This window comes from Dehalococcoides mccartyi, from assembly GCF_001889305.1.
In the GTDB taxonomy this organism is placed as follows: Bacteria; Chloroflexota; Dehalococcoidia; order Dehalococcoidales; family Dehalococcoidaceae; genus Dehalococcoides; species Dehalococcoides mccartyi_A.
Window position 1 is genome coordinate 962,639 of record NZ_CP013074.1, and the last position, 54,729, is coordinate 1,017,367.

General features: G+C 44.9%; 69 protein-coding genes, 4 tRNA genes, 1 rRNA gene and 1 other annotated feature (1 of these 75 running past the window's edge). Of the genes, 44 read left to right on the forward strand and 30 right to left on the reverse strand.

Going from position 1 to position 54,729, the window contains the following annotated elements; all coding sequences use genetic code 11:
* From ASJ33_RS05240 to ASJ33_RS05270, 8 genes are all read left to right on the forward strand, one after another.
* Positions 1-611: the 3' portion of a recombinase family protein gene (locus ASJ33_RS05240; RefSeq protein ID WP_072555700.1), read on the forward strand. It extends 73 nt beyond the left edge of the window; 611 of the gene's 684 nt are visible here — the last part of the coding sequence; its start codon lies off the left edge, out of view; its stop codon occupies positions 609-611.
* Positions 608-1,129, forward strand: coding sequence for a DUF1643 domain-containing protein (locus ASJ33_RS05245; RefSeq protein WP_058292731.1), 522 nt, complete (start codon positions 608-610; stop codon positions 1,127-1,129). The genes ASJ33_RS05240 and ASJ33_RS05245 overlap by 4 nt, the downstream gene beginning before the upstream one ends.
* Positions 1,126-1,713, forward strand: a complete 588-nt coding sequence (locus tag ASJ33_RS05250; RefSeq protein WP_058292730.1) for a hypothetical protein — start codon at positions 1,126-1,128, stop codon at positions 1,711-1,713. Before ASJ33_RS05245 ends, ASJ33_RS05250 begins: the two co-directional genes overlap by 4 nt.
* A complete protein-coding gene (locus ASJ33_RS05255) occupies positions 1,713-2,135 on the forward strand; it encodes a YopX family protein (protein ID WP_058292729.1) in 423 nt (140 codons plus the stop codon). The genes ASJ33_RS05250 and ASJ33_RS05255 overlap by 1 nt, the downstream gene beginning before the upstream one ends.
* A 1-nt stretch (position 2,136) precedes the next feature.
* Entirely contained in the window at positions 2,137-2,352 is a 216-nt protein-coding gene (locus tag ASJ33_RS05260) for a hypothetical protein (protein ID WP_058292728.1), read from the forward strand.
* Positions 2,352-2,795, forward strand: coding sequence for a hypothetical protein (locus ASJ33_RS05265; protein ID WP_058292727.1), 444 nt, complete (start codon positions 2,352-2,354; stop codon positions 2,793-2,795). The genes ASJ33_RS05260 and ASJ33_RS05265 overlap by 1 nt, the downstream gene beginning before the upstream one ends.
* Positions 2,792-2,956 carry a hypothetical protein gene (locus ASJ33_RS08405; RefSeq protein WP_155760395.1) on the forward strand — a complete coding sequence of 55 codons (165 nt, stop codon included), beginning with the start codon at positions 2,792-2,794 and terminating at the stop codon, positions 2,954-2,956. Before ASJ33_RS05265 ends, ASJ33_RS08405 begins: the two co-directional genes overlap by 4 nt.
* Before the next feature lie 184 nt (positions 2,957-3,140).
* On the forward strand, positions 3,141-3,416 hold the full coding sequence (locus ASJ33_RS05270) for a hypothetical protein (RefSeq protein WP_072555702.1): 276 nt from the start codon (positions 3,141-3,143) through the stop codon (positions 3,414-3,416).
* A gap of 333 nt (positions 3,417-3,749) precedes the next feature.
* On the opposite strand, the gene ASJ33_RS05280 is transcribed toward ASJ33_RS05270, so the two are convergent.
* Together ASJ33_RS05280 and ASJ33_RS05285 are read right to left on the reverse strand one after the other, a co-directional pair.
* Positions 3,750-5,486, reverse strand: coding sequence for a hypothetical protein (locus tag ASJ33_RS05280; protein ID WP_072555706.1), 1,737 nt, complete (start codon positions 5,484-5,486; stop codon positions 3,750-3,752).
* Positions 5,486-6,328 carry a hypothetical protein gene (locus tag ASJ33_RS05285; RefSeq protein WP_236886580.1) on the reverse strand — a complete coding sequence of 281 codons (843 nt, stop codon included), beginning with the start codon at positions 6,326-6,328 and terminating at the stop codon, positions 5,486-5,488. Before ASJ33_RS05285 ends, ASJ33_RS05280 begins: the two co-directional genes overlap by 1 nt.
* Positions 6,329-6,894: 566 nt before the next feature.
* Here ASJ33_RS05285 and ASJ33_RS05290 point away from each other — a divergent pair.
* From ASJ33_RS05290 to ASJ33_RS08520, 8 genes are all read left to right on the forward strand, one after another.
* The gene (locus ASJ33_RS05290) at positions 6,895-7,353 is read left to right on the forward strand and encodes a hypothetical protein (protein ID WP_034375966.1); all 459 of its coding nucleotides are present in this window, start codon (positions 6,895-6,897) and stop codon (positions 7,351-7,353) included.
* A 66-nt stretch (positions 7,354-7,419) separates the two neighbouring features.
* On the forward strand, positions 7,420-7,677 hold the full coding sequence (locus ASJ33_RS05295) for a hypothetical protein (RefSeq protein ID WP_034375968.1): 258 nt from the start codon (positions 7,420-7,422) through the stop codon (positions 7,675-7,677).
* A gap of 82 nt (positions 7,678-7,759) precedes the next feature.
* Positions 7,760-8,131, forward strand: a complete 372-nt coding sequence (locus tag ASJ33_RS05300) for a hypothetical protein (RefSeq protein ID WP_146048207.1) — start codon at positions 7,760-7,762, stop codon at positions 8,129-8,131.
* Complete coding sequence (locus ASJ33_RS05305; RefSeq protein ID WP_034375974.1) at positions 8,119-8,517, forward strand: hypothetical protein; 399 nt, start codon at positions 8,119-8,121, stop codon at positions 8,515-8,517. The genes ASJ33_RS05300 and ASJ33_RS05305 overlap by 13 nt, the downstream gene beginning before the upstream one ends.
* Position 8,518: 1 nt before the next feature.
* Entirely contained in the window at positions 8,519-8,995 is a 477-nt protein-coding gene (locus tag ASJ33_RS05310; protein ID WP_034375977.1) for a hypothetical protein, read from the forward strand.
* Positions 8,996-9,012: 17 nt separating this feature from the next.
* Entirely contained in the window at positions 9,013-9,813 is an 801-nt protein-coding gene (locus tag ASJ33_RS05315; RefSeq protein ID WP_072555710.1) for a hypothetical protein, read from the forward strand.
* Positions 9,814-9,815: 2 nt separating this feature from the next.
* On the forward strand, positions 9,816-10,190 hold the full coding sequence (locus tag ASJ33_RS05320; protein WP_034375983.1) for a hypothetical protein: 375 nt from the start codon (positions 9,816-9,818) through the stop codon (positions 10,188-10,190).
* Between the two features lie 129 nt (positions 10,191-10,319).
* Positions 10,320-15,038, forward strand: coding sequence for a hypothetical protein (locus ASJ33_RS08520; RefSeq protein ID WP_072555712.1), 4,719 nt, complete (start codon positions 10,320-10,322; stop codon positions 15,036-15,038).
* Positions 15,039-15,115: 77 nt separating this feature from the next.
* Here the strand turns inward: ASJ33_RS08520 and ASJ33_RS05330 are convergent, their stop codons facing one another.
* Positions 15,116-15,463, reverse strand: coding sequence for a hypothetical protein (locus tag ASJ33_RS05330; protein WP_072555714.1), 348 nt, complete (start codon positions 15,461-15,463; stop codon positions 15,116-15,118).
* 116 nt (positions 15,464-15,579) lie between these two features.
* On the opposite strand from ASJ33_RS05330, the gene ASJ33_RS05335 reads away from it, so the two are divergent.
* Together ASJ33_RS05335 and ASJ33_RS05340 are read left to right on the forward strand one after the other, a co-directional pair.
* A complete protein-coding gene (locus tag ASJ33_RS05335; protein ID WP_058292709.1) occupies positions 15,580-15,762 on the forward strand; it encodes a helix-turn-helix domain-containing protein in 183 nt (60 codons plus the stop codon).
* Entirely contained in the window at positions 15,762-16,175 is a 414-nt protein-coding gene (locus ASJ33_RS05340; protein ID WP_072555716.1) for a hypothetical protein, read from the forward strand. The genes ASJ33_RS05335 and ASJ33_RS05340 overlap by 1 nt, the downstream gene beginning before the upstream one ends.
* 56 nt (positions 16,176-16,231) lie before the next feature.
* Here the strand turns inward: ASJ33_RS05340 and ASJ33_RS08485 are convergent, their stop codons facing one another.
* A complete protein-coding gene (locus ASJ33_RS08485) occupies positions 16,232-16,378 on the reverse strand; it encodes a hypothetical protein (protein ID WP_172812215.1) in 147 nt (48 codons plus the stop codon).
* Positions 16,379-16,562: 184 nt separating this feature from the next.
* Here ASJ33_RS08485 and ASJ33_RS05345 point away from each other — a divergent pair, with 184 nt between their 5' ends.
* Positions 16,563-17,456: a hypothetical protein gene (locus ASJ33_RS05345; RefSeq protein WP_061976856.1), complete on the forward strand. Its 894-nt coding sequence runs from the start codon at positions 16,563-16,565 to the stop codon at positions 17,454-17,456.
* Positions 17,457-17,493: 37 nt separating this feature from the next.
* Here ASJ33_RS05345 and ASJ33_RS05350 read toward each other — a convergent pair whose 3' ends face one another.
* The 5 genes from ASJ33_RS05350 to ASJ33_RS05370 form a co-directional block, all read right to left on the reverse strand.
* Positions 17,494-18,456 (reverse strand): tyrosine-type recombinase/integrase, encoded by a 963-nt coding sequence (locus ASJ33_RS05350; protein WP_072555718.1) that lies wholly within the window; start codon positions 18,454-18,456, stop codon positions 17,494-17,496.
* A gap of 37 nt (positions 18,457-18,493) precedes the next feature.
* Positions 18,494-18,570: transfer RNA gene (locus ASJ33_RS05355), tRNA-Ile, on the reverse strand.
* A 248-nt stretch (positions 18,571-18,818) separates the two neighbouring features.
* Positions 18,819-20,315: ribosomal RNA gene (locus ASJ33_RS05360) — 16S ribosomal RNA — on the reverse strand.
* Between the two features lie 559 nt (positions 20,316-20,874).
* Positions 20,875-20,951, reverse strand: a tRNA-Glu gene (locus ASJ33_RS05365).
* A gap of 13 nt (positions 20,952-20,964) precedes the next feature.
* Positions 20,965-21,038, reverse strand: a tRNA-Gln gene (locus ASJ33_RS05370).
* Between the two features lie 350 nt (positions 21,039-21,388).
* On the opposite strand from ASJ33_RS05370, the gene rnc reads away from it, so the two are divergent.
* Genes rnc through ASJ33_RS05380 form a run of 3 tightly spaced genes read left to right on the forward strand, consistent with a single transcriptional unit; the run spans position 21,389 to position 22,569 of the window.
* Positions 21,389-22,102, forward strand: coding sequence for a ribonuclease III (gene rnc, locus ASJ33_RS05375; protein ID WP_172812216.1), 714 nt, complete (start codon positions 21,389-21,391; stop codon positions 22,100-22,102).
* 29 nt (positions 22,103-22,131) lie between these two features.
* Positions 22,132-22,272: a hypothetical protein gene (locus tag ASJ33_RS08490; RefSeq protein WP_012882170.1), complete on the forward strand. Its 141-nt coding sequence runs from the start codon at positions 22,132-22,134 to the stop codon at positions 22,270-22,272.
* A gap of 21 nt (positions 22,273-22,293) precedes the next feature.
* Complete coding sequence (locus ASJ33_RS05380) at positions 22,294-22,569, forward strand: acylphosphatase (protein WP_041330990.1); 276 nt, start codon at positions 22,294-22,296, stop codon at positions 22,567-22,569.
* 24 nt (positions 22,570-22,593) lie between these two features.
* On the opposite strand, the gene ASJ33_RS05385 is transcribed toward ASJ33_RS05380, so the two are convergent.
* From ASJ33_RS05385 to ASJ33_RS05410, 5 genes are all read right to left on the reverse strand, one after another.
* Positions 22,594-23,328, reverse strand: a complete 735-nt coding sequence (locus ASJ33_RS05385) for a DUF362 domain-containing protein (RefSeq protein WP_012882172.1) — start codon at positions 23,326-23,328, stop codon at positions 22,594-22,596.
* Between the two features lie 539 nt (positions 23,329-23,867).
* On the reverse strand, positions 23,868-25,355 hold the full coding sequence (locus ASJ33_RS05395) for a leucyl aminopeptidase (RefSeq protein WP_041330992.1): 1,488 nt from the start codon (positions 25,353-25,355) through the stop codon (positions 23,868-23,870).
* Positions 25,355-25,957 carry an AAA family ATPase gene (locus ASJ33_RS05400; protein ID WP_041330994.1) on the reverse strand — a complete coding sequence of 201 codons (603 nt, stop codon included), beginning with the start codon at positions 25,955-25,957 and terminating at the stop codon, positions 25,355-25,357. The genes ASJ33_RS05395 and ASJ33_RS05400 overlap by 1 nt, the downstream gene beginning before the upstream one ends.
* Before the next feature lie 48 nt (positions 25,958-26,005).
* A complete protein-coding gene (locus ASJ33_RS05405) occupies positions 26,006-26,863 on the reverse strand; it encodes a DegV family protein (RefSeq protein ID WP_023652432.1) in 858 nt (285 codons plus the stop codon).
* Between the two features lie 82 nt (positions 26,864-26,945).
* Positions 26,946-28,463, reverse strand: coding sequence for a class I adenylate-forming enzyme family protein (locus ASJ33_RS05410; protein WP_041330996.1), 1,518 nt, complete (start codon positions 28,461-28,463; stop codon positions 26,946-26,948).
* A gap of 162 nt (positions 28,464-28,625) precedes the next feature.
* Positions 28,626-28,886, forward strand: a binding site (T-box leader).
* A gap of 142 nt (positions 28,887-29,028) precedes the next feature.
* Here ASJ33_RS05410 and ASJ33_RS05415 point away from each other — a divergent pair.
* The 3 genes from ASJ33_RS05415 to ASJ33_RS05425 all read left to right on the forward strand — a co-directional run bounded on the left by ASJ33_RS05415 (position 29,029) and on the right by ASJ33_RS05425 (position 32,473).
* A complete protein-coding gene (locus tag ASJ33_RS05415) occupies positions 29,029-30,396 on the forward strand; it encodes a TrpB-like pyridoxal phosphate-dependent enzyme (RefSeq protein WP_012882177.1) in 1,368 nt (455 codons plus the stop codon).
* Between the two features lie 119 nt (positions 30,397-30,515).
* A complete protein-coding gene (locus tag ASJ33_RS05420) occupies positions 30,516-31,331 on the forward strand; it encodes a S1C family serine protease (RefSeq protein WP_023652434.1) in 816 nt (271 codons plus the stop codon).
* An 8-nt stretch (positions 31,332-31,339) separates the two neighbouring features.
* Positions 31,340-32,473, forward strand: a complete 1,134-nt coding sequence (locus ASJ33_RS05425) for a S1C family serine protease (protein ID WP_041331744.1) — start codon at positions 31,340-31,342, stop codon at positions 32,471-32,473.
* A gap of 12 nt (positions 32,474-32,485) precedes the next feature.
* Here ASJ33_RS05425 and ileS read toward each other — a convergent pair whose 3' ends face one another.
* From ileS to rpsF, 10 genes are all read right to left on the reverse strand, one after another.
* Complete coding sequence (gene ileS, locus ASJ33_RS05430) at positions 32,486-35,530, reverse strand: isoleucine--tRNA ligase (protein ID WP_041330998.1); 3,045 nt, start codon at positions 35,528-35,530, stop codon at positions 32,486-32,488.
* 300 nt (positions 35,531-35,830) lie between these two features.
* On the reverse strand, positions 35,831-36,511 hold the full coding sequence (jag, locus tag ASJ33_RS05435; RefSeq protein ID WP_041330999.1) for an RNA-binding cell elongation regulator Jag/EloR: 681 nt from the start codon (positions 36,509-36,511) through the stop codon (positions 35,831-35,833).
* Positions 36,423-37,370 carry a YidC/Oxa1 family membrane protein insertase gene (locus tag ASJ33_RS05440; RefSeq protein ID WP_023652440.1) on the reverse strand — a complete coding sequence of 316 codons (948 nt, stop codon included), beginning with the start codon at positions 37,368-37,370 and terminating at the stop codon, positions 36,423-36,425. Before ASJ33_RS05440 ends, jag begins: the two co-directional genes overlap by 89 nt.
* Before the next feature lie 11 nt (positions 37,371-37,381).
* A complete protein-coding gene (locus tag ASJ33_RS05445) occupies positions 37,382-38,497 on the reverse strand; it encodes a PQQ-binding-like beta-propeller repeat protein (protein WP_041331001.1) in 1,116 nt (371 codons plus the stop codon).
* A gap of 9 nt (positions 38,498-38,506) precedes the next feature.
* The gene (gene yidD, locus ASJ33_RS05450) at positions 38,507-38,719 is read right to left on the reverse strand and encodes a membrane protein insertion efficiency factor YidD (RefSeq protein WP_012984367.1); all 213 of its coding nucleotides are present in this window, start codon (positions 38,717-38,719) and stop codon (positions 38,507-38,509) included.
* Positions 38,691-39,053, reverse strand: coding sequence for a ribonuclease P protein component (gene rnpA, locus ASJ33_RS05455; protein ID WP_023652442.1), 363 nt, complete (start codon positions 39,051-39,053; stop codon positions 38,691-38,693). The genes yidD and rnpA overlap by 29 nt, the downstream gene beginning before the upstream one ends.
* 59 nt (positions 39,054-39,112) lie before the next feature.
* The gene (rpmH, locus tag ASJ33_RS05460) at positions 39,113-39,214 is read right to left on the reverse strand and encodes a 50S ribosomal protein L34 (protein WP_049765550.1); all 102 of its coding nucleotides are present in this window, start codon (positions 39,212-39,214) and stop codon (positions 39,113-39,115) included.
* Between the two features lie 73 nt (positions 39,215-39,287).
* Positions 39,288-39,731 (reverse strand): 30S ribosomal protein S18, encoded by a 444-nt coding sequence (gene rpsR, locus ASJ33_RS08630; protein WP_012882186.1) that lies wholly within the window; start codon positions 39,729-39,731, stop codon positions 39,288-39,290.
* Between the two features lie 34 nt (positions 39,732-39,765).
* Positions 39,766-40,173 carry a single-stranded DNA-binding protein gene (locus ASJ33_RS05470; RefSeq protein WP_012882187.1) on the reverse strand — a complete coding sequence of 136 codons (408 nt, stop codon included), beginning with the start codon at positions 40,171-40,173 and terminating at the stop codon, positions 39,766-39,768.
* Between the two features lie 47 nt (positions 40,174-40,220).
* Positions 40,221-40,550, reverse strand: coding sequence for a 30S ribosomal protein S6 (rpsF, locus tag ASJ33_RS05475; protein ID WP_012882188.1), 330 nt, complete (start codon positions 40,548-40,550; stop codon positions 40,221-40,223).
* A 163-nt stretch (positions 40,551-40,713) separates the two neighbouring features.
* Here rpsF and ASJ33_RS05480 point away from each other — a divergent pair.
* A tRNA-Asp gene (locus tag ASJ33_RS05480) sits at positions 40,714-40,790 on the forward strand.
* Here ASJ33_RS05480 and ASJ33_RS08670 read toward each other — a convergent pair.
* From ASJ33_RS08670 to ASJ33_RS05520, 6 genes are all read right to left on the reverse strand, one after another.
* The gene (locus tag ASJ33_RS08670) at positions 40,749-42,320 is read right to left on the reverse strand and encodes a recombinase family protein (protein ID WP_420480769.1); all 1,572 of its coding nucleotides are present in this window, start codon (positions 42,318-42,320) and stop codon (positions 40,749-40,751) included. The genes ASJ33_RS05480 and ASJ33_RS08670 overlap by 42 nt on opposite strands.
* Before the next feature lie 22 nt (positions 42,321-42,342).
* Positions 42,343-42,948: an NYN domain-containing protein gene (locus ASJ33_RS05500; RefSeq protein ID WP_052465195.1), complete on the reverse strand. Its 606-nt coding sequence runs from the start codon at positions 42,946-42,948 to the stop codon at positions 42,343-42,345.
* A 234-nt stretch (positions 42,949-43,182) separates the two neighbouring features.
* A complete protein-coding gene (locus ASJ33_RS05505) occupies positions 43,183-43,524 on the reverse strand; it encodes a hypothetical protein (RefSeq protein WP_041331002.1) in 342 nt (113 codons plus the stop codon).
* A gap of 19 nt (positions 43,525-43,543) precedes the next feature.
* Entirely contained in the window at positions 43,544-44,035 is a 492-nt protein-coding gene (locus ASJ33_RS05510; RefSeq protein ID WP_041331003.1) for a DUF4429 domain-containing protein, read from the reverse strand.
* 39 nt (positions 44,036-44,074) lie between these two features.
* A complete protein-coding gene (locus tag ASJ33_RS05515; protein ID WP_072555720.1) occupies positions 44,075-44,665 on the reverse strand; it encodes a hypothetical protein in 591 nt (196 codons plus the stop codon).
* Complete coding sequence (locus tag ASJ33_RS05520) at positions 44,666-45,556, reverse strand: helix-turn-helix domain-containing protein (protein ID WP_052465196.1); 891 nt, start codon at positions 45,554-45,556, stop codon at positions 44,666-44,668.
* A 384-nt stretch (positions 45,557-45,940) separates the two neighbouring features.
* Here ASJ33_RS05520 and ASJ33_RS05530 point away from each other — a divergent pair, with 384 nt between their 5' ends.
* The 18 genes from ASJ33_RS05530 to ASJ33_RS05620 all read left to right on the forward strand — a co-directional run bounded on the left by ASJ33_RS05530 (position 45,941) and on the right by ASJ33_RS05620 (position 54,375).
* Positions 45,941-46,120 (forward strand): hypothetical protein, encoded by a 180-nt coding sequence (locus ASJ33_RS05530; RefSeq protein WP_041331006.1) that lies wholly within the window; start codon positions 45,941-45,943, stop codon positions 46,118-46,120.
* A complete protein-coding gene (locus ASJ33_RS08420; RefSeq protein WP_155760396.1) occupies positions 46,117-46,290 on the forward strand; it encodes a hypothetical protein in 174 nt (57 codons plus the stop codon). Before ASJ33_RS05530 ends, ASJ33_RS08420 begins: the two co-directional genes overlap by 4 nt.
* Before the next feature lie 200 nt (positions 46,291-46,490).
* The gene (locus ASJ33_RS05535) at positions 46,491-46,703 is read left to right on the forward strand and encodes a hypothetical protein (RefSeq protein ID WP_041331007.1); all 213 of its coding nucleotides are present in this window, start codon (positions 46,491-46,493) and stop codon (positions 46,701-46,703) included.
* The gene (locus ASJ33_RS05540; RefSeq protein WP_052465197.1) at positions 46,704-47,654 is read left to right on the forward strand and encodes a hypothetical protein; all 951 of its coding nucleotides are present in this window, start codon (positions 46,704-46,706) and stop codon (positions 47,652-47,654) included.
* Between the two features lie 67 nt (positions 47,655-47,721).
* Complete coding sequence (locus tag ASJ33_RS08425; protein WP_148311291.1) at positions 47,722-47,934, forward strand: hypothetical protein; 213 nt, start codon at positions 47,722-47,724, stop codon at positions 47,932-47,934.
* 28 nt (positions 47,935-47,962) lie between these two features.
* The gene (locus ASJ33_RS05545) at positions 47,963-49,018 is read left to right on the forward strand and encodes a Lin1244/Lin1753 domain-containing protein (RefSeq protein ID WP_052465198.1); all 1,056 of its coding nucleotides are present in this window, start codon (positions 47,963-47,965) and stop codon (positions 49,016-49,018) included.
* Positions 49,019-49,130: 112 nt separating this feature from the next.
* A complete protein-coding gene (locus tag ASJ33_RS05550; protein WP_072555724.1) occupies positions 49,131-49,559 on the forward strand; it encodes a helix-turn-helix domain-containing protein in 429 nt (142 codons plus the stop codon).
* The gene (locus ASJ33_RS05555; protein WP_072555726.1) at positions 49,552-49,926 is read left to right on the forward strand and encodes a hypothetical protein; all 375 of its coding nucleotides are present in this window, start codon (positions 49,552-49,554) and stop codon (positions 49,924-49,926) included. The genes ASJ33_RS05550 and ASJ33_RS05555 overlap by 8 nt, the downstream gene beginning before the upstream one ends.
* Positions 49,927-50,310: a hypothetical protein gene (locus tag ASJ33_RS05560; protein ID WP_072555728.1), complete on the forward strand. Its 384-nt coding sequence runs from the start codon at positions 49,927-49,929 to the stop codon at positions 50,308-50,310. It begins immediately after the preceding gene.
* 459 nt (positions 50,311-50,769) lie between these two features.
* Positions 50,770-51,519, forward strand: a complete 750-nt coding sequence (locus ASJ33_RS05570) for a hypothetical protein (RefSeq protein ID WP_072555732.1) — start codon at positions 50,770-50,772, stop codon at positions 51,517-51,519.
* 205 nt (positions 51,520-51,724) lie between these two features.
* Positions 51,725-51,946, forward strand: a complete 222-nt coding sequence (locus tag ASJ33_RS05580) for a hypothetical protein (protein WP_072555736.1) — start codon at positions 51,725-51,727, stop codon at positions 51,944-51,946.
* Positions 51,947-52,221: 275 nt separating this feature from the next.
* Entirely contained in the window at positions 52,222-52,662 is a 441-nt protein-coding gene (locus ASJ33_RS05590) for a YopX family protein (RefSeq protein ID WP_072555740.1), read from the forward strand.
* 1 nt (position 52,663) lies between these two features.
* Positions 52,664-52,900: a hypothetical protein gene (locus ASJ33_RS05595; RefSeq protein ID WP_072555742.1), complete on the forward strand. Its 237-nt coding sequence runs from the start codon at positions 52,664-52,666 to the stop codon at positions 52,898-52,900.
* Between the two features lie 2 nt (positions 52,901-52,902).
* Complete coding sequence (locus ASJ33_RS05600; protein WP_072555744.1) at positions 52,903-53,259, forward strand: hypothetical protein; 357 nt, start codon at positions 52,903-52,905, stop codon at positions 53,257-53,259.
* A 43-nt stretch (positions 53,260-53,302) separates the two neighbouring features.
* Entirely contained in the window at positions 53,303-53,497 is a 195-nt protein-coding gene (locus ASJ33_RS05605) for a hypothetical protein (protein ID WP_072555746.1), read from the forward strand.
* A 94-nt stretch (positions 53,498-53,591) separates the two neighbouring features.
* Positions 53,592-53,780, forward strand: a complete 189-nt coding sequence (locus ASJ33_RS05610; RefSeq protein WP_072555748.1) for a hypothetical protein — start codon at positions 53,592-53,594, stop codon at positions 53,778-53,780.
* A complete protein-coding gene (locus ASJ33_RS05615) occupies positions 53,777-53,974 on the forward strand; it encodes a hypothetical protein (protein ID WP_072555750.1) in 198 nt (65 codons plus the stop codon). The genes ASJ33_RS05610 and ASJ33_RS05615 overlap by 4 nt, the downstream gene beginning before the upstream one ends.
* Positions 53,968-54,375 (forward strand): hypothetical protein, encoded by a 408-nt coding sequence (locus ASJ33_RS05620; protein WP_072555752.1) that lies wholly within the window; start codon positions 53,968-53,970, stop codon positions 54,373-54,375. Before ASJ33_RS05615 ends, ASJ33_RS05620 begins: the two co-directional genes overlap by 7 nt.
* Positions 54,376-54,729: the final 354 nt, after the last annotated feature.

Consider the following 54,729-nt stretch of genomic DNA (forward strand, 5'->3'; position numbering starts at 1 on the left):
TCCGTGAATATTGCCGGCGGCAGGACTGGGAAATATCTGAAGAGTATATAGATCTGGCTTCTGCCAGTGACTTCGTCCACCGAAAGGCCTGGGCACGGTCCATGGAAGACGCTGCCAAGCGAAAGTATAAAGCCCTGGTGGTCTGGAAAATGGATCGGGCTTTCAGGGATATAGAGATGGCCTGGCGGACCGTAAAGATTTTACGGGGTTATGGTATCGATATGGTTTTTATGACCCAGCCGGAGCTCAATGTCGCCGGTCCGGCCGGAGACCTTATCTTTACCATCTATGCAGGGTTTGCCCAGTTTGAAAGAGACATCATCCGAGAGCGGTCAATGGCGGGGATGTTACATGCAAAAAAGTGCGGCACTAAGTCGGGTAATCCAATCGGCAAGCCCCGCATAGATATTGGCATCACAAAAGTTTGTAAAGCCTATCAGCTAGGCGGTAGGAAGTTTTCCGCAGCGGCCGAGATTATCAGCAAGTGGGTTGGTAAAAAAGTGACCCCGGGGTTTGTCCAGATCCGGCTGCAAAGAGAGTGCCAGGCTCAAGGTCTGACCATCCCCCAGCTGGTGGATATGGAGCTGGAAAAAGAAGAGGTAACGGCATGACAGAATTAATGCACACCATTAACTTGCAGATACCCGCAGGGGCTATTTTTACTGATGACCGGCGATATCGTTATGTTTTATGGAGAGTACATAACCCGAATTTACCAATGTTAGGGGTTGTCTGTCTAAACCCGAGTACAGCAAACGAAACGATGAATGATCCTACTGTGACCAGATTATCCGCCAGGGTTAATAAGTTTTACTCAGTATTTGGCGGTTTTATCATAGTCAATCTATTTGGTTTAGTTTCAGCTAATCCTCAGATTCTTTTAAATAATCCGGACGCTATAGGCGAGATGAATGACTACTTCATTATGAGGATGGTCAGCCTAACTAAGTGTCAACTATGCGGATGGGGTTCATTTAAGCCAGTTAAATACAGGGATGAAGCTGTCTATTCTATGCTTTCTAATCCGGTATGTCTCGGTATTAATAAAGATGGGCAACCTAAACATCCGCTATATATCAGTTATACCACTCCCATAGTGGAGTATCACCGGGGAGAGGTGACGGCATGACAGCCAAAGGATTTAAAATAGAGGCCTGTGGAATGGGTTTTAATAACTCCGGTTATCCGGGGGCTTTTACTCCTGTGGTTATAAGCATAATCAAGTCCCTCGTTAGCGGTAACACCCTACACCTGTTCTCCGGTACTAGCATGATTGGAAGTGTAAGAGTAGATATTGAGCATCCAAACGCTACGATACACTGTACTGTTGAGGAATTCATCGCACAGGATACACGAAACTGGGATTGGGTTGTACTTGACCCCCCTTATCAAATTACACGCACTGACGCAAAGCTAAATGGATATGGGATAAAGGGAGCGGTTTCATCTTGTGTACAAAAACGCAGGCCCTTGATTGGCTGGCTACGTCAGCACGCAGAAAATGTTATCTGGTTAGACCAATGTGCACCTATGATTAAAGGTTTCAAAAGAGAAAAAATATGGCTGTTGCTACCTGGTGGGTTTCATACAGTAAGGATACTAACGTGGCTAAGCCGTAACCAAAAGGAAATGCCATTGGATACTCAATACGTTATACCATCACAGTTATCTCAAGACCAGCAGACCATAAATAAGATACTAGGAGTGGAGTAATGACCAGAGAGATTAAATTCAGAGGTAAACGGGTTGATACAGGTGAATGGGTCTATGGTTTTTATAGGCAATGTACGATATACAAAAATTGCAATAAGTGCATAGACCATATAAATCATTTTATTGACAATAAATATGGAGTAAGTGAATTTGTTGATGAATCAACAGTAGGTCAGTATACAGGTCTCAAGGATAAGAATGGAACAGAGATATACGAAGGGGATATTGCAACCATTGCCAGAAAACCAGAGGAACAAATCAAAAAGATAAAAAACCTGTGGGTAATACAATACAGCGGATGGAAATTCAATGCTCAACCTAACAGAGAAACACTTAAACCACTTGGTTGTACATATGCTCAGGTATTAGAAGTTATCGGCAACATGCATGACAATCCAGAACTACTAAAGGAGATTAAATAAGATGTCTACACAAACACTTGAAAGCTGGAAACTGGAACTTATCAAAACAATCGTCAACGATAAAGATGTTGGCAAGGGGGAAAATGATGCCATTGTCGTAAGTGAAGTGGAGTGCGTCATCTATGGTGCGTATGATGATAATTATAAAGATGGTGACACTCCAGAAGAAGCATGGGAAGGTGAAAAAGACACCCTTCGTGCGGAAGGAGAAAATTAATGCAGTACGAACCAAGTAAAGAGCTGATAGAGCAGATAGCCGAAGAAGTTTATGAACTCAACAAATGCAATTTAGGATGGGAAGACGAAATTGATTTTGTTAAACATCACAAACTAAGTTTTCAAAACGCTAAGAATTACTGTAAACTACCAACTTTTAACAAGGCTCTTGAACTCTACGAGAACCAACCAAAGTGGCAGGATAAGCCAGATAAAGAGGGCTGGTGGTGGGTATTTTCCCTGTATGTTCGGGGAAACCCATTGATATTCCCTCTCTACCCGATACACATACTTTTTTGTGATGGAGAACTACATGCAGATACCTCATACCCTGAGAAGTTCCCAAGTATACCTGATTATATTAAAACTCTATCAAATCCTATGTGGCTCTACATACCAGAACCTCATATTACAAACCCCACCCCTGACGGAGGTAATTTGTGAAAGCTGAAAATGGGCAGATCCGGAGGAGTTTACAAAAGAGCTCCTTTGTAAACCCCTCAGAGGTTGATAGTGTGAGGCTGGGTATTAATTACATACCCTTGGTAAAACTATTTGAAAAATTCTCCCAGAGAATAGAAAGCCCATTACAAGCAAGGGCATAGAGACTAATAATGAAATTTCTGAGACATGAAGTAGAGCCAAAATTGATAAAAGATATGCTATACAAGAACCTAGATCATCTTTATTCTTCATTTTTAAACCTCCTTATTTCATTTGTATATATTTTACCATGAGAATACCGAAAATCTTGCGCTAGAATTGAAAAAACTCAGTTGAGAGGGCGAAATGGTTACTGAGACGAAAGGAATATACGAGTACAGCCTTGCCACAGATGCAATGACCTTGGGCCAGCTGGGTAAAGAACTGGATTTGTGCAGCCAGGAACTGGGCGGATGTGAACACTGCTCACAGCAGTCCATCTGTCTGGCATTATGGCTACATCTGGCAGAAACAGTAAAAGATGATTGCGCATTAACAGCTCGCCAGTACACGAAATATTCTTTGAGGTTTAGATCTATAAAAGCTCGGCGTCAAATACTAATGGCTTTTTTCAGCGCCTGAGAGAAGTATATAGCCCCCAGACTGTACCTGCGCTTACAGGGTATAGAACCAGCCACTTGAGCAATCCAGCTGTGCCTTCAAGGAAGGAATAATTCCAGAATAACAGCCTCGGTATAGCATAGGTCAGAAGCCCGATTGTTCCCCCTACAATATTCACTATAGTCACAAACAAATTCCCTATAACGTTATCTGAATATTGCATGACCGAAAATCCCAGCAAGGCATTCATAAATAACTGTTCAGGATCTCCGAACCACACTCCTTCATACGTTAAGCACATAAATTGGCCAACGATGTAGATAAACACCATCCAGACTAACCATTGTTGTCTCATTAGTAACTCGCCATCTTCCTGTTCACTTGTTCGCCAGCGATTATGACACCGACTGGGAATAATATCCACCAGGATACTCCGATAGTTGCACAGAAAAATACCGTCCAACACAAGCCACCGGCTGCGATCGGCAATAATTTATGTGTAAACCCGGATACTATCATAGTAATGGCAGCAGCCCCCAAGTAGACAAAAGCGAACCAGAAAAATTCAGACGGAAAGCCTAAGTCTTCAAGAAAATCGCTAATCTTTTGCCCGCCGGGTAAGTTTTCAGGATGGAAGTTACCATACCATCCGGAGGGCATTTCCCCTACATCATCATCTGTAACGATTTCCACGGCTTCATCGTCATCGCTGGTAACAAATGCTGATTGGTTACAGGCCGTATAGCCAATAACCGCTACAGATACATCTGCGTCTGTGGTTGTTGTTCTGAAGGAAGGTGTAGCATCATTGCCGTTACCAGATAAATCCGTGAAAGTAGTGGCGTATTCCCACGCCCATGAGCCTTTTAATACCCCGCCCACCGTTAATTTGGCATAGTAGAGATATGGCATCGAGCCATTCGCGCCGATAATCCAGGCGTTAGCATTGTCAGTAATGCTCCCCGCAAAAGCAGCTGAATCAGCTAACACGCCATCTACGTATAAATAAGAATTCCCAGCAGTTAAAGTAACTTTAATAGTATGTTCGCCAGTCAATTGGCTATAGCTACATATAATAGGATTTGTATATATCTTGAACCCAAAGTCCTCACCGCTGACATTAGTCCAAGACGAGCCACCATTGGTACTATATACACGATTACCATCTGCAAATGTAGGTGACGTGTCATCTTTATACCATCGTATATTATTGCTAGAATCCCCATTATCAACATACAGTACTAATGCATACTTTTCTCCATTGGTTAATACTGCAGGAGCATTAAAATCATAATGGCGAAATTCCAACGAACTGGTCCATGTAGAAGTAACAAACGTAGTAACTGCGAGTGGGGAACCAATCGGGAAACCCGCTGAGGTAGCATACAATGCGATGTAAGAATTTCCTGTGGGATTACCATACTTAGCTCCATATAAATCAACGCCACTCACATAGTTTGTGCTGGTTGCAGTAAACGTTTGTCCTTCCCAATTATTTGTTAGCACTGTCTCGATTACACCGGTACCAGATGTATATTGATAAGTAATTGAGGACGAACCGAATACTGATAATCCCGAAGCATCATTAAGGACACCAAATACCTGGCTCTTATTCCATATATTTCCACTCTCAAAATAGCCAGATAACTCAATCTCAAAATTATTCCCCAGTTCCAGACTGGCAGCATCAGCCACGGTCATGCCGGCCATGCCCGGGAAATATGCCAATTTACCGCCCATAGCAGTTTCACCGCCGGTGTAAAGGCTGTAATTTAAAACCGAGTTCTGGGCTATCTGCTCAATCCACATAATCCACGGGTCAGATCCTTGCCCTGGCATAAAGGGGATGTCCTGCCCGGATGAATTTTGTAAGGCAAGGTTGGTAAATCCAGAATCTATATAGTACCCATCAATCAGGCTATCAGTTGACCAGGTAAAAGGCGCGGATACATGGGTAGCCGTATAACTGGCATTGGTGGCCCTGATATCAGCCTGATATATAGCATCTGCTATAGTAGATGCCAATATCGTACCCGGGCCAATGATAGTAGCTAGGATAAACATGCCCACGACTATAATTAACTTCTTCATTATGCATTCCTGCCCATCAGAATATGCCCGGTATAAGCAGCATACCCAACAACGATAATGGCCAGCAGAACCCCGTTAAAGAGGCCCATGTCAGTACCGCCGGCTAATATGTATGAACCGGCAATCATAGCGCCTTGGTTGTCACCATGCTTGGCCAGACCCCAGATAAAGCACACTATTACCAGAATAATGCAAAATAAGCTGGTAAGAGCCTGCCAGCTGATAGAGTTGTTAAATACATTTTCTAAGCCCAGCAAAACATCCCCTACCATGGTGCCATCCCACTGGTGGATCCATTCATCCAGCTTATTCATCGTCCATATTCTTCTTGTAAGGTCTAACCCTTGGCTTTGAGTTGAAAATATCTTAGGACACATCGTCTGCAGTCCAGGAATAGTACCTTTGCCGTAAGCGGACCCATATTCATTAAAGATTGTGCCCTGATCAGTCTCGGTCAGTAGTTTGATTCCCCAATTTATTTCTAGAGTACGGCATACTTCTATAATCCAGTTTCCCATCAGTGTTTGATTTTCTGATTTGGTATCCAGCTGGCTGTAATCAGATGCAGTAAGAGTGTAATTGACTTCGGGCGGAGTTTCCCAGTACTGAGGATTACCTACCATTTTGAGTACCAGAGCAGTTTCCCATTCCGGGGCATCAGCAGCCGTAAAGTAAAATGCAGAATAGCCCATGTCGTAACCGGCATTGTTGTAAGCGTAAGGCTCAATTGCTCCCAGCTGAGTAACTCCGTCCGTATCCATCAGACGAAAGTGAAAGAGTTTATTGGCTGGTGTAGTCGGCTGGCCGGATGAGTATGCAATAGTATATTTAAATGCTATCAAGCTATCCCCTGTCTCAATTATGTTATGGACAGCTTGCGCATCATCAATTGTAAATGTGGTTGGAGTAGCTGGGTCAACAGCCAACACCGGGCTAACTGTTGAGGCAACGGAAGTTACTGCAATTAAGATTGCAAGTGCTGCTGACCTAAAGACTTTCTTATATCTGATGCACATTCCTTTATCACCACATAGGCTAATGGGTCACGAGGGAGGCATCGACCACGCCTCCAATTTATTAAAGTATTTCTGTGCACTCCAGCAGGCTTTGCCAAAGCACTGGTGCTTCTCTTCCAGTGAGCAAGGATGAGTTCAATATCATCTTTAAAACAATCTATCTCCATCATTGCTGCACCGACCGATGTCAGTCGTATTGGTTTTACCCGTTCCTGTGTTATATCCATGTTCTCAGTCTATCAACCTCCCGAGGGAAGTAAAGGCATTTTGGTCTCTATATAAATTATTTATATATCCTCAGCGATTTCGCACAACATGTTGTGCGATTTGCTTTTTATTTGGGTTTATTATGCCCCCAGAAGCCAAAATCTGACTGAAAGGAGGTGGAAAATTTGAAAGTTGTTGGCGCAATCGTAGCTATTTTCGGTGTGATCCTCCTTTTTAACTTTATGCCGAATCTCACAGACAGTACCCACGAGCTTCAGACGGATGCCGCCACGCAGAGTTTTGCAGCTGTAACCACCGGAGCAGGGGAAACTGCGGCAGATGTGGTACTTACCATTGACCCCTATAAGGATAGAACTACATCTGTAACCAGCATTACTTCTGATAATGTGCTGGATGTTGACCCGCTGGTCGCCGCTACTTATACCACTGCAACCAATACTCTGCATGTTACCGGCCTTGTTGCGAGCCAGTCGCGCACGCTTACCGTCAATTACGAAATTGATGCCCTGACTGACTTCACTATGATGGATACGATCGTCAGTTGGACACCTGTAGCTCTGGTGATAGCCGCTCTGGCTGTTGTCGGCGGAGTCATCCTGGCTATGATTCCCCGCAGAGCCTGATTTAACCATGGTTACTCATATTTCTACTGACAACAAAAATACACAAAGAAAGGGGGTGAAATTAAAGTGAGTAGATTTATCAATATTTTCGGCGCCATATTTGGTGTGATAGCCCTGGCTGCTTTCTTCCCTGAATTGACTACAGCTCTTCAGACCCTCCTGACTGATGCCAATATCGGCGATTACACCATGTTCGAAACTGTTCTGGGCTGGACTCCTGTCCTGCTCTGGGGCGGCGGCCTCGGGGTTGTTATCTTCCTTATCGTCAAGGAAGTTAAAGCCTCTCGCGGTTCCGCTCACAGTTCCGGCCGCAGACTGCGCTAACTCACTTTAAGCACCTATGTTTATGTTTGGGCAGAAAAAACGAGAGCACGGAATACTTCTTCTAACAGAAGACAGCAGGTGTTTGCCTTTACTCCTGCCCGTAGACGTAGTGTGCGTCCGTGATGATAAGACGATGCAGGGATGGGTGCTTCTTTCCGATTGCTGCTTCCCTCAAAGGAAATCTCAGATACCTTTTGAGCTGGTATGTGAACGTGATGTAGTACCTATCCCTGTATCCGGCGACACTGCACAAATTCAGAAAGACGGGAAGGAAATAGTAAACCAGATAGGACGGGAACGGCGTAAACAGGCTCACTATATGCTTGACCCGGAAGTAAAAAAGGATCGTACAGCCGATATTGTTCAGACCCTGATTTATGGAGGGGGAGCCACACTCGTTTTGATGATGATTATCGGCTTATTCTCGTCAGGGAGGCTACAATGGCCATTTTAAACCCAAAAGCCAGAACCAACGGTCTTTATACCCGTGCCCTGGTTATCGACAGTAGGACAGGCTGGGATGTAGAAGCAATTGAATCTTCGGTTATAGATCAGAAATGGAAGAGATATCTCTATCATGACCAGTGGCTACCGGTAGTTATACGTAACTATTCAGCCGAAGGAGAACCTATATATACAGCCCCGGTCTTACCTAAAGGCATGTCAACACCGCCTGAAAAACTCTACAGGGCACTTACTGTGTGGCCTTCAGCAGTTAAGCGATTCGTATCAACTTTCGGTGATATCTGGAGCACGCTCAAAAAAGGCGCGCTAATAGGTTTTCTTGTGGCAATCGGGGTGGCATTAATGCTGGTTTGGGGTTCAATGACAGGGGGATAAGATGAGAAATAACGGAAAAGAATCCAAAAATGATATAGCTACAATGCCCACAGAAGCGGCTGCTATTACCGAAAATATACCTCCCGAAGGCATCATTGACAGTACGCCGCCTCCCCCGGGCGGCCTTACCAGAGAAAAACTCGAAGGCATGATGACTGTCTCTCAAATGCCTTCCATTGTGCGCGAATTACTGCACTCCGGAGATGACGTTGAACAGCTCTGGATGCGTACCCAAATAACAAACAACAAAAACAAAGCAGCTGAGAAAAAGCTTGATGCCGCCCTTAACTACTACGATTTGTGCGTAGAGTTTGACGACAAAGCAGGGCAAGCGTATGTCCGCCGCAAGCTTTCAGGCTGGGCATCTATTGACGGCGCTGCCCGTGAACAAGCCGTAGCAGCAGTTATCGGGGAACGATTCAAAACTCCTAAGCCTGGACAAAATGGTGCCAATCCACCCCCGCAAGTAAAGCTATAGGAAGGATTACTGCATAGATGGTTGCTATATGGGGATTTATAGGGCCGGAAGGTGCCGGCAAAACTACTGCCATGACTTGGTTTATGGAATACCATATGGCGCTCGGTGGCACTTGCCGGTCTTTCCCTGGCTATGAACTGTATTCACCACATGGCGCATTGGTACAGGATATAGATATAAAAGAGCTTATCAGAATGTCCGGAGAGCTCAAGAACGTAGTTGTCGGGATTGATGAGATACAGCAGTTTAACGATTCGTCCCGGCACATGACCACTATCAACCAGCTGACAGGTTATGTGGGCATGCAGCGACGTAAGCTTTCCCTGGGCATTTTTTATACATTGCAGAACTGGATGTGGCTTTATGACCGCATGAGATGGCTTACTCACCTCTTAACCGTATGCTCGGATCTGCATTTTTCACCATGGGGTAAGGAAAACCATATCAGGCAAGGCGAATATATGTCGATTATTACCTATGACTGCAAAGGATTCCTCACTGGCCAGCCTTGGTCACCGCTGACCTCTATGGTACTGCGACCGCGTGAACTGTGGCCATATTACCGCTCATACAATGTTATCGATATATTCGAAGGGCAGGAACGCATCCAGATTAAAAAACGGCTGACTGTATATGACTTGAATAAATCTGAACCGACATTTGAACAAATAAGAGATGCTTCTGAGGATACTCCCCCGGTTGGATTGAAAGCTCCGCGTATGACTGAAAGCGAAGTGGAGTTATACCAACGTCTATCAGACCAAGGAGTTCCCATGAGTGATATCCGGGAAATTCGTAAAATGAAGCAAGGAGTTTAAACATGACGCCTGAAACTGCCCAAATTATTGCTGATGCTATTGAAGCGTTGGGAACGGCACTTGGAGGATCACTTGGCAGTTCTATGAGTGAAACTTTGAGCACCGCTATCAATACAGGGTTTTTATCCCTGGGTGGGATTATCGTCAATTTCTTGATTATGGTGGCCATGGTTGCAGCTGCATTTATAAGGCATGACGCATGGCTTTATATTTTAGCCGGGCTCTCAGTAACACTTTATGCCTGGGCACAGTTGGATACAGGTATTGCGGGCAATGCCATGCTGATGAATTCGCCTTTAATTATGCTGGGGTTGTATTTGATTGCTACCGCTGGAGTTTATGCTTTTCAGGGTATGCAATCCAGACAGCAGAAATGAGGTTAGATTATGGCTATATTAGGATCTCCTTCACAGGGTAATTCAGGGAATATATTACGGAATGGACCGCCTCGACAACCAAATAACCAGGTAGCCATTAATGCCGCATTACAACAAACGAATAACGTCGTGAGATCACCTAATGGTGAAATCAGCGTTACGGTAAACAATGGTATTTTTACGCTGACTGATAAGGACGGTAGCATTTATAACCTTACAGTTAAGGGTATCCCAGGCGATACAATCCAATATGTGACTAATTACCTACGCGACCAAGGATTAAATAAAGATACTGTGGACGTTGCGGCAAATAAGTACGCTGCAATTATAGATAAAACAAAAGACACCGAAAGTGTTTCAAACAAATCTGACAGCTCTTCTAATTTCAGATCTAGCGGCAGAGCTATAACCATAGAGAGTGAAGAGGCTGGTCATCAACCGAATTACACAGCTATTACTGTCGAGAGTGAAGCAGCTGGCAGCAATAAGAGGTACACCTCTATAACAGAAGAGAGTCTGGCTGCCGGCAGCAGCAAGGGAGTAGTGGAACAAGAACCTCAAATAGGCGATAAACAATACACTTACATAACAGAAGAAAGTATAGCAGCTGGGAGCGGGAAGAGGTTCATCGGTGAACCGGTAAATGATTCTGATGCCGGCACCGATAACAGCGCTGATACCACCGGTACCGATAACAATGTTTCGGTGACTGTAGATAATTCTACCGCTTGGACGTTTACTACCCCCAATGGCACAGTCTACACCGTGCCTATGGCGGGCTTAGCCTGGTCAGATCCCGCCAAAATGCACGAATATATAACAAACTACCTCGCCAGCATCGGAGCACCCGCAAATGTCATCATGGAAGCCGTCAGCCGTATGCCGGATGTAATGGGGAATAATGGATTAAGAGAACCCCGGACAGATGAATTTGGTAATCCGATAGACAATACTGAAGAGATTAAAAATATCATTGCAGGCAACGACCAATCTTTAGCTTATATAACTGCTTTAAAGGCGTTCTTAGATGCTAAAGAGTTTTCAAGTTTATCCCCTGAAGACCAGTTTAAAAAGGCGATTGAATACGGGCTGATACCAGTTGATTCGGTCTATGTGCCGCCGGATGCAGGGTATAACGTAGGTCAAAATGCACCTCCCGGCATGCCTGACGATGTGGCGGTCAGCCTTGGCTTATTGCCCTCAAACGAGCAGATTCCTTTTAACGTCCCCAATTTCAATTGGGCGTACCTACCCAAAGCAGATGCAGATCAGTATTTTGCTGAGCTTAAAAAGATTGTTGGCTATGATATTACTTCAGCTAACCTCAAACAGTCTATGCGTGAAGCACAGAAAACGATTACACTCCAAAATCTTAGAAATAGTTCTGAAGCTATTGCCTTAAAACCATTTATGCGTGGAGAAGGAGAGACCCAGACTTTTGATATTTTTGCAGCCTATAAAGCTGGTATCCCTGATAATGTGATTGAAAGGGCCGTTGGTTTGTCGAAGGCCGATTCTGTGGATATCAAATACTTGCTCAAGTATGTTGACGATACTGGAAATGTGGATATCCAGCAAGCTGTGTCTGACGGCTGGGGAAAAGGCATCCTGCAGAAGTGGTTTGGGCTTTCAGATACCGATTTCAAAAATGCCGAGTTCGTATCTGATTATGAAGATGCCAATTTAATGGAAAAAATTGGCATGGCCTTTAAAAAAGACCCGGGCGAATTTTTGAAGAATGTAGGTCTTTCCATGATACCCATAGTTGGAACTGCCACAATGTGGGAAGACAAGGGTAAAAAAGGATTTGATGCTGAAGATTTTACTTCCGGATGGAATTTACTAAGCATAGGGCTTGATATTGCGATATTTATTCCCTTTATAGGTGGAGTTTCAGCTTTAGCTAAGACTGGCATCGGTGCTGGCCGAGCTATTGCCAAAGAAACGCTCATGACTACACGCGGACTTATTGTGGCGCCAATTACAACTGCTCTGCATCCTATAGCCACTACCAAAGCTATTTTTGCCCCTTTAGGAGTACTTCTGAGTAAGGTAAAAATGCCGAATGCTACATTTTGGCGTGGTTCAGGCAGCCAAACTATGGATATAGCTAAGGTACTGGCCAATCCTGCCTCAGTAGAAACAACTAAAGCTATGGACGAAGCTATTATGCTTCGGAATGGAGGTAAAGCCTCCGGATCTGTTCCTATTCTGGTAGATGGTACAGAGATAGGAACGATTAAATGGTCAGATGCCGGATTTCAAACGGTACTAAAAAACTCTGTGGGACATTCAACTCCATTCGGAGAGCCATTTACTAAAGGTGTTATGGCCAAAGATGAGGGCTTATTCCTCTCTCCCAATATGAACCTTGGGCTGACTTCCAGAACGGCTACAGGCGCAACGCCCGGTTATGTCTTCAATAATAAGACTCTGGTTGGGCAAATAGGTGAAAACGGCAGAATGGTTGATAGCCATAATAATATTATTGGCCAGATTGCCGATAACTCCAAAGCCATATCTATAAACAATACCAAACTCGGGACAGTCTCTATAGAAAACAACAAAGCTTATCTGGTACGGCCTGATGGTACCCGGTATGAAGTTAAAATTCAGCCTGGCGGCGCTATTGTAGCCGGAGATAGGTTGCTGGGTGAGTTTTACTTTCACCAGCCGGTATATAAAAACGGTAAGAAGATAGGCACGATAGACGGCAGCGGGAAAATAGTTGACCTTAATGGGAATATAATAGGTAAAGCCACTCCAAATGTTGTAGGCTTCCTGCCTCCCGGTACTAAAGTCTATGGCGAGGGCAAGGTAGTAGTTGGACAGATAAAAGAAACACCTACCTTTGCCATATTCTATAATTCAGGATTATCACGCCTGCCAAATGCAATTTCAGATGCCCGGACTATGGATGAAATGGCATCCAAGGCGTGGAGTTACGTTAAAAGTAATCAATCTACAGGAGAAATATTCCCGGTATTCAAGCAATATGCCAAGTACATAGAAGACGAAGCCTTAATGACTCCTGGCAGCCGTGCTATACCTGTACTGGATGATAAGGGTAAACCGGTAGTATTGAATACTGTTGGCCCGGACGGCAAGAAAATCAACGTCCCCCTGCTGCAAATGGTTACGCCAGACTGGTTTGAAAAGAGCTTGGAGATTACCAGAGCACTGGCCGGCAAAGCGGATATGCTGAAACCTCGTCCGCTCTCCCAGGTAATAGGCAAGGTGGAATCACTCCCTGGGGGAATGGATGAGGATTTTATAGCATATATGCGACAGCATCCTGATAATGTGCTGTATGGCAGTACTGCTGAATATACGTTTACCGGGGGTAGAAAACCCGGAGATTTGGACATACAGTCTCCTACCCCGGAGAAAACGGCTAATGATATTGCCAACATAGCCCGCCGTTATACTGCAAATGCAGTAAAAGTAAGTAAAGTGGCTACCCACTATACCGTATCCCAGCTTAAAGATGGCTTATGGAAAAACATCGCCGATATATCTGAATTAGGCTGGAAGAAAACTGATGCCGGATTTAAAAAGCTGAATGCCCCCATCAATACAGTAAAGGTTGAGGGTATCACTATGGAAGCCCCGAGCACTCAGCTTTACAGCCTGTTAAACCGAACTTTGGCAAACTTTGAAAAACAGGATCGTTTTACCGCCATGGTAAGTAAACTGGGCGGAGAGCTTGATCTTGGTATTGGTGCCAAAGCCCCTTCTCTGGCAGATCTGTATAAGCTAAAGGCTCGTGGTATCTACAATACAGTACGGGATATCTTTATCCCTAACCTGCAGAAAAAAATCAATTATGAAGCCTTAGCCAAGTCCAACCCGGAGCTTACTGTCAAGATTGAGAAGGTCTTTACTGCTGACGCGGATACTCAAAAAGCTTTACTGGCTGAGATACGGGAGAAATCTCCTAAACTGGCTGATAAACTGGAAGATCTGCTTTCTGAACGGAATATGTCTAACGCAGCCCGTTTAGAAGCTGCCCGGCAAATAGCACCTGATTTAATACCTGAGGTAAGGGAGTTACTGCGTTCCGAACAGCGGTCTATGTCTGCTGCCCGTATAGCTGCCATGACAGCCGGACGGGATGGGCGAGCCAGTGCTCTTGTCATAGCTGGTAGGCTTGCTAAAGTGGCTGCGATGGAGAAAGTCCGTCTTGAAGAAGAAATAAACCGCCGTGCTAAGCTGATAGAAAAAGAGCTGCGCAAGTTACCGGTACGTATGCCTGGTTTTGGTAATATGAGCAAAACGAGAATCACCGCTAAAACACTGGAAAGGAAACTGCGCACAGGCGGAGGCGATTATGTTAGCCTGCGCAGCCGAATACCTCCATCCAGAGGGGAAAGGGTGCCACCACCGAGGGTTCCTACCACTAATCCACCAGATAATTCCTTGCCTAGAGCTGAACCATCTCGTATTAAACCGCCAGATTTTAACTACAAAGGCGGCAAAGAGCACACGGATAGCCAGAAAGACAGTGATACCCGTAAACCAAGACTAAAAAGTGGCGATGTGGCATGGAAACAGGGGGAACTGGGCACCGGTGATGATAAACGCCCAGTCTGGATAATAAAACGTGCCAATGGCACTCATGAATATGTTTTCCGTCCGCCGGAAGGGGCTACCCGGTTGGAAGGTACTCCTGAGGAAACATTCTTTACGCGGGGGAAAAAACCGCCTACCAATCTTACTCAAAAAATGGGTGTTACTACAGCTAAGATAAATTTGAAGGATAATCCTGAAATTAAGTTTGTCCAGACTAAGGCGCCTAAGTTTAAGCCATATATCCCGAAGAGTGTCCGGCGGTCTATAGGCATGTGACAAAGTGTCACAAATATTCCCGGATATAAGAAAAGGCCGAGTGCTTTACTCGGCCTTTTATACTTCCTCATTTTTTATTACCAAACATGCCCTTCCTTAAGGGCAGAATCATCTGGGATTTTAAGAATCTGGCTTATATCATGCTGGGCTACCTCATATCCATTATGAAATGTCGCAGATAATTCATCCAGCTCCGACATGGTTGTGTCCGCCCTTATTTCGCCCTTAGCAATATCATCGTAAAACTGGTCGATATAATCTTTAGTGGCATTGGCAGATAACCAACCTTGAGGGTTTTGGTTAAATCCCTTTTTAAGTGTCTGTAATATTCCTTTCTCATGCAATAAAAATGAAATATATTCGGGACGAACAGGGTCATTGGCTTGGTACGGGCATTGGTTTTCTTTTTCTATTCGAGTAACCATATTCTTTACTCCTAAACATATTATACTTTATTTAACTTAGTTTACACATTTACACACTAGTTGTCAACTATTTTTATTATTGTATAAATACGTCAATATTGGTAATATATTGATATATGAAAACGTTGAAAGAACTAAGACTAGACAGACTGATAACTCAAACTGAACTGGCTAAATTAGCTAACCTAAGTCGAGCGTATATTAGTCAAATAGAAAAAGGACAGCAAAAACCCTCCGAATTAACAATTCGTAAGATTTCTAAGGCGCTCGAAATCAATCCAGAGGAAATTGAATTCTAATGAAGTTCGAGTGGGATACCCGAACCAGAACTTGGATTGGATACTTCTTTATCGTATTGGCGCTTGGAATCCCTACTTTTGGACCCGGTTGGAATGATGATTCATGGTTGGCTGTGCTAATCCTAGCCTCACCAGGTATTGCATTAGTTGCTTATAACCTTATTAAATACGGCCAGCTTCGTGATTATTACTGGCTATGGTGTATGGAAACAGACGAATTCTTCGGCCCGTTCAATAACGATATTGAAATGAAACGTTTCCAGCCACCACATTATCTGCCTGGCGGGTGGCAAATCTTCTGGATACCGGCCAAAGACCCTCTCCAAGCTACCAAAATCATCCGCAAGTGGGTTAAAGATGCAGAGAAAGTTCTGCGTAAAGACCCCGAATATAAAGACAGAATGCCAAAATAATAGCACTTAGCGTTACGAGCGACTAAGTGCTAAGTGAAATAGTTATAACTTATTTTCTATTTTTTATTCTGGTGTGGTTTGTCAGGAGCTTGGGTTAAAACTGAACCTGCAAGCCTTTTTGCATCTGCTGAAGCGCTTGGATCACTGAGGATCTTAGCAGCTAACGTTGCTAATGCGGATGATGTTTTTTCATTTTTAGCCATAGATACCTCCTTTCTTTATATTTTACCTCTCAATTTAATTATACTCAGTAGTGCAAATTATTTTGAAGTCAGTCTAGTATAAGACAAACCATAAAGACATAATTCATGGGTAATAGGCAATAGAATCTGTACAGATGAATTCAGTGCTTGTATAATCTGAACAATAATTTATTGGAAGGCAACTATGGCTATCAAACCACAGCCTATTCAATTAGATATAACTTATAGTGGACCCGCAGTATCTGATGGGCAAATGGATGTTCGGGAATTAGCTGTAAGTATGCTAGGTGTTGGTTCCCTATTTGATTCTGCAAATCAAGTATTGAATGGTTCTGCCTCTAAAATAAATGTTAATGTCAAAGCGACTGCTCCCGGTTCTTTCCATATACTCTATGAAATTATTGGGCCTATTACTTCTAGTTTACCTATGGGCGATATAATATCAAGTGCAGAAGCATTAAAAAACTTACTTTTTGGTTCCGGTACAGGTATTCTTGGTCTTTTTGCTTTAATTAAGTGGCTAAATAATCGAAAACCCAAGATCGAAAAGATTAACGATGGCCTTTATCGGCTAACAATAGATAATCAGAGTTATGAAGTCCCCTTAGAATTATTAAACTTATATCAAAATGCTTTAGTACGCAGAGCTATGTCTGATGTGACAAGACCTGTTCGAGAGCAGGGTATTGATCGGATAGATATACGCACAAATCAAGAACTACTTCAATCAGCGACTAAAGAAGATATCAATGCGTTTGAAATACCAGAACTACTGGATGATCCAATATTGAAAGAAACACGAAAGATTAACTTCTCAATCATTAGTTTGGCATTCAAAGAAAATAATAAATGGCGTCTCAGTGATGGAGATGCAATATTTAATGTAACAATGAATGATGCGAATTTCCTCAGTAAAGTCGACAATAATTTAATCTCCTTCTCAAAAGGAGATATTCTCTATTGCGAATTACTTACTACCCAATGGCAAGTACAAAATGGTGTGAAAACAGAATACGAAGTAATTAAAGTATTAAAACATACACCGGCAAGACAGCTACCACTGCTAGATATTAATTAAGGCCGGCATTCCCATCCGGCCTTTTTTATAGATATTTTTACAGCTTTAGATTATCAACCGGACTTACTTGCCTGTGAACTCGTAGCATATCTTCAGTTCCAAGAGTGCTAGTATAACGCCTGGTCATGGCGAGCGTAGTATGCCCCAGCATTATTTGCAAAGTGAACTCATCTCCCCCATTACGTAGATAATTAATAGCAGCTGTATGACGAAACGTATGCGGTCCCGGTTTAGCATCGATGATATTAGCTCTATAGCAGAGCTTTTTAATTGCTTCCTGAACACCCCGTATAGTTAAAGGTCGGTGCTCTTCTGTCAACCAAAGCCCAGGATAATTATCATTCCGGCTGAGTAAATATTTTAGTAAGGCCTTTTGTGTCTGCTTACCAACCCTTACAACGCGCTCCTTAGAACCTTTGCCAAATACACAAATCGTCTCTTGATCAAAATCAATGTCGCTGATTTTAATGCCAGATACCTCAGCTAATCTTAATCCGGTATCAAGAAACAGCAATATAAGCGCTCTATTCCGCAAAGATAAAAAATCTGTTTTCGCATTCGTGGACAATAAACGTCTTATATCCTCATTGGTAAATGGGCGTATAACTTTTTTCTCTAAGCGTGGGGGCTTTAACGTTTTCATTGGAGTGCTGGTAATATAAGCTTCGTTGACCAGCCAATTGAAAAAGGTTTGAATGGCTCTATAATAGGCATTCACTGTATTATTCGAACACCCTTTTTCCTGTAACGATAACAAAAAGGCACGAATAATTTGCGGATTGATAGCAGGAGCGATTAAGAGATTCTCATGCAAACAGAAGGAGACAAAACCACCTACCCGGCGGTGATAAGTATCAATAGTCGCGGCAGATTTGCCCTCAACTTTGCAAGCCACCAGATAAAAATTGAGTAATTTGTCTAATTGATTTGATGCAGGACTGTGCTCTATGTTACGTATGAGGCAATCGTAACTAACGGTGCTAAGACTGTGCTCTTTCATTCACTTTACGGCATGGAGAAGACCGTTTTTAGCTTTATGGTGGGCCATCTTGGTCTCGAACCAAGGACCTCAGTCTTATCAGGACTGCGCTCTAACCAGCTGAGCTAATGGCCCGATTGAAAAACGTCATTATAATATAGCAAACAGGATGTTTTGCGCAAGTCCTGTATCACACATTTACTTATGGAAACGAAATGAAATAAGAGACGATAAAACTCAGGCTGTCAGCCTGAAGGAAAGTGATTTTAATCCCTTTTATAACACTAACACCTTAACCTCTGGATAGCGGAAAGAAAAGCGAAGTATCCGTTTTAAGTCGGATATCGACCTAGGTTAATAGGCACGAGGCCAATTATCCTTAGAAAGGAGGTGATCCAGCCGCAGCTTCCGCTACGGCTACCTTGTTACGACTTCGTCCCAATTACCAGTCCCACCCTCGGCGACTGCCTCCTTGCGGTTGGCACATCGACTTCAAGTGTTACCGGCTTTCATGACGTGACGGGCGGTGTGTACAAGGCCCGAGAACGTATTCACCGCACCTTGCTGATATGCGGTTACTAGCAACTCCAACTTCATGCAGGCGGGTTTCAGCCTGCAATCCGAACTGAGGACAGCTTTGAGGATTAGCTCCAGTTCACACTGTTGCAACCTATTGTTCTGTCCATTGTAGCGTGTGTGTAGCCCAAGATATAAAGGCCATGCTGACTTGACGTCATCCCCACCTTCCTCCCCGTTTCGCGGGGCAGTCTCGCTAGAAAATTTAACTAGCAACAAGGGTTGCGCTCGTTGCAGGACTTAACCAAACACCTCACGGCACGAGCTGACGACAGCCATGCAGCACCTGTGCAAACTCCTGACTTAACAGGTCGTTTCCCTTTCGGTTCACTACTTCATGCATGTCAAATCTTGGTAAGGTTCTTCGTGTAGCATCGAATTAAACCACACGCTCCGCTGCTTGTGCGGGCCCCCGTCAATTCCTTTGAGTTTTAGCCTTGCGACCGTACTCCCCAGGCGGGACACTTAAAGCGTTAGCTTCGGCACAGAGAGGGTCGATACTCCCTATACCTAGTGTCCATAGTTTAAGGCGTGGACTACCAGAGTATCTAATTCTGTTCGCTCCCCACGCTTTCGAGCCTCAGTGTCAGTGACAACCTAGAAAACCGCCTTCGCCTCTGGTGTTCCTCCCGATATCTACGCATTTTACCACTACACCGGGAATTCCGTTTTCTCCTGCTGTACTCTAGTCCAACAGTATTGAATGACACGTCCCGGTTAAGCCGGGAAATTTCACATCCAACTTGAAAGACCACCTACGCTCACTTTACGCCCAATAAATCCGGATAACGCTTGCTTCCTACGTATTACCGCGGCTGCTGGCACGTAGTTAGCCGAAGCTTATTCCACAGGTACCGTCATTATTCTTCCCTGTGAAAAGAGGTTTACAACCCGAGAGCCTTCATCCCTCACGCGGCGTTGCTGGGTCAGGCTTTCGCCCATTGCCCAAGATTCCTTGCTGCTGCCTCCCGTAGGAGTCTGGGCCGTGTCTCAGTCCCAGTGTGGCTGATCATCCTCTCAGACCAGCTACCGATCGAAGCCTTGGTAGGCCGTTACCCCACCAACTAGCTAATCGGACGCAAGCCCCTCACCAAGCACCTTACGGCTTTAGTGAACCAACTTATGTCGGCCCACCACATGCGGTATTACCTTCAGTTTCCCGAAGCTATCCCCCACTTAGAGGTAGGTTACTTACGCGTTACTCACCCGTTTGCCACTATCTTAATTGCTTAAGACCGTTCGACTTGCATGCATAAGGCACGCCGCTAGCGTTCATCCTGAGCCAGGATCAAACTCTCCAAGCTCAATATTAATTACTAGCATATTGTGTTTAAAACTTTTCTTTCCGCTATCCAGTTGTTAAGGTGCATCAGTTCCAGACAAAGAGAGATAATATCACATTCCGTTACTCTCTGTCAAGGAAAAACCCCAGCCTGTTAAAGGCTTTTGTGGAGTTGTCTACCGTGAAACCTGTCTTTTAAGGCGGCCGTTTTTTACTCGGCAATCAATTTCAACGTGGGAGAGTATATCATAGGGTTTAGGGGAAAGCAAATCCCTTTTTAGCTTTGGAGGGGGGTATTTTTTAAAATAATTGGCATATTTTTTGTTATTTTTGCCCATCTGTCATATAACCTTGCACACATATGCTGGTCACACAGTGCACCCTTAAAGATTTCTTTGATATGACGTGACCTGTTTAGGATCCAAAAACTTATTAAAATATTTTTGAACTATTGAAAAGAATAAGCTCGGCTGCACTTATTAATTAAAAAACTCAAAAAGGTGAAGAAATGAAAGCAAACAGATAAAAACAAAGCCCTCTTCCAAACTTTTTAGCTTTGAAAAAGGGCTTCTAATGACTATTGGTAGCGCATACCGGATTCGAACCGGTGATCTCGTCCTTGAGAGGGACGCGTCCTAGGCCGCTAGACGAATGCGCCATTAAGAACGAAATGGCTGGGGAAGAAGGATTCGAACCTTCCCATACGGATTCAGAGTCCGCTGTCCTACCGCTAGACGATTCCCCAACATGCACACGGATTATACAGTGAACCAAGCCACAAAACAACGCCGCATCAACATTTAAAGGTGCGGCATTGTTTTGCTTAAGTCAGTTTATGAAATAGGGGTGATTGCAGGAGGCATATAAAGGAAGCCATAGAAAATAACTAAACTTATGCCAAAACAGCAAAACAAGAAAGCTAATATGAAAGCTATAACGCCGGCATTCTCTATCAGTTTACTCATTCCGTTTCCTATCTCCTATTTACATTTTTATATCAGAAATATCATAAATGCTTTTTAATTTTAAGTCAAGAAATCCCTTCATTTAGTCCAGCTTGACATGTATTTACCGAATAGCATAATCTTATTTGAAATGCTAGATTTAACTGAACTTGAAGAATCCCTCGGAGTAAAGTTTGAAAATCCGTCTCTCTTGGAGCAGGCTCTTATCCATACTTCCTGGGTAAATGAAAATCCTACCCACTTAAACGGCTCCAACGAAAGAATGGAATTCCTGGGTGATGCCGTGCTGGGTGTCATATTTGCAGACCGCCTTTACCATGATTTTCCTGATATTCAGGAAGGTGACCTGACCCGTTTCCGCTCCCTGCTGGTACGGAGAGAGAGCTTGGTGAGGGTGGCTTTAGGGATAAATCTTGGCAATTACCTTTATCTGGGAAGGGGCGAAGATGTATCTAAAGGGCGTTTTAAACCGGCAAATTTAGCGGGTGCTTTTGAAGCCGTGCTGGCTGCTATATATATAGATAAGGGCATAGACATAACCCGAGAAGTGATTTTCCGCCTTTTCAGGACTGAAATGGAGCGAGTTCAAACCCTTAGTTCCAATATTGATTATAAATCCCGCCTGCAGGAGCTTATTCAGGCTCAAATGCAGATGACACCCCGCTACCGTATTACAAACTTTAGCGGGCCTGAGCATAACCGCTTATTTGTGGCAGAGGTTTACACAGAGGATAAGGTTCTTGCTGAAGGTTCGGGGCGAAGCAAAAAAGAAGCCGAAACCAGCGCCGCCAAGGCAGCTTTGCAGCAGTTTGAAAACAGCTTTACAGCTGAAGATAACATTTGATAAACTTTTAGCATCATAGGAGGTTATATATGGGTGGCAGAGATTTTCAATCACGTGAGACCAAAAAACAGAAGAAAGATTCAAAAAAACCAGCAGTTTCGGGTGAGTTTTTTCAGCCGAATGTAGAACCAGAAGTAGTCCGCAAAAAGAAAAAAGGTAAAGATATATAAGTTGAAATACGAGGTTCAGGCATGCCCTGTCTGAAAGCTATTGTCAGGGGAAAAGTACAGGGAGTTTACTTCAGAGACTTTACCCGTATACAAGCAGTGCGTTTGGGGCTCTGCGGATATGCTAAAAACCTTGCCAGTGGTAACGAGGTGGAAGTGGTAGCCGAAGGCAACAAAGATTCACTTCTGGAGTTTTTAAAATTGCTCCGTTCGGGCCCTCCCCATGCCGAGGTTAAAGAAGTGGAAACAAGCTGGGAAATGACAAACAGCAACTACGGTGATTTCCACATCAAATACTAATCCGGATTGAACAAAACAAAACCTTTAAGTCCAGCGTTCAAGTTCAACGCTGGACGTTTTTATTAACTCCAAATAGTCTGTCTTGATATTTAGAATACGTGAAACTTCCGTATCCACCTCATAAGGTTCACCCGCAAATATCTTTCCCAGATGCTCAATCTCACCTTTGGTATGGTCACCATGGCTGGTAAATTTCTGGGTAGCTTCTATGATACCCATATCGAACGGCAATGTGAAGTAAAGATCAGATAAAACCTTTTCAATACCCTGATTATAAAGCGAATCCCAGCCTGTTTTGCCGCCGCCGTATTTGCTTGAAGGCAATACCGGCAGCAAATTTGAGATTGAAAAATTCCCCTTGCCGTTGATAACCTGCAGGGGTGTAACACTTATCAGGAAATCACTAGATAAAATAACATTAGGCACCCAGAAAGTGGGGATAACCAGTGGTTTATTTAAAGGATTATCCACCTCAACCCAAGTGCAATCATTTACATCCAGCAGAACTACCCTTTGAAAATCGTATGAAAGAGCTTTATAAATACTTTTCATGGGTGCACCGCCGGGTGCACCTTCCAATATGATAATATCCGCATCACTTATCTTGCGGATTCCGCTTATAATCTTGTAGATAAGCTCACGGCTGGTACTAACCGGATACTGTACCGGATAATGGGCATTTGGCTTTATCAGGACTCTTCTGGCACGGGAAAGTATTTCCGGTGCCTTAAAATTATATTCGGACGCATTGTATATCAAGAATGTACTCCTGGTTTATCATAATAAGTAATTGTCATGTTAATATTTCGTTGTATCAGGTCAAACTGCGATTGACATTCTACAGGCACGCGGAGCAGGTCAAAATGCCCCCGCCATAAGAACACCCCCGACTTGCCGGCTTGGTAAGTCACAAATCGGATACCGCTATTCATCCTGATATTAAAGCATAAAACCGATGCCTTTATTCCGGCTAAAAAATACTCCACCAGAGTTTTTACCCGGTTAAGCATCGGCTATTGGCCTAGCCACATTGCAGATTCTTCACAGATATCAAAACCCCCGGTCTATGCGTTAGCTACCAAACAATAAATAATCCGCCTCCAACCATAAATACAACTTTGGTAAAACCAAAATCGTAGAATTTTGAGGCATATTATTCATCCTGGGCTAAATCCCGGCCGGAAAAATCCGATTTCCTATTTACGGGAGTTGTGATACATTATCCGTAAAAAACAAGCCGCACTTGCAACCTATTCATTTTAGCATAAAAGTCAAGGTTTTAAGCCATATATTTATAATTATTTTGCAATATTTAGTGCCAAACTTATCAGAGTAGCTACAGATGCTCCTGAACCGCCCTTAACCTGGTGACCATTGTCCTTGTCAAGATATGCAGTTCCTGCAATGTCCAAATGAACCCATGGTCTGTTTTCTACAAATTCTTCAAGGAACAAAGCCGCCGTACTAGCACCGGCGACCGGACCGCCGACATTTTTAATATCTGCCACGTCACTTTTTATCATTTCCCTATACTCATCGAAAGTGGGCAGCTGCCATATGCACTCACCTGCCTGTTTGGCGGCAGATACTACCTTAGCGTAAAATTCATCATCATTGGTAAAACCACCGCTGCAGGCACTGCCGAAAATACGTGAGCAGGCACCGGTAAGAGTGGCTACATCTACCATTTGTTTGGCTCCCTGCTTGCATGCGTAATCAAGGGCATCAGCCAGTATCAGGCGCCCTTCAGCATCAGTAGAATGGATTTCTACCGTCTTTCCGCTGGCCATTCGCAATATGTCACCCGGCTTGATGGCACACCCGCTGGGCATGTTTTCAGTAGCCGGCACAATACCTATAATGTTTACCGCCGGTTTCAATTTGGCAATAGCCCCCATAGCCGTAATGACTGCCGCCCCGCCGGACATATCAGACTTCATTTCCCACATTTTATCCCAGGGTTTAAGCGAAATACCCCCTGAATCAAAGGTGATAGCTTTGCCTATATATGCCATATCCAGTTCATCACTGTCACGTCCGGTATATTTCAGGATAATAAATTTGGGTGCCTGGCATGAACCTTGTCCCACTCCCAGCACACCGCCCATGCCTTTTTCAAGCAGCTGAGTTTCATTAAATATTTCACAGGCAAGGCCGGTAGATTCGGCCAAACGCCGTGCAAAATCAGCTAAATCAGTTGGTGTCATATTGCTCGAGGGTTCATTTATAAGGTCACGGGCAGAGCAGACAGCATCTGCCACAATCTGCCCCTTTATAAGCCCCTGTGATGCCTTGGCAAGGTCAGCCTTTTCACCCAACACCAACTTTATTTCGTCAATCACCCCGTTTTCATTGCCGCTGGTAAAATATTTTCGGAAACGGTAACTGCCCATTATGGCACCTCCGGCAGCTATTTCCGCCAGCACATCAGTCCCAAGTGTCAGTTCTCCCAGCCAAATGGCTATAGTTTTAAAACTCTTTTTGGATAAAGCCCTTGAAAGCTCACCCACAGACTTGCGTAGTTCATCAGGGCCGAATTTTTCCGCTTTTCCCATACCAAATACCGCCAGATAACGGACCGGTAGTTTACCCAGAGTATTTACCAAGTGAAGTTCGCCTGCCTTGCCTTTCAGTTCGGCTTTTTCTTTCATTTCAACCAGATTGCCGCCCAGTTTAGAATCCAGTTCCTTGAACTCCAAGCTCAAATCCTGTCCTTCAAAAACAGGCATAGCCAAAACATCAGCCGTAATTGATTGCGGTCTTTGTTTTACAATTTTGATTTCCATTATCTGCACTCCTCTTGTTCTAGATAGGTTTTTACATCTTTTATTAAACATTCCAGCACCGGTTGAAAGTCAACCTCAGTACTTATACGATAACATCCTTCGGAAACAGGCTCAAACATGGGTCTAAGCATCCGGTAGATTTCCCAGTCTGCATCTGAACAAGATGTACCCTGCTTAGTTCGCATGCCCATGCGTTTTTTAATAATCTCCGGTGATAAATCCATCTCTACAATGAACCTCTTCACACTCTGGCTGGAAGCTATACTGTACAAAGGTTCGCGGTCTTTGGCTGTCATGCTGGTAGCATCCAGTATCAGCGATACTCTTTGCTTAAGCAGTTTAGTCATTAGCTCATGTATTGCTTTAAAAACCCGGATATGCTCTGTATTGGAGTAAACAGGCTTTCTTATCAAAGTTTTACGCAAAGCATCACTTTCCAGTATCACAGCCGGTATCCGTTCTGTAAAATACTTTGCAAAGGTGCTTTTACCTGTTCCCGGCAAACCTACCAAAATAACCAAAAACGGACACTTTTCAGCTGGAGGCAACTCACCTAAGCTGCTTAGCAGCAATTTAAAATCGTCTTCAGATGTGAACGGCATAATAACTAATTATTATATTCCAAAAAAGCTAAAAAACCCAGACAGTTTTCAGACCTCATAAAAAGCTACTCCGACTACACCCGGACCAGTATGTACACCCATTACAGGAGTAAACTCCATAAATAAAATCTCAGCCTGAGGGAATTTCTCTTTTATATTCTGCTCCAGCCTGTGTGCCCGTTCCAAAGCATCCGCATGCATTACCGCCACTCTCAGCTTGCCTTTACCTTTTACATGTTCCGTCATCAAATCCATAATATTTTGCAAGGCTTTTTCGGCAGTGCGGGGTAAAGCTATTGTTTGGGCATCTCCATTACGCAGGGTAAAAACAGGCTTAATTTGCAGTACTGAATCTGCCAATGCAGCTATTTTGGGTATTCGTCCGCCTTTAATCAAGTATTCAAAAGTATCCAGCGTAGCATACAGATAAATTTTCGGCATCAGGGTGTTTATTACGTTTACCAGATTATCAAGACTTTTACCGGACTCGGCATGACGGGCAGCTTCCAAAACCACCAATCCCAAACCTGCAGCGGCAGTTTCACATGGAATAACCTTTATACAAAGATTTTTATGTTTTTCCAATACCTGCATGGCAGCCAGCTGAGCGGCATTGAACATACCTGAAAACCGCACAGGTTCGGTAACACATAAAATCTGGTCGGTTTTGGCAGACAAGCGGGAAAAAGCCTCAATATATGGCCCGGGTACAGAGCCGACAGTTTTGGGTGTCTGGGAAGATTCCTTCAGTAACTTGTAAAACTCATTAAGGTCAAGTGCAGAATCATAAGAAGCCTTGCCGTCTATAACAATTTCTATCGGAATAACTTCTATCTGGTACTTTCTGACAAGCTCAGCCGGTATACAGGCGGTTGTATCGGTAACTATGGCTACTTTTGATGCCACGTTTCACCTCTCATCAGCTAAAGTGTTTAAGCTTATTATACACACAGCCGAGAGTTTGGCAACACATATTATCCGGTTATTTTCACATCTTCCTGAGGGTATCTCTGCAAGGTAAACCCAGTAAATCACAGGGCAGTTCTTTTAGAATAAATATTTCCCGGGGGGTTTTATACTGTGCAATATTTTCCAGACAGTATTTTTTAATACCGGCAGGGGTTTGTTCAGCCCCATCCCGAAGTATTACCGCCACCCGAACCACCTCGCCCCGCATACCGTCAGGATCAGGAATCCCCACTGCCAGTACTTCTTTCACCCCCGGGCATGAAAGAAGCAAATCTTCAACGTCAGAAAAATATATATTCTGACCTTTGGTAATAAGCATAGGTTTAATAAAATATTTTATGTAAACATAACCGTCGCTATCTTTATAGCCGATATCACCGGTATAGAGCCAGCCATTACGCAGCATTCGGTTGGTTTTTTCGGGCTGGCGGTAAATCCCATCCATAACAGGCCCGCGTATAATTATCTCCCCAGTCTGGGATGGCAGTAATACCTGCCCTGCCGAATTTACCACTTCCAATTCAAACCCCTTAAGCACCTTGCCCACAGAACCGGACTTACCACTTTTATCCAAAGGCTGACAAGTTACATGGGAAGTAGATTCAGTCAAGCCATAAAAATCTACTAAATCTCTATCCAATAAAATCCTGTATGACAATACCAGTTCCGGAGGCAAGGGCGCACCGGCACTGCCGCATAACCTGAGTGAAGTCAGATTGTATTCAGAATAATTTTCACGCAAATGGCGAACCAGCATGGCATGAATAAACGGAACACCCAAAAATACGGTGATACTCTCTCTTTCAATTGTCTTTAACAAACAGTCAATGGAAACGCCGGAAAGAAGTATTACGCTCCCCCCGCTGAAAAGAGTACCCAGTAATACCACCACCAACCCTATTATATGGTGGAGCGGCAGGGCAAACAGTATTACCCTGTCTTCGGCACTTTGCGCAAAGCCACCCGCGGATATAGCAGCCGTCTTTACCAGATTTACGTGGCTTATCACCACTCCTTGCGGGCGGAGCTGAGCTGCTGAGGTATAAGCTATATGGGCAGTTCGGTTTTCGGGCACATCAATTTCAAAAGGTATTTCAGGAATATCTATCAGAAAATTTTTTAATAAAATTACATCAGGATAACCGGTGTCTTCCGGGCTGATATAATGCTGAATATAGCTTAGTTCAGAGCGGTGCAGGTGCAATATATTTAACCCCTCGGTTTGGCAAACCAAGGCTACAGGCTGGCAGTCATCCAGCAAAGCTTTCAGTTCAGGCCATTTGTATTTGGGGTCAAGCGGTACGGCCACAGCCCCTGTTTTGACTATACCGAAATAAAAAAACACAAATTCAAAGCAGTTTGGCATTAGGAGCGCCACCCGTTCGCCCGCAACCACTCCCCGGCGGGTAAGCGCCCAAGCATAACAGTCGGAAATCCTGTCCAACTCTGCATACGTAATACTTTTACCTTCAAATTTCAGAGCTATAGCCTCTGGGCAGGTTGTAACCACTTCCGAAAGCCTATCAGCGAGATTCAAGTGTCACCATCCGGATATGTATTGTCTGAAGCATTTGGATGAGCCAGTGTACCAGATTTTATATTTTGTATCAATTTTTTAATATCATTCATTTTGTCCGTTTCACTGAAACCTGCTTGACAAGCAGTCCCCTAGTGATTAATATTTACCTAACTGAATATTTCAAAGGCTGTGAACAAGACTAGTAGATTTCAAGCGAGGCTAAGAGAGCCGGGCAAGGTGTGAGCCGGTGCTGACGCAGAAGTTGAATGGACTTGGGAGCCGCAAACCGAACGGTCTATCCAAGTAGGCTTTGCCGCAGGGGAAGCGTTAAAATATCCCAAGGCATATTGGGTCAGCCCAGAGTGCCTGTTTGAGATGACCGGCATTTCATAATCCGGTTAATTAGGGTGGTACCGCGGAAGTAAACCTTCTGCCCCTTTCAGGGCAGAGGGTTTTTTATTATCCCGCCCGCACAGGCCTAATATAGCAAAGGAAGCTCAAAACATGCCTGGCTTACCTGCGCAGGAAATAAATGCTAAACCAAGGCTAAACTGGGACTAAAATAATGTCAAGGAGAACAGAAATGGTTCAAACCAAGTTTATACTGCAAGAAAAGGACATGCCCCAGGTCTGGTACAATATCCAGCCTGATTTGCCCGTACCGCTGCCTCCCGTTCTGCATCCGGGTACCGGCCAACCGGTGACTCCAGCTGATATGGAAGCCATATTTCCCATGAGCCTTATTATGCAGGAATTCAGCCCCGAAAGGCATATCGCCATACCTGAAGAACTGCTGGAAATATATAAAATCTGGCGGCCAACTCCCCTTTACCGTGCCCACAGGCTGGAAAAAGCTTTGCAGACCCCGGCTAAAATCTTTTACAAACTGGAAGATGTCAGCCCGGCCGGTTCTCATAAACCCAACACCGCTCTGGCTCAGGCTTATTATAATAAAAAAGCCGGCATAAAAAGGATTGCCACCGAGACCGGCGCCGGACAGTGGGGTTCTTCGCTGGCTATGGCCTGCAAATTCTTTGATATAGAGTGCAAGGTCTACATGGTAAAGGTCAGCTACAATATGAAACCCTACCGCCGCATTATGATGGAAACCTGGGGTGCCTCTGTCGTACCCAGCCCCAGCCCTGATACCAAGATAGGCCGTGAAATACTTGAACGTGACCCTGAATGCCCCGGCAGCCTGGGTATTGCTATAAGCGAAGCCGTGGAAGACGCCGTAACCCATCCCGGCACCAAGTATGCTTTGGGGAGTGTACTTAACCACGTTCTGCTGCATCAGACTATTATCGGTCAGGAAGCCAAAAAACAGATGGCTATGGCTGACTGCTACCCGGATATCGTGATTGGCTGCGTAGGCGGCGGCTCTAACTTCGGCGGTATAGCCCTGCCTTTTGTAGAAGACAAATTGAACGGCACTCACAAGAATACCCGAATTCTGGCTGTTGAACCCGCCAGCTGCCCTTCTCTGACCAAAGGTCTGGATGCTTATGACTTCGGAGACGAAGCCGGTATGACACCCATGATGAAAATGTTTACCTTGGGTCACCGGTTCATGCCCCCTCCGGTACATGCCGGCGGTTTGCGCTATCATGGTATGTCACCCTTACTGTCTCACCTCAGCCGCCTGAAGCTGATTGAGGCCACAGCTGTTAACCAGGTAGAAACCTTTGAAGCTGGCATGCAGTTTGCCCAAACCGAAGGCTTCATAAGCGCACCTGAAACCAATCACGCCATTAGGGCGACCATTGATGAAGCTTTGAAATGCCGTGAAACCGGCGAAGCCAAAACCATACTCTTCTGCCACAGCGGCCATGGCCATGTGGACATGGCTTCTTATGACCTATATCTGCGCGGTAAGTTGAGCAATTATGAATATCCTGCAGAACTGGTAAAAGAGGCTCAGAAGGGTTTACCCAAAGTAAACGTCAAGTAATATTTCTGTCTAAACGTTTTTTTGGAGGGAGGGGCTTTTAGCCCCTCCCTCTTTTTATCAATAATTTCTACACAATTTCCTGCTATAATGAGCACAATAACTCCTTACAGGAAGATGCTATGAAAAAAATTTTCAATAATTTCTTCGGGCTGTTTATTTCAATCAGTCTGGTACTATCCATGCTTCTGGCACAGGGCTGCGACATACTTCAGGATTTCAACAATTCCCCTGAAGATAACACCCAAAACCAGACTAATGAACAAAATTTGCCGGACTACAGCGATGAATTTGGGAGTGTACAAAGTCCAGTTAATTTCGTAAATGCAGTAAAAGCGGTAAAACCCTCGGTAGTAGCTATAAATGTAGAGCTGGTCACCCGTGATATATTTGGGAGGACAGTAGTAGAACAGGCTGCCGGCTCCGGCTGGATTATAGATTCAAACGGGATTATCGTAACTAATAACCACGTGGTGGAGGACGCCACCAGCATAACAGTAACCCTGGATGACGGGCGCACCTTTAACTCGGTAGCGGTACGCACTTACCCGGCCAACGACCTGGCGGTGATAAAGATAGATGCCACCAATCTGCCCGCAGTCAAGCTGGGTGATGCATCTAAACTGGCGGTAGGAGAACCGGTGGCCGCCATAGGTAATGCACTGGGTATGGGTATTTCCATGACCGGCGGCTGGATAAGCCGGCTAAATACCACTGTTCAGTTTAGCGATACCGAAAGCCTGACCGGGCTTATAGAAACCGATGCCGCTATAAATCCGGGTAACTCCGGCGGTCCGCTGGTTAACTATTTGGGTGAAGTGATAGGCATAACCAGTGCTAAAATACAGGAGATAGGAGTGGAGGGTATTGGCTATGCTATCAGCCTTTACATAGCTTTGCCCATTATCAATAACCTTATCTCCCAGCTGCCTGCTTGAGAAAAACCATGAAAAAGAACCAAAAATTGCTAAGCCTGTTTCTAAGCATACTGCTTGCTGCTACCGTCTTTACGGGTGGGGGCTGCGATTACTTGTCCCAGCCTATAAACTCTGACAATACGAACGATACCAATAACACTTCCCTCCCTATTGACACAGACTGGACTTTCCCCACTCCCCAGCAGAATCTGCCGAAACTCGCAAACTACGCCATGGTGGTTGCGATGGTGAAACCGGCAGTAGTTGCAATAGATGTGAAGTATACCACCCAGGACATATTCGGACGACAGACTATCTCTGTAGTTTCGGGTTCGGGTTTCATAATAGACCCCAACGGCTACATTATTACCAACAACCACGTAGTTGAAGGCGGAAGCACTGTCACCGTCACCCTTTCAGACGGCCGTACCTTTACCGCCAGCCAGGTGGTAACAGACTCACGCACAGACCTGGCGGTAATCAAAGTGGATACACTGGGTGAAGACCTGCCGTTTGTATATATAGGTGATTCGTCAGCTTTGGAAGTAGGCGAACCGGTGGCGGCTATCGGCAATGCCCTGGGGCTGGGGATAACCATGAAAGGCGGCTGGATAAGCCGGCTGGATGCCCAGATAACCGTTGACCAAAGTGTCACCCTGTACGGGCTGATAGGTACAGATGTAGCCATAAACGAAGGCAATTCCGGCGGCCCGCTGGTAAATATGGCAGGTGAGGTTATCGGCATTACCTCTGCCAAAATAGCTGAAGTGGGGGTGGAAGGGGTAGGCTACGCTATAAATATAAACTCCGCCCGCACCTTTATTGAAGAACTTGTTAACAAAGGCTATATTACCCGTCCTTTTATGGGAGTGGCCGGCATACTGACCGTAGACAATTCAATCCAGTCATACTTCAGGCTGGGCATAGACAGAGGGGTGCTTATCCGGGGTGTATCTGAAGGTGGACCTGCCGAAAAAGCAGGGCTAATGGCAAATGATGTTATTCTGGCCATAAACGGCCAGCCAGTGCTGACTGATGAAGAACTGATACTGGCTATCCACGGCAAAAAGGTAGGAGATAAAATAGAGGTCAGCTATTTCCGGGACGGAGTAACCACTACTGTCACTCTGACACTGACAGAGACCCCGCCGCCGGAAAGCTAGTTTTTTAGTTTTTTAGCGTGCCACCCACAGGCTTAGGGAGTGGCCATCAATATCCAGACTTTCAGCATACGCCCCTTCGGGGGCGTTTCCATTTATAAGCCGGCTGGAAAGTGTTTCTTTCTTTATATATTCGCTATGCATCTGGATAACACTATCCAGATATTCATCAGCCTGATAATAAGTATTTATATAATCTGCAATCTCAAATCCGGCAGATTTCCGCATGGTCTGCAAACGGTGGACAATCTCGCGGGCAGTGCCTTCTGCCAGTAGTTCGGGTGAAAGCCCGGTATAGACCGCTACTGTATAAGCCCCCTCGGTACTGGCGGCATAGTTTTTCTCCGGTATAACTGTGCCCGGCTCTTCCACTGCCAAAGCCTTTACATTCAGCTCTTCCAGCACTTGTTCGGCCAGACGCATAAGTCCTGTTCTTTCACTAGCGGAAGCCAGTACCACCCGTACCTCAGCCAATGGCTGGCGAACTTTGAGAGCCGCTTTGCTTCGGGCAGAACGCCCCATACTGGAAACCCTCATTACCAGCCGTATTTCGTTATCCAATTGTTCGTCTATAAGCACTGTGTCCGCCACCGGAAAATCCGTCAGGTGGACACTTTCCAAAGCAGACGGGTCTGCTGAAAGCACCAGGTTCTGGTAGAGTTCTTCGGCTACGAACGGGGTAAAGGGAGCCAGCAGCCTGGAAAGGGTAACCAGACAGGTATACAAAGCCTGATAGGCTGAAAGTTTGTCGGCATCATTTTCGCTCTTCCAGAAACGGCGGCGGCTGCGGCGGACATACCAGTTGGAAAGGTATCCCACAAAATCTTCAATCCGCCGTCCGGCCTGAGTGGGGTCATAATTATCCAGCCCCTTATCCACATCCAGCACCAGCTGGTTAAGCTCGGATAAAATCCACCTGTCCAGTTCGGGCACTTCGCCTTCCAGATACTTTTCCGAAGGGGTAAAGCTATCTATATTGGCGTAGGTAACGAAAAATGAATATACGTTCCAGAGCATCAGCAGGAACTGGCGGGTTACCTCGCCCACCAGTTTTTCGGAAAAGCGTCTGGCATTTCCGGGAGGAGCCGCGGTATAGAAATACCAGCGGACAGCGTCTGCTCCGTATTTATCCAGCACCGTAGCCGGCTGAATAACATTATTTCTGGACTTGCTCATTTTTTCGCCGCGCTCATCCAGTATATGCCCCAAACAGATTACATTCTGATAACAGGGGCGGTTGAATATCAGGGTAGAAATAGCATGCAAACTGTAAAACCAGCCGCGTGTTTGGTCTACAGCCTCACAGATATAGTCAGCAGGGAAACGCCCGTCTTTGGCAATAGACCTGCTTTCGGGCTCAAAGGGGTAATGGTACTGGGCAACCGGCATAGCCCCGGAGTCATACCAGCAGTCCATAACCTCGGTAACCCGTTTCATATTCCCGCCGCATTTATCACAGTCATAAATCCACTCGTCTACATATGGGCGGTGGATATCCAGTTTTTCCTGCATGCCTTTAAAATTCGGCTTGGCTTTGAGTTCGTCAATCCCGCCGACACACTCCGTCCGGCCGCACTTTTCACACCGCCAGATGGGTACAGGCGTTCCCCAGTAACGCTCGCGGGAAAAAGCCCAGTCAATATTATTTTCCAGCCAGTCTCCAAAACGGCCGTCTTTTATATGTTCGGGATACCAGTTTATCTGCTGGTTGCCCTTTATCAGTTCGTCTCTGACCGCGGTAGTCCGTATGTACCAGCTTTGCTTGGCATAATAAATAAGCGGGGAATCACACCGCCAGCAGAACGGATAGGTATGGTGCATACGTTCATTACGGAACATCAGCCCACGCTCTTTAAGGTTGCGGGAGATATCCTTGTCCGCTTCTTTAACGAATTTGCCGGCAAACGGGTAACTGCCGGTTATCCTGCCCTGCAAATCCACGTGGTGGACAAATTTTAGCCCGTACTTCACCCCGGATTCATAGTCCAGTTCACCATAAGCCGGAGCAGTATGGACTATACCCGTGCCATCATCCATGGATACATAGCTGGTGGTTATTACCGGATAAAGCAGTTCTTCAGAAACACCTGTCTCAGAGTTATCCTTCATATTTCTTACAGGAATACCGAATTCCCGCGGGTCAAACAGCGGCTTATAAAAAAGCCCACTAAGGTCACTGCCCAGGCATTCCCCCGCTACGGGATTTTCTGCCAGTTTAAGGGCTGACAGACGTGGTTTGGCCAGTATCATATAGTAGTCCGTCATATCCAGTATGACATACTGGTCCGCAGCGGATACCGCCAGCGCGGTATTGGCGGGTAAAGTCCAGGGGGTAGTAGTCCAGGCCAGCAGGTAAAGCGGTTTGTCAGCCGGGTAAGCCCATTTCTTTGCCAAACCTGCCTTAGCCAGACTTTCTTTGGCTATTTCAAATTTCACAAATACGGAAGGGTCTTCGGTATTATCCTTATATCCCTGCGCCACCTCATGAGAGCTTAGCGAAGTGCCGCAGCGCGGGCAATGTGGGGTAACCCTATGCCCCTGATACACTAGTCCCTTGTCCCACATTTGCTTAAGCGCCCACCAGCCGCTCTCTATATAATTGTTATCCATAGTTATATAGGCATTGTCCAGATCCACCCAGTAGGCAATCCGTTCGGTCAGCTTGTTCCATTCGGACACATATTTAAAAACGCTGGAACGGCAACGGGCATTAAACTCAGCAATGCCGTACTTTTCAATATCATTTTTGCTAGTAAATCCCAGTTCTTTTTCCACCTCAAGCTCAACCGGCAAACCATGGGTATCCCAGCCGCCAATCCTGGGGGCATAATAACCCTTCATAACCTTGTAGCGGGGTATGACGTCCTTAAAAACCCGTGAAAGAACATGGTGAATACCCGGACGTCCGTTGGCAGTGGGCGGCCCTTCGTACAGGGTAAAACGCTTGCCGTCACGGCGGTTTTCAATGCTCTTTTTGAATACGCCCTTGTCCTGCCAAAGTTTCAGGATATCTTCTTCCATCTGGGGGAAGTTTTGTCTGGGATTCACAGCCTTAAACATTCATCACCTCTTAAAAAAGAAAATCCCGTCCTTATCAGGGACGGGACTATAAGCCCGCGGTACCACCCCGCTTCCCCCGCTTTAAAGCAGAGGCTCTCATAAGGGCACTAACATGCCCCGCTTATGATAACGGGTAGCGAACCCGGCCAGGTCTACTTAGCCGAAAGGCTTTTCGGCTGGCGGCTCAGGAGTGATTTTCGGGATAACCGCGGGAAGGTCTGCTTTCACCGTACCAGACTCGCTGCTGCACCGCAGATAACCTACTCTTCTCCGTCAAGGCCTTTTGTAAGGTTTATTGTACTATTCTTTTAAGACTACCACAACTTTTCTTGATTCACCAAAGCCAACGCTCTGGGTAGTCACTTCGTCATCATCAGCTAATGCCAGATGAATAATCCGCCGTTCATAAGCAGGCATAGGCTCAAGTGAAAAAGGCATACGCCGCAATTTTACCTGTTCGGCTGTTCTCCAAGCCAAAACCTGAAGGGAACTTAGGCGGCGTTGCCGGTAACCATTTACGTCAACTACCACCGGTTCAAATCTGCCCAACTGGTGGGAAAGCATCAGCCTCACCACTTGCTGCAAACTTATGAGAGTCTGACCCTTGCGTCCTATCAGGATACCCAAGTCTTCGCCCACAATGTTCAAAACAGTACTCGGCTGTGATTCCTCATCGGTAACCATCTTTTCAGGCAGGATATCTACATAGGCTTCGATATCCATCTTGTCCAGTAGGGTTTCCAGAATATTTTGTGCTAGATCGCCTGCATCCATCTGGTTGCCCGGCGCAATATCATCATCGTATTCATTTTCAATAAGATGCAGGCAGACCCTTGCATCTTCCCCGCGCAGACCCAGTAACCCATGCCTGCCTTCAGACAGAACCTCTACCTCAACTTCGTCTCGGCTTACGTTTAGCTGATTTAGCCCCAGTTTTATTGCTTCCTCCACCGTCTTGGCGCTCGTCTCGACCTTTTTCATCTATACTACCTTCCATCTGCTTACCTTTGGCCGAAGAATCAATCAACTGACCAGACGGAGTTGCAGTTCTTTTTTCAGTTTTATATGTGTTTCCCGACCGTACCTGCCGGCCGCCGCGGAAATAGGAAATGACTTTTTCGGCCATAGGTTCAAGCTGTCCCCAACCAGTAATGAAATACTGCATTATGATACCCACTATGGCAGAAACGAACCAGTAGAAAGCCAGACCACTGGGGAAAGAGAGCGAGAAGAAGAAGAACATGAACGGCATCATGAAACTCATCATCTGCCCCTGAGCTGCCTGCTGCTGATTAATAGCTTTGGGGGTAGACATTTTCTGCTGGACATACATGCTTACACCCACCAGCAAAGCCAAGGCAAAGTCCGGAAGGGAAAGATCCATCCAGAGGAAATGATTGCTGAGCGGCAGGGTTTGGTAAACTACCGGCCATGAATAAAGATGATCAGCCAGATTCATAAAGTCTTCGGGAGTAACAGCCAATACTCTCACAATAGCCTGATACAAGGCTATCCAGATAGGAAACTGAATGAGCATGGGAACCAGACAACCGGTAGGTGAAACACCGGACTCTTTGTAGAGCTTCATTTGCTCTTCGGCCAGTTTCTGGCGGTCATTACCGTGCTTTTTCTTCAAAGCTTCCATATGTACGGTAATTTCCTGCATCTTCTTGGTGGCCGTAAGCTGTTTTCGGTTAAGCGGCCAGAGTGCCAGCCTTATAACCACAGTCAGCACAATAACTGTCAGCCCGAAACTTCCCCATAAATTGTGGGAAAGCCAGACCATGCCGTTTATCATCGGCGAAAGTATTACTAAATCCCAAATAGCACCAATATCCAACGACTACCTCGCTAACTTACTACAAAAGTCCAGATTATAGTACGGCTCTCCGGATTTATAGCATATACAGTTTCATCTTCCTGAGTATGTATGTATACAACTTCACCTGACACCGTAACCGGTGCTATCACTTTCAAGGCAAGGTCGGTAACAGCCTTCATTTCCATTGTATTTACATTTATGGAAAAAATCTTGCCGGTCTTAGTGGCCACAATCACATTGTCACCCAGCAGCGCCGGAGAGGAAGCAACCTCGTCAGTCATATCAATGACTTTAATCTGGGAACCAGTCAAAGCATCCAGTACATAGGTGTTGCCGTCCAGATTGGGGGCAAAAACTTTGCCGTCAGCCACAACCGGGGTTGCCCAGAACCAGTTGGGTGATTCAAAGACCCATTTCTGGCTGCCGTCTTCCAAATCCAGAGCGTACAGATTGCGGTCAAAACAGCCCACATAAACAACGCCGTTATCCACTACCGGGGCGCTGGCAAAGGGGCTTTGGGTTTCAAACGTCCAAACAGGGCTGCCTGTGTTGATATCCAAGGCATATACCTTTTTATCAAAACCGGGTACTATAACTAAATCTCCATCAACCACCGGAGAAGCCCAAATCTTGGCACCGGTCTGATATTCCCAAACCTTCTGACCGTCTGCCTTGCTCAGGGCATAAACAACACCATTAGTGTCTGCAAAAAAGATTTTATCTCCGTTAGGGGCAATACCGCTGACAATAGCGGATAGTGACCCTGTTCCGGGGTAAACCCACTTCAGACTGCCATCAGCCTGATTATAAGCATAAACTTTGCCGCCGTAGGTAGAAATATAGATAACACCGTCCGAGACTACCGGAGTACCATATATACCCACTGTAGTAACAGCACCAGCACAGCCGCCGCCGTTGGTGGTAGTCTCCAGAGTCACCTGATAACGAGGAGTGCTGGCATCTTTATTAAGGGCTATAAGTTTACCAGTCATAGAACCAAATATGGCATCATTATCAGAGACAAGCACGCCTGACCAACCCAAAGGCTTCTGACTGGCACCCATACAGCCGCTTAAAACGGCCAAAATGCCGATAAGGCTGAACAGCAAAACAATTTTTTTGGATATGCGATTGGTTTTGAACAATTTTCCGTCCTATTCTGGCACTGGGTCGTAGCCACCCTTGTTCAAGGGGTGACAGCGGCTAAGCCGTTTCACACCCAACCAAATTCCCTTAAAAATTCCGAATCTTTCGATAGCTTCGTAGGTATACTGTGAACAAGTGGGAATAAACCTGCATGAGGAGGGTGCAGTTTTAGAGTAGGTATTCTGGTATAATCTAATCAGTTTTAAAGCTAGTTTTTTCATCTGTTTTTGATAGTATCTGCGCCTTGCCAAGCAAGTGCTTAACTACCCTCTCCATTTCGGCACATTTTACTGTAGCCGCTTTTGCCCTAGCTATAAATACTATGTCCCAGCCCTGTCTGAGTGCGATAGTCCGCAGGCTTTCCCGCAATATCCGCTTTGCCCTATTACGCTCTACTGCTCCGCCTACTTTTTTGCTTACAATGAAGCCTACCCGGCTAAATTCAAGGTTATTAGGCAACGCCTTCATCACAGCCAGCTGCCCAATATAAGTTCCGTCACCGGCAAGCACCCGGGAATATTCTTCCCGCTTGGTAAGCCTGTTTGAGTATTTCATTGTAAATAGTGTAACCATACTCCGGATGGATAATCAACCCGGAGTACAGCTGTTACACTCTAGACTACAATCAGTTTCTTGCGCCCCTTAGCCCGGCGGGCGCTGAGTACACCGCGTCCTCCGCGGGTGCTCATCCTTGACAGAAAACCATGAACCCTCATGCGGGGGATACGTTTCGGTTGATATGTCCTCTTAGGCACATTAACTCCTTAAATGGCAAGTAATAATTTACTATTATGCAGACTCCGCAGACTCAGAAGCTTCCGCTGCAGGAGCAGCCTCAGCCTTTACTTCGGGTACCGCAACTTCGGCCTTGGTCTCTACTTTAGGCTCAACCTTGGGTTCAGCCATTTTAGGTTCGGGCCTCAGCTCACGCATAGGCGAAAAAGTAGCCACATTTCCCTGGCGGCGTACATGCTCAGAAACAAAGGGCATCAGGGCTATAAAACGAGCCCGTTTAATGGCATTAGCCAAAGCCCTCTGGTGCCGGGCACAGGTACCGGTGCGGCGGCGGGGTTCAATTTTGCCGCGGTCAGATATATATCTGGCCAGTTTAGCCGAATCCTTGTAATCAATACGGCTAACCTTCTCAGCGCAGAAAGAACATATCTTGCGCTTGGGGGTATAGCGGCCGCGCCCACCCCTGGCTGGTCTGTTAGGTCTGTCCTGGATACTCACTCAATCAAACTCCTATCAAGAGATTTAATATTCACTAAAACGGAATGTCTTCCGGTTCTAATTCACCACCGCCATTGTCATCATCACGGGCATCCATCCCGGTACCTGCACTGGCTTTCTCAAGGAAGGTAACCCTGGAAGCAATTACCTCGGTACGGTAATGTTTCAGATTATCCTGCCCTTCCCAGCTTCGGGTGCGAAGCCGTCCTTCCACGTACACCAGCCGCCCTTTGGAAAGGAACTGGTTGCACTGTTCAGCCAGCTTGTTCCAAGCAACTACCGTAAACCATTCAGTTTCCTGTTTGCGTTCACCCTCGGGGGTATTATAAACCCAGTTGGTAGCAACTTTAAAGGAGGTAACAGGATGCCCGCTGGGGGTATACCGCATCTCCGGCTCACCGCCAACATTGCCAATTATCATAACCTTATTCAAACTCACCATCTCTCGCGTCTCCTCTCTGGCAAAATGCCCGGCAGCATTAACAGATATTATTCTTCGTCCATATTAATGGCCATATGTCGAATAACCTGCTCTGAAATACGCAGGTCAGAGTTTATCTTGCGTATGGAAGAAGGCTTAGCCTTCATCTTGATAAACACGTAATAACCTTCGCCGTATCTGCCGATAAGATAAGCCAGCTTGCGTTTACCCCAGTGGTTCACCTCGGTAAAGCTGCCTTCTTTTTCAGCTATGGTTTTGCTAATGCCTTCCAGAATGGCCTCAACCTTTTCCTTGGGGGTGTCAGTGGTTAAAATAACCACCAGTTCGTAATCACGCAGGTTTTCAACTCTGGATTTAAGTAGTTCGCTTGCGGCCATGTTTTCCTCTCTAAGTTAAAGGCAATATATTCCCTTAAAAAATCTGACGGTCATTATAGCATATAGCGAAGAAGCAAACAATATTGACCGGAATGAACCTACCCGACCATCAAATCATATTTGACAGATTGCGTCAAATACTCTAAACTGTTTTCCGCTTCTAGGCCCCATGGTGTAGCGGTCTAACATGCCACCCTGTCACGGTGGAGATCGGGGGTTCGAATCCCCCTGGGGTCGCCAATTACAGCCTACTTTCTGTTCCTCTACAGCAAAATATTTTATCCGAGCTGTAGTTTCATCAAGTTCTATCCGGTCTATAAACTCAGGCAGGATAGCCTTTAATTTCTCAGGTGAAGCGGCAAACATATCAATATATTTTGCCCGAATGCCCTCAATCATTGAGTCAGTTATGTCAGGCAATAACAAATCAATCTCACGCTGGCGGTCTATTTCTGCCAGCTGAAGATATAATTTATTTTTTAAATCAGACCTTTCTTCTATCGGTTGAGTTAAATTTTCAGGATTCACCCCAGAGGCTATCGCTTCAAAAAATCTTTTTAGCTCAAGTTCTACCTTATTTATTTTAATGAGAAGGTCTTTTCTTTCCCGGTCATCTTCCTGCTTATTTTTCTGGTTCTCTCTTGCGAAATATTCAAGCCCAGCCCTTATTCTTTTACTGGTAAAGGCATGGGTTTTCAGATTATCCAAAATAAATTTTTCTACTGTTTCTTTTTTAACATTTCGGCATGGGGAAATCTTGGCGCCTAATTTTCTTTTGGCACTGCATACATAATAATTGAGGCTGGCATTTGTATTACCTGTATATAACGCCTGGTGTGCTTTGCACCATAGCAGACCGGTCAATAAATAAGTTCTCTTGCTGTTCTGCGCCCTGCCCTGTATATGAGGCCGTTTACGTTCCAAAACTGCCTGAACATTATCAAACAGTTCAGGACTGATAATGGCTTCATGGGCATTTTCTTTTCTTATTATATCTTCGGGTTTGGTGTTGGCCCTTCGCCGGGTCTTCCCATCTACCTGTTTCATAACATTGTAGATTCTTTCACCGAGATATGCCCGGTTACGTAAAAGCGACACAAGGCTGCTGGGGCTGGTAACAACCCCGGTGGCCTTTATTATTTCCGGCCCGGATGAACCATTGGCACACATTTCAAAGGCTTTTTTAACCCGCGGCGCATAATCCGGGTCTATCTCCCAGCCTGTTCTCATTATGGGTTCACCATTTGGTTTAAGCCCTGCAACCTTGCGTACATTCCGATATCCAGTGGCCGCTTTTCCCCCGGTAGAATACCCTGCCATAGCTATTTGCTTAAGACCTCTCAAAGTATCTTCTGATACTTGGGAAACATACAGCTCGTCAGCAGCCGCTAAGACAGTTTCCATGAACATAGCAGAAGCACCCTCAAATTCAGGCTCATGCATGGCTACAAAGCGGATAGAATGGCGTCTGAAGATGCGTGAATAGGCAAGCCTGTGTTCTACGGAGCGGAACAAGCGGTTTGACCGCCAGCAGAGAATTATGTCAAATGGTTTCGGATTGGTAGAGGATTTAATAATCTCAATCATGTGCCGGAATGAAGGGCGGTCATCTGTACGACCGGAGAAACCGGCGTCTGTAAATACTTCTGCTACTTCCCAGCCTTTATCAGCTGCGAATTTACGGCACTCGTCTATCTGGCCGTTGATGGGTACTTCTTCTTCAGCCTGCCCTTCAGTACTGACACGGGCATAAATTGCGATTCTAGTCATACGATAATCTCAGCGTAAATACTCACGTCCTATAATCTCTATTATCAGCTATAGACTGGTAATCTATATAATTTAACCAATGACACCATACCTTATCACCTGGAATATCTAGCCGAATATTAGTAGTTCTGCTTTTCCAAGACGCTACTTTTATTCTGCACTTTGAATTACATTTACTTCTAACATACTCTAATGCTGGGCGCAAGTCAGTATCAAGGGACGCAATTATCCCGATATCATATCCGCCATCTATTGCGAATGATACGAAATCAATAGCTATAGCCACATCAACACCCTTTTGTTGAGCCTTACTGGAAGGCCAGTCTGATAAATATCTTAGAGGCCTCGCTATTACACAAGCCCCGCTTTTCTCCCAAGCAGAACACTGTCTCATATGTGCGGCATAAGCAAAAGGCTCTTTATTGGGGTCAGGGCGTCCGGTGTATATTCTTACTTGATGCAAAATTGGTTTAACAGGTATAGGAGTTTGTAAACAGAGCAGTTTCCCGAGTGCAATTGGGTCAAATTGCCCCGGAACATGAGATTCTTCATCTGGGAAAAAGGCACGTCTAGCACTGTTATAAAAATTCTGGGCATCTACAAATAAAACTAACCGCTCTGCATCCATCAAACCCCCTATAAAAACGAACCTCGCCAATTCACCCTGTTTCCAGAGGGAATAGCGAGGAAGATTCAACTATTAGTATACCATACACCTCTAACCAGTTCTACGGCATTCACAGCCATTCCCAGCAATTAAAAGCCATTATACAGGCAATAATATCCGATTACGAATTTGTAAACCCTGATATCTCACTTACTCTCTAGTTTTCAGTGGATACCCTGGCGTAGATAGCTACTTTTACCATGCTCTAGCCGTAACCATTTTCCACACTTTGAATCCTAATAAAAGTACCGGTATGGCAAAGTATATCAACCAATCTGTCGGAGTTGATAGCATCCCATTTAATAATAGTCCCCCACCTATCCATCCCATCAGATAAGTAATCCCCACAAATTGTAAATGTTCAACAGTGGCAAGAGTGAATATGGCACTAAGTGCTATCCCAAATAATGTATATAACTGAAGAACATATGCAGGGAAATCTGGATTTTCTTCTATAAAACTTAATCCAGCAGCATAGATTGCACCAGTAAAGATACCACCTATTACTTCAGAAAAAACATCTCTACAACTGTTCATAACTTCGCTATTCTAATGCTTATATCCCCAGAATCTGTTTTTTCTTGGCCTCAAAATCAGAGGGGGTAATAATTCCTTTGTCTCGTAATTCGGCTAAGCGTTCAAGGTCATCGTAGCCGCTCCGAACCGGCTGTCTGGGGGCTTCATGTGTGGTATTCTTTGGTTCAGTTTTATTGCGATACCTGATATCGTCTATCAAGTCCTTCAAATCTTCAAAGTCTCTTGCCTGTTTGGGGTTGAAAGCAACGCTGTTTTCGTCATGTACTGCGTCCCACATGCCGCCTTTGGACTCATGACTACCGGAAAAGACAAACTGAATATAGCCGTTGGTAATGGAGCCTGGCCGCTTGAATTGGATACTGGTTAAGCTGCTAATAGCGATATCTTTCTCGCCTCGGTTACCAAAGCCGATAGTCGCGTGAATACCCTTACGGCATATCCGGACAAACTGGTTATATAGTTCTACCTGCCCGTTGATACCTCTGGCTACAAATAAAGGCTCTTCGTACATGGCTTTCTCCGCAGATATTTAGACTTTCATAATCAAGCATCATTTGAGAATAGGCATATAAGTGCAACGGCACCATTCGCATCCTTCAACTGGTAACGGCATCTTTTCAATGGCCTCTTTTATCGTATATGTCTTACCATTCAGCGCTTTACACTTAGCACAAGTTGTATCATTTGACGCTGATAATATTTGCACCTTGGAATAGAATCTCTCGTTATAATAACTTTTCAATAATTCCTGATGGCTTTGTTGCATCAGTGAAAACCACTCATTGCCTTGCTCATAACGTAATCTGGCCATTTGCCAAGTAATTGTTGAAGCTGACTGTAAATCATTCTTTTTGATGTAATTTGATTTTTTCTTGTTAAGTATACCCCAAGCCACATCTCTAATAGAATATTGAGGATTTGCAATACGAACTGCTTTTATAAAATCAGTCATCGATCCACTATTTTTCATAGCATCTAAACTAACAGCATCAGCTTTTTTAAGTAGTAATTTTATACCATCTACAGTACGCACATATATATCTTGTTTACATGCAGGGCAAGCTTTCTGCCGTGCTGGTACAGGAGATAGAATTACATCACAGTGGGGACAGTTAGGTTTAGATGTGAGAAGCGTTTGCATCTACAATTTTCTCATCTGATATATCAAACGGCCTTGAATTTCTACGTCAGTAGCCAGGAGGCGCTTGTATTCGCCATTGGAACTTTCAAGGCGTAGATGGCCGTTCTCTTTGTACACGTGCCTTGCCAGAACCTCTGTACCGCCAATACGGACAGCATAAATCTTGCCGTCTATGATAGGAGCATCCGGGTCTATAAGTACGTTATCCCCATAATGAAGGCCGTCACCGCTTAAACTCTCACCGCCAATCTTTAACGCAAACACTCTATCTATCTTTCCCTCCACTACTTCTCTCGGCACTCGTATAACGCCTAAGTCTATCTCTTCTTCAACGGCGGGGTTACCAGCAGGTATAACTCCCCTTACAGGTATCTCAATTATCTCTAGTTTCTGTAGTTTGTCAGCAAAATCTGATGTGAATGCCTTTAGCATATCCGCCATGGATTTGTCGGGCAATCCCGCTTTGTCGCTAGTTTTCACTTCCATAAGGTCGTCAGTACTAACGTCCAATGCCCCAGCTAACTTCTGTGCAGTTTGAATGGTTATGTTAGGTATTCTCCCGCACTCAATATGATTAACATAGGTTCTACCTAAACCGGAGAGTTGACCTAAAGCTTCTTGAGTCAGCCCTTTACTGGTTCTTATCTCCCTCAATTTATCAGCGATGCTCATTTTTTCATTTTTATCACTGGTTTCTGATTCTATCAACTCTTCTAAGTTAACTCCTAATGCGGCAGACAAGCGACGTGCCACATCCAGTGTAATATTAGTTCGCTTCCCGCTTTCCACGATGCTAAGGTAGCTTGGGTCTAGCTCTGCTTTTATTGCAAGTTGTCTCTGGCTAATACCACGCAACTCTCTTAACTCTTTAATTTTATCCCCAATTTTCACCTATTTATCCCCCTACGGGCATTTTCTCATTAAGTTATGAATAAAATCAATATGTATTTTTAGTCAATACCCTATTGACAATATTCATATCTTAGTGCATAATAACCATATGAATATAGTCATCACTCAATTAAACAATATTGCTATCCGGTCATCTCTCTCTACTTCCAAAATTGCAAAGATGATTGGCGTTGACTCGTCATACCTCTATCACGTCAAAAGTGGGCGAATTAAGCCCGGCCTTAAGTTCTATTCCGGTGTAGTCAACGCCTTTCCTGCCCTCAAGCCCTTAGTAGATGCCGAAATCTACGGAAAAACTAATTATAAGCACACTGAAATACCTGTACGCAAGACCTTTCTGACTAAATGCTTGGAGGCATTCAAATGAAAGAACTTACCTGTTCCCACTGTGGGCATACCGGCTCTGACGTGCATGAAGTCAACTCCTACATAGGCGGACAAGGCTACGTAGAGATACCGCTTTGCGATGATGGCAAGGAATGCTGGAAACGCTGGGACGTCCAGCATGGTATCCGCAAACCTGAGTTGGTGGGTGCAAAGTGAAAGCCTTAGGCGAAAAGGAATTCGCCAAGATGACTGTGATTGTTGAGTACTCAGAGAAGCCTAATCCGAGAACGGAGCGCCTGATTGACGAGATGATTGCAGACGCATACATGGCGTACATGAGAGATAAAAAGGCCGGAGAGCAGCAACTCCCCGGCGGAAAGGAATAAAAGATAAACCTTCACCAAATTCATTGTAACCCGAACCTTAAAAATTCACAAGGAGGCATCACATGGAAATATTCGGATTCTTTTTCTTCTGCCTGTATGCCGGGTTCGTTCTTGGGTTTGCCTTCAACTGGAAGTGGCAAAAGGTAGAACACAAGCCCCGGATTATCAACAACGTCAGATAAATCAACAAGGAGTTTGAAATGACTTATTTACCGGAAGTATTGGAAGGCGGGATAGACCGCAAATATAAAGAACTCGGTTTCAGGCTTGAAGAAGACGACCACTGTGTCTGTCTGTATTTCAAGGACAAACTGGTAGACCGCTTCACCATCTTCGTTACGCCCATAACCTTGAGAAACAGGTGCGAGGACTACCTGAATAACCTGAATTCTGAATTAGCAGGAGTGAACTAGATGCCTATAAAAGGATTAAGTGAAACAAGAAGGATGCCCCGGCTGGGTAAGATACACCTTGGTATCAAAGCCAAAAACGCTAACGGGGTTGAATATCCAAAAGCAGTTGACTATTTTGTCTGCCCCCCGGAAGTACAGGCTGTATTCGGGGAAAAACCTAAGGAACTGGCGATAATGTTCCCTTTGGAAGACGAAGCCAAATTTGCCAGCCAGTATTACAGATGCTATTCAAACCTTCGCGGTCTGGTATGCAAGGGTGACGGGGAAATATCCACTCGCTTGATTGATACCGCCACCGGAGACTTCGCCGGCAGGGACAGCAAAGAAACTGTGATGAAGGACCTTCCCTGCACAGGACGGGATTGCTCCCAGTATCAGGCTAAAAAGTGTAAAGAGGTTATGAACCTCCTGTTTCTTTTGCCCTCTGTACCTGGCCTTGGTATCTGGCAACTGGATACCGGCTCAATAAACAGCATCATTACCCTCAATAGCGCAATTGAACTTGTACGGGGTGTTTGTGGCAGGGTAAGCATGATACCTCTTACTCTGGCTATAGAACCGCGTGAAGTAACCGCAGAGGGCAAGAAAAAGACTATCAACGCTCTTACCATCAAGGTTGGCGTCACCCTGGCTGAAATTCAAAAGTACGCCGCCCTACCAGTGGGCAAAGTATTACTGCCGCCCCCTGACGATGAAAAGCCGGACATGCTGTATCCGGAAGTTGAGGGGATTGAAGAAGAGGAACCGGAGCAGGAAAAGGTAAAGGAGCCGGCTGGTAATGAGGCACAGTTAGCCCATATACGGGAACTGTATGCCAAGCTGAACTTCAAAAAATCAGGCTGGACTGCTTATCTTGCCAATGCCAAACTCCCCAGCGATATAAGTCTCATGACTAAAGAACAGCTTGACTGGGTAGAAAAGGATTTGACCGAGAGAGTTTCCTTGCAATAACGGGTAATAGTAACGGGCAGGAAATCTCCCTCCCCTGCCCGTTACCGGCCCGGATACGGAGCAACATATGTACGAAACAGGAAGAATAAACACTTACAAAGATTTAAATGACCTTATAGACGCCAGACCTAACGGCGGGTGCAGGGTTGCTGATACCTACCTATCCAAAAGATACGGCAGGAAGGCTTATTCCTCATGCTTTGAGTGTCCTTTTGCTGAGTGCAAGGGCAGAGAATACGACCTATTCAGGCAACCAAAACGGGAGCTATGCCACGCCTAACCGGGCAATAACGAGAAGGTAACAGAACATGAATAAAAATGCCTACTATTTCCCACATGACTGTAACGCGGCAGATGACCCGAAGATACTGGCCATGCGATTTACTTATAAAGCCGAAGGGTACGGGTGGTACTGGATGCTGGTTGAGCAATTGAGGCAACAGCAAGACTACCGTATTTCAGTTGAAATACTGCCGATGTATGCCAAGAAATTTGATGCCCCGCCTAAGAAATTCGCCCAGTTTATAGACGACTGCGTCAACAAATATCACCTCTTTTTTGTAGAAAATTTTTACATTTTTTCTGAAAGTTTAATAAAAAGAATGGAATTTATTGAAAATAAATCAGAAAAAGCCAAAAGTGCCGCAAGTGCCAGATGGACACGTGAGGGGTCTGTAGCTTCAAAAAGTGATGCAGACGCTATGCAGACGCAATGCGTTCGCAATGCAATAAAAGAAAATAAAATAAAAGAAAATAAAATAAAAGTAATTACCCCCTTACCCCCTAAGGGGTATGCAGCTGATGCCGCTGTTTCCAGTAAAGAGGGTACGGATTTTGTTGATACTGAAACCGGAGAGATACTCACCAAACCTCCTGTGAATACCCCTGCTAAGGAAATCCCGGAAAAAGAACCCGTTTCAAATAATTCTGCCGGGCCAGCCCTTCAAGTGGACGCTGACTTCGGGGAAATCTGCAAACAGTACCAGAACAATATTGGCAACATCTCCCCTCTAATAGCCGATGAGATAAGAGGCTGGGTGGACAATTACCCGGCTGAATGGATTTTAGAAGCTATACGCGAGGCTGTACTTGCCAATGCCAGAAGGCCGAAGTATATCAGCGCCATACTGGACAACTGGAATAAAAACGGGCTTAAGGCGAAGCCTAGAAACAAAGACGCTCCCCCACCTGATACCCACTCCGATACAGCCCGGACAAACATAGAAAACCAGATAAGTATCAGGGTGCGGCAAGAGATAATCCGCAATGAAAAGACAGGCAAGCCGGCAAATCTGGACAGTATCCGTGACAGGGTAAGGCGCGAAGTAGAAGCCGAATATGCCGAATGCGGGAGTAACACATGAACAATAAACAGTTAGCTGACTGGGTGGAGTTAATTATAGCCATTTTCTTTCTCGGAATGTCAGTCGGCTTCTTTATCAAATTCATCATTTCAATTGTGGAGTGGATAGCGGAATGACAGTAGAGACAAAGAGAAATTACCGCAAATGGACGCCTGAAGAAGAACTTGTTTTAAAAGAATATGACGGCAGTGCCAAGAGTGCAGAAACTCTGGCCAAGAAACTTGATGTTAATCCTGAATGGCTACGCTGTAAAGCCAACAGGTTACTAAATGCCGAAGTATCCGGGGAGAAAGGAACTACTGATAATCCCAGCTTATTTACTGTGGATGATATCTGCTATGCGTTGGGCGTGCCGGAACACAAGGTTAATACATGGATAGCCACAGGCGCACTCAGGAAAGAGCGGGTACCGGGTGGATTTGTAGTCACCCGGCAAGAACTCAAGAGGTTTTTCTTTAAATTCACCGGCGAACTGGAAGGCTGGCAACCCAAACCCGAAATACTCAAGGACATTATCCAGAGCGAGATTAAGAATGACTGAGAAACTGACCGAAGCCCAGCTCAAGACGTCCGTAGACCAGTATCTCCAGTACGGAATGAACATGGGCTTATGGTATAGCGACCGGCTGAATAGTGGCAACTTCTTTGTACCGGCTGGTGAAAACTACAAGGGCAGGCTTATCCGGGGCTGTAGAAGGGGTACAGCCGATTATATGGTACTTCAAAGGCGAACTGACGGCACAGTCACTTACTGCCAGGTTATCTTTCTGGAACTCAAAGGGAATAAAACCCGTATCAGCCCTGAGCAGCGTGTCTTTGCAGATATGGTTATCGCACTTGGGGCAGAGCATTACTTTATCCGGTCACTGGAAACACTGGAAAAGATACTGCCGGTAGAGGCGGCTTAGATGAAGCGGACAGAGTTAAAACGCAGGACACCCATGAAAAGGATATCCAAGAAGATGCAGAGGCAGAGGGCAAAGGAAGTGGTACTGAAAAAACAGATACTCAAAGAGCAGGGAAGATGCGGTATGGACGATAGCCGAGCCGCCTGCCTTATCTGTGGGAAATGGGCATTACTGCATAAGCACGAAATCAAATCACGTGGTCAGTGCGGTGACGCCCTTGATAGGAAAAACTGCGTCTGTATCTGTGGTTCTTGCCATGAGGATTGTACCAACGGAATTATCAAACTTGTGGTAGACGAAGATGACCTGGTAGTGACGTGGGTAAAGACGTCAAAGACAAAACGAATTTTAAATTACATGAAACCACTAGAGGTGACGGCATGACAGCCATATTAAATTTGAGAGGAAATAAACAAATGTTCACAAAAGCACAGATAACACGTCAGGCAAAACAGAGAGGAGAGATTAAGGCCAAGATTTTAAAGGCTTTCGGCGAGGATTTTATAAAACAAAAGCAAAAGCAGCTTTGCACTATTTGTAGATTAAGACGAGCGGGGGGGGGCTGTAGTGAAGGATTATACCCGATTGATACTCATGGCAATAACTGTTGTTACTTCAGTGTAACTAGCAACAGGCAATAGGAGTGTAAGAGATGGTAAACAGGAAAATTTGTCAGGGAACAGGTAAACCGCCAATAGAATCATCCAGCAGTCCGCTGTATCCGGTTTGTCCTATATGTGGCAAGGAATTTTCAGGGCAAGGGCATAAATATAGTACACATGGTTATTGGCGGGAAGGTTGCCCTAAACATTTTCAGGAGTTTAAGAGGGTGGAGGCACAACAGTGAGAGTAGTTTATGAGACAAAAGGCAAAGCCAGAGAATACTTTGAACTGGCAGTCAATCTATATAGTGGCTGTACTCATGGATGCACATATTGCTATGCACCGCAGGTAGCTCATAAAAGTAAGCTGGAATTCCTTAATGCCCAACCGAGAATAGACCTGTTGAAAAACCTTGAATTGGATTGTGCCGAGCTTGAAAAGGCAGGCGAAGAACGCCATATACTGATGAGTTTCTTAACTGACCCTTATCAGCCGTTACCATGGGGAATAAGCATTACTGGTAAAGCCATACACACTATTAAAACGCATGGCTTAAACGTGGCAATCCTATCTAAAGCAGGTGATTGTTGCGACCGTGATTTAATGACTGATAATGACTGGTTCGGGCAAACTCTCACGCTTGATAATCCTCATGACAGCAGGAAGTATGAGCCAAATGCGGCCAGCCCATTATGGCGGCTGGGAAGTTTAAGAGCGGCTCACAATGCGGGTATACAAACCTTCGCATCATGCGAACCGATAATCAATCCAGCCCAAACACTGAACCTCATAGAGCAGTCTGCCGAATTTGTAGACCGCTTCTTAGTAGGTAAGTGGAATTACGATAAGAGGGCTGACCTTATTGATTGGGCTAAAGTTGCTAATCGGGCTATAGAACTGCTAGATAAATTAGGTAAGAATTACTACATCAAGAAGGATTTGGCCGCCTATATTGGTCATCCAGAAGGAATAAGAGTGGAGGCAAAGTAAATGGAAAACAGGAAATTTACAGAGGTAGTAACCGAATGTTCTGAGTGTCCAAAACATCATGAATTAACTGAGGGAATAGTAAAAATTCATTGGTGCGCTAAATACCGTAGGGAAATTAATCTCCCGCCTCTATTCTGGGGGGCGCGTATGGGGTGGTTTCCAAAGTTTTGTAAATTAGAGAAATCTTAAAAGGAGAGCAAAGTAAATGAGTGATAAATTAGTCAAGAAGGTTGCAACTGGAGAGACATTTATAGCTACCGATTGGGATGACGAAGAGTTAAGGCAAACTCGTCTTTCTATGTGGCGATTAGACCCTCACCAACATCAACCCATGCCGTGTGACCATAAAATGTTCCAGCGTCCACAAGATTATGGATGCGTTTTTATCAGGTTCAATGTAAATACTTTTATGATAGAGGAATATTGAGCCATGCCTAACTTAGAAGATGTACTGGTAGAACATAATAAAATTTGTACTGCCCCGGGGGCTGCTATTTGCCCCCGAGATGGGTGTTCCGCATGTGAGTTTAGTACTGATACATGTGCTTCAGGATGCCCTCGTTGCGCTCAAGAGAAACTGCTTGCTTGGCAGAGAGAAAACTGCAAGCTTGAACCGATTAAGAACACTTTTCACCCCATTGAAATGAACCGTCAACTATTTCAAGACCAGCAGGCCGTAAATAAGATACTAGGAGTGGAGTAATGACCAGAGAGATTAAATTCAGAGGCAAACGGGTTGATACAGGGGAATGGGTATTCGGATACTTTGCTTATATAAGCGATGGCACTACAGAACATAAGAAAATACCAGTAATTTTCACTGGCGATACTGGGTATAACTTGTATGAAGAGTTAGTGATTAAACGCTTTGAAGTTATCCCTGAAACAGTAGGGCAGTATACAGGATTAAAAGATAAGAACGGCAAGGAAATATACGAAGGCGATATTGCCACTATAGCTTGGCATCCTGAAGAACCGCTTAAGAAGATAAAGAATTTATGGGTAGTGCGATACAGCGGATGGAAATTCAATGCAGAGCCGAACAGGGAAACACTAAAGCCTCTGGGTTCAACATATGCAGAGGTATTAGAGGTTATAGGCAACATCTATGACAATCCAGAACTATTAAAGGAGATTAAATAAGATGATAAGAACAGTATTCAATAACGGTAAATATATTAAATACGAACATCATGGGGTAGATACTATAGTAAGAAAGGATTTAAAAGGCAAACATAGGGAAAGTTGTTTGTGCTATGAGTGTTCATTATTAATGTCTCCTTGCCCGATAGCTAAAGACTTATTCGCATTAGATAAAAAATATCACATTGTAACGCCAGTTTTTGAATGCCCTGATTTTAAAGAGGAAAAAGAGGTTTGACTATGTACGAACCGAGTAAAGAACTGATAGAGCAGATAGCCAAAGAATTCCAAAACAGGAAGCCCTTAGATTATCCATTAACTGATGCAGAGGCATATATTAAAACTGATATATGTGTCCAGTTACCCACTATCCTTAAGGCTCTTGAGCACATGGAGAACCGACCTCAGTGGCAGGATAAGCCAGATAAAGAGGGCTGGTGGTGGGTTAAATCTTCAAACAAGGAATTAGGTATTTGGGTTGTTGAAATACTTAAAAAGGATGGCACTCTACTTATACCAAAGTACATATCCATGATTGGTGGAACAAAAAGTTATCTCTACATACCAGAACCAGAACCTTATAAGGGAGAGGAATAGATTTTGCGGAACATATAAAAAAGTCTGATTTTATCTTGGGAGAATGGCATACCGGTATTATAATATAAAGCAGGTAGATTTGAAGGAGCTGACAGAGAAGGAACTAGCCAAGATAATAACCAAAATCCAAGCCGTGAAAGAATCCGGCTTCGGAGAGGTTAAAGTCTGCATCAGAAACGGCTCTATCTACCGCATTATCAAAACCGAAGAGGAAATGATGGAAACCTCTAAGAACTAAAAACTGAATAATTAGGTCCTTACAGAAGAACTGAGCAGGACATTCCCGAAAGGGCGTGTCCTGCTTTTTTATTTGCGCGAGAAAGAGAGGCTATATGGCAACCGAGTGGCTAACAGAAAAATGCCCCAGGGCTAACTGCAATGGCACGCTGTATTTGGATGACACGTTAAGAAGCCATGAGCGGAGATACAAATGTTCACTTTGCAGCCGTGAATGGGGAGAGGCAGAACTCAAGCGGGAACTGGAATCCCTTAAAGACAAACTGAGAGGCCGCCAGATATGAGAGAGAGATATTTACGTTGCACTATCTGGGAGTGCCTGCCGGAGATAATCCAGTTGAAACTGAGGGCATTAGCGTCTGCCGGCTGGTGTCCGCCTGGGGAACATTCAGCCTTTGCAGGGCTGGAAAGCACCGAGGAGATTGACCGCCTGATGAGACAAACCCCCAGCCATGTTAAGCGGGGTAAAGCATGGTAAGAGAGGCGTATTTCAGACCTGCTCAAATACGTTTCAAAGTGGAAGACGTCATGTGGGTAATCGCTACAGTTTTACCTCAGGAAGAGGGATACTGGCCGCCTGAACCCTGTATTGAAATAAGCGCCGGCGGTCAAAGGTCTATATCCCATGTCGCACCATTTGAGGCAGCCTGCCAAGTCCGGGCAGAGGTATCTGAACGGCTCAGGATGACAAAGGAAGATGGTGAAACCCTATTGTGGGAGTTACAGAAGGGCGGAGTAGACTACTACCCTGTGCTGTGTCCTGCGGCCCGTAAAGCCCTGTTATATATCAGCTCAGGCTGGAAAAGAAGAAGGCAGACATACGCCGAGTGGAAAGCCCATAGAAAAGCTACTAACAAGGTCTTCGCAGTAAAAGGATAAATTTGTCCTTTTTTATGTGAAAATCTGTTGACACAAACGTATGCAGTTTATATACTTAAGAAAAGTAAAAGTATACAAAGTTTCCAGCAAGCCGGTGTAACAGCCGGCTTTTTCTATTGGGTGAGAGATACGGCGGCATACTGGCGCAACGTGGGAAATAAATTCTCTTAATGGCAGCAAAACCCTTAGGCTACCAGCCCAATAGACTTATCCCCCCAAAGGAGCGTGTCTCCGATGGGAATATATGGGGCAACCTGCCGAGATAAGACCGCAACTTGTCTTGGTTATATAGAAGCCCAGGGCGGTATTGCAGGATGAAACCGCCCACATTATCATCCCCAGTTGTAAAGGGAA

Coding starts and splice junctions, on each gene's coding strand:
- ASJ33_RS05605 (WP_072555746.1), top strand. CDS start 53,303: ATGGCATACCGGTATTATAATATAAAGCAGGTAGATTTGAAGGAGCTG.
- ASJ33_RS05510 (WP_041331003.1), bottom strand. CDS start 44,035: ATGTACGAAGAGCCTTTATTTGTAGCCAGAGGTATCAACGGGCAGGTA.
- ASJ33_RS05600 (WP_072555744.1), top strand. CDS start 52,903: ATGTACGAACCGAGTAAAGAACTGATAGAGCAGATAGCCAAAGAATTC.
- ASJ33_RS05340 (WP_072555716.1), top strand. CDS start 15,762: ATGAAGTTCGAGTGGGATACCCGAACCAGAACTTGGATTGGATACTTC.
- ASJ33_RS05280 (WP_072555706.1), bottom strand. CDS start 5,486: ATGAAGAAGTTAATTATAGTCGTGGGCATGTTTATCCTAGCTACTATC.
- ASJ33_RS05590 (WP_072555740.1), top strand. CDS start 52,222: ATGACCAGAGAGATTAAATTCAGAGGCAAACGGGTTGATACAGGGGAA.
- rnpA (WP_023652442.1), bottom strand. CDS start 39,053: ATGAAATACTCAAACAGGCTTACCAAGCGGGAAGAATATTCCCGGGTG.
- ASJ33_RS05545 (WP_052465198.1), top strand. CDS start 47,963: ATGAATAAAAATGCCTACTATTTCCCACATGACTGTAACGCGGCAGAT.
- ASJ33_RS05415 (WP_012882177.1), top strand. CDS start 29,029: ATGGTTCAAACCAAGTTTATACTGCAAGAAAAGGACATGCCCCAGGTC.
- ASJ33_RS05425 (WP_041331744.1), top strand. CDS start 31,340: ATGAAAAAGAACCAAAAATTGCTAAGCCTGTTTCTAAGCATACTGCTT.
- yidD (WP_012984367.1), bottom strand. CDS start 38,719: ATGAAAAAACTAGCTTTAAAACTGATTAGATTATACCAGAATACCTAC.
- rpmH (WP_049765550.1), bottom strand. CDS start 39,214: ATGAGGGTTCATGGTTTTCTGTCAAGGATGAGCACCCGCGGAGGACGC.
- ASJ33_RS05350 (WP_072555718.1), bottom strand. CDS start 18,456: ATGAAAGAGCACAGTCTTAGCACCGTTAGTTACGATTGCCTCATACGT.
- ASJ33_RS05380 (WP_041330990.1), top strand. CDS start 22,294: ATGCCCTGTCTGAAAGCTATTGTCAGGGGAAAAGTACAGGGAGTTTAC.
- ASJ33_RS05320 (WP_034375983.1), top strand. CDS start 9,816: ATGACGCCTGAAACTGCCCAAATTATTGCTGATGCTATTGAAGCGTTG.
- ASJ33_RS05245 (WP_058292731.1), top strand. CDS start 608: ATGACAGAATTAATGCACACCATTAACTTGCAGATACCCGCAGGGGCT.
- ASJ33_RS05595 (WP_072555742.1), top strand. CDS start 52,664: ATGATAAGAACAGTATTCAATAACGGTAAATATATTAAATACGAACAT.
- ASJ33_RS05345 (WP_061976856.1), top strand. CDS start 16,563: ATGGCTATCAAACCACAGCCTATTCAATTAGATATAACTTATAGTGGA.
- ASJ33_RS08670 (WP_420480769.1), bottom strand. CDS start 42,320: ATGACTAGAATCGCAATTTATGCCCGTGTCAGTACTGAAGGGCAGGCT.
- ASJ33_RS05255 (WP_058292729.1), top strand. CDS start 1,713: ATGACCAGAGAGATTAAATTCAGAGGTAAACGGGTTGATACAGGTGAA.
- ASJ33_RS05535 (WP_041331007.1), top strand. CDS start 46,491: ATGACTTATTTACCGGAAGTATTGGAAGGCGGGATAGACCGCAAATAT.
- ASJ33_RS05530 (WP_041331006.1), top strand. CDS start 45,941: ATGAAAGAACTTACCTGTTCCCACTGTGGGCATACCGGCTCTGACGTG.
- ASJ33_RS05515 (WP_072555720.1), bottom strand. CDS start 44,665: ATGCAAACGCTTCTCACATCTAAACCTAACTGTCCCCACTGTGATGTA.
- ASJ33_RS05580 (WP_072555736.1), top strand. CDS start 51,725: ATGAGTGATAAATTAGTCAAGAAGGTTGCAACTGGAGAGACATTTATA.
- ASJ33_RS05305 (WP_034375974.1), top strand. CDS start 8,119: ATGGCCATTTTAAACCCAAAAGCCAGAACCAACGGTCTTTATACCCGT.
- ASJ33_RS08485 (WP_172812215.1), bottom strand. CDS start 16,378: ATGGCTAAAAATGAAAAAACATCATCCGCATTAGCAACGTTAGCTGCT.
- ileS (WP_041330998.1), bottom strand. CDS start 35,530: ATGTTTAAGGCTGTGAATCCCAGACAAAACTTCCCCCAGATGGAAGAA.
- ASJ33_RS05400 (WP_041330994.1), bottom strand. CDS start 25,957: ATGCCGTTCACATCTGAAGACGATTTTAAATTGCTGCTAAGCAGCTTA.
- ASJ33_RS05310 (WP_034375977.1), top strand. CDS start 8,519: ATGAGAAATAACGGAAAAGAATCCAAAAATGATATAGCTACAATGCCC.
- ASJ33_RS05620 (WP_072555752.1), top strand. CDS start 53,968: ATGGTAAGAGAGGCGTATTTCAGACCTGCTCAAATACGTTTCAAAGTG.
- ASJ33_RS08490 (WP_012882170.1), top strand. CDS start 22,132: ATGGGTGGCAGAGATTTTCAATCACGTGAGACCAAAAAACAGAAGAAA.
- ASJ33_RS05250 (WP_058292730.1), top strand. CDS start 1,126: ATGACAGCCAAAGGATTTAAAATAGAGGCCTGTGGAATGGGTTTTAAT.
- ASJ33_RS05265 (WP_058292727.1), top strand. CDS start 2,352: ATGCAGTACGAACCAAGTAAAGAGCTGATAGAGCAGATAGCCGAAGAA.
- ASJ33_RS05420 (WP_023652434.1), top strand. CDS start 30,516: ATGAAAAAAATTTTCAATAATTTCTTCGGGCTGTTTATTTCAATCAGT.
- ASJ33_RS05270 (WP_072555702.1), top strand. CDS start 3,141: ATGGTTACTGAGACGAAAGGAATATACGAGTACAGCCTTGCCACAGAT.
- ASJ33_RS08425 (WP_148311291.1), top strand. CDS start 47,722: ATGTACGAAACAGGAAGAATAAACACTTACAAAGATTTAAATGACCTT.
- ASJ33_RS05615 (WP_072555750.1), top strand. CDS start 53,777: ATGAGAGAGAGATATTTACGTTGCACTATCTGGGAGTGCCTGCCGGAG.
- ASJ33_RS05560 (WP_072555728.1), top strand. CDS start 49,927: ATGAAGCGGACAGAGTTAAAACGCAGGACACCCATGAAAAGGATATCC.
- jag (WP_041330999.1), bottom strand. CDS start 36,511: ATGAAAAAGGTCGAGACGAGCGCCAAGACGGTGGAGGAAGCAATAAAA.
- ASJ33_RS05470 (WP_012882187.1), bottom strand. CDS start 40,173: ATGGTGAGTTTGAATAAGGTTATGATAATTGGCAATGTTGGCGGTGAG.
- rnc (WP_172812216.1), top strand. CDS start 21,389: ATGCTAGATTTAACTGAACTTGAAGAATCCCTCGGAGTAAAGTTTGAA.
- ASJ33_RS05610 (WP_072555748.1), top strand. CDS start 53,592: ATGGCAACCGAGTGGCTAACAGAAAAATGCCCCAGGGCTAACTGCAAT.
- ASJ33_RS05335 (WP_058292709.1), top strand. CDS start 15,580: ATGAAAACGTTGAAAGAACTAAGACTAGACAGACTGATAACTCAAACT.
- ASJ33_RS05540 (WP_052465197.1), top strand. CDS start 46,704: ATGCCTATAAAAGGATTAAGTGAAACAAGAAGGATGCCCCGGCTGGGT.
- ASJ33_RS05505 (WP_041331002.1), bottom strand. CDS start 43,524: ATGAACAGTTGTAGAGATGTTTTTTCTGAAGTAATAGGTGGTATCTTT.
- rpsF (WP_012882188.1), bottom strand. CDS start 40,550: ATGGCCGCAAGCGAACTACTTAAATCCAGAGTTGAAAACCTGCGTGAT.
- ASJ33_RS05550 (WP_072555724.1), top strand. CDS start 49,131: ATGACAGTAGAGACAAAGAGAAATTACCGCAAATGGACGCCTGAAGAA.
- ASJ33_RS05555 (WP_072555726.1), top strand. CDS start 49,552: ATGACTGAGAAACTGACCGAAGCCCAGCTCAAGACGTCCGTAGACCAG.
- ASJ33_RS05315 (WP_072555710.1), top strand. CDS start 9,013: ATGGTTGCTATATGGGGATTTATAGGGCCGGAAGGTGCCGGCAAAACT.
- ASJ33_RS05500 (WP_052465195.1), bottom strand. CDS start 42,948: ATGGATGCAGAGCGGTTAGTTTTATTTGTAGATGCCCAGAATTTTTAT.
- ASJ33_RS05330 (WP_072555714.1), bottom strand. CDS start 15,463: ATGGTTACTCGAATAGAAAAAGAAAACCAATGCCCGTACCAAGCCAAT.
- ASJ33_RS05260 (WP_058292728.1), top strand. CDS start 2,137: ATGTCTACACAAACACTTGAAAGCTGGAAACTGGAACTTATCAAAACA.
- ASJ33_RS05395 (WP_041330992.1), bottom strand. CDS start 25,355: ATGGAAATCAAAATTGTAAAACAAAGACCGCAATCAATTACGGCTGAT.